Below are 42,906 nucleotides of genomic sequence, written 5' to 3'. Positions count from 1 at the left end.
ACTGCTGCTTATTACTAAGCTGCTGTATTGGTCACTCTTCAAGACTTCTCAAAAATATATTTTTTGTGATATGTCCTGCGAGTGCCCACACAGATTGTCTGATAAATTGTTAAAGAGCAGTTGCAACCTTCGCTGCCGTTGCCGGTCTTCTGCGTTGTTGCGAGGCTGCGTATATTACGCTTTCCTCATTTGGTGTCAAGTATTTATTTTCAGACTTTTCACCTTGTTATCTCAGCGGACTTCGCGTCCTGTGCTGTGACAACGGATGCGCATTATAGGGAGTTTTCATCTGACCGCAAGGGGTAATTTATAAAAATGTGCTAACTGCTGATTAATGCAGCAAATCATCCTGTAATCGTCAGTTTTTTCAGCGATTCGAGTCCAAATTGCTGCAAAACAGGCAGTAATTTCTGTGTCGTTTCATCATCCCGCATGCAATACGCCACGTTTTTTTCAGCGGTTAAGTAATGAGGTTTCTCACTGTTATTGATTAACCACTGCACGCGGCGGGCAATCGCCGCCCCGGAATCCACCAGCCGGGTACCATCCGGTAATGCCGATTTTAATTCTTCGGCAATCAGCGGGAAGTGAGTACATCCCAGAACTACTGTGTCAGGCGGCTCTTTCATATTCCGCCACGGCGCAAGGATAGTTTCCAGGGCACCTGCCGGAATCGCCTCGCCGTACAGCTTGCGTTCCGCGAGTTCAACCAGTTCTGCCGATCCTAATAGTGATACCTGACACTCAGAAGCAAACCGGTCAATCAGTTCCCGGGTGTAAGCCCGTTTTACCGTTGCCCGCGTTGCCAGCAGCCCGACCAGGCCGTTGCGTGTCAGTTTCGCTGCCGGTTTAATCGCCGGAACCACGCCGACCACCGGAATATCAGACATTGCACGCAGTGCGGGCAGCGTAATAGTGCTTGCGGTATTACAGGCAATGACAATCACTGCCAGCGGATGCTGCTGAGCAATCTGACGGACAATCTTCGTCACACGTTCGACAATAAAGGCTTCGGTTTTTTCACCGTAAGGAAACGCCTCATTATCGAATGCATATATATAGTGGAGATCAGGAAGTAATTTTCTTACTTCCTGATAGACAGATAAACCGCCCATGCCGGAGTCAAACAGCAGCACTGTCGGGCGGGTTTTCGGATCAGAAGTTGTAGCTTCCTGTGAGGAAGTATTCGCGGCCAGCGGTTCGATAGCCATACGCAGTCTCGTAGTCTTTATCAAACAGGTTAGCTACTTTACCACGAATTGTCAGATGGTCAGTGATCGGATATGCAGCTGTGATATCAAAAATACTGACTCCGCCGAGTTTTTGCTTATTCGCCGCATCATCATAACGTTTACCGATATACTGATAGGTCAGCCCCATATCAACATCGGCCACCGTCCAGTCCAGCTGATATTTAACCTGCTGCTGTGCACGGCGCGCCAGACGCTTATCAGTCTCTTTGTCTTTTGCATCCAGGTATTGATAAGTCATCTGATGATGGAAAATCCAGGTATCAAATTCCCCTACCCACTCGACACCTTTGATTTTGGCTTTACTGCGGTTGATATAGGTATTCGGTGAACCCATTTCATAGTCAATCAGGTTCTTAATATCATTATGGTAGCCGGTCAGTTGCCAGGAAAGCGGCCCGGTATTTCCTTCCAGCCCTAATTCCCATTGTTCACTCTCTTCCGGTTTTAAATCCTTATTACCAACGATAGTTCCCCAGTCAAATGTCGTATTAGCATATAACTGCCCCAGCGTCGGTGCTTTAAACCCTGTTGCATAAGAACCGATAACCCGGTAACCATCAACAAACTCCCATCCGGCACTGGTTTGCCAGGTGGTATGCCAGTTAAATTCTGAATGATGGTCAGACCGGATGGCGGCCTCAAGAATAACCTTATCTATTTCCTGCTGCCCGGTCAGATATAAACCGGTATCAGAAATAGATTTACTGTCGGCTATCATTGCGGTGCCGGGTTCCATTTCCTGTTTCTGATAATCAATACCGGCATTGATGCTGCCATATCCGACACGGTAATTGTTACCCCACTGTGCAGAATACTGTTTTGAATTGTCCAGGGTTGCGCCATCACCATAGCGACCATAACGGTTATCATAGTTATAGTCTTTAACCCGGCTGTAGCTCATGATCAGCTGAGAAGAATAATCCCCCTGATTAAATGTGAGACCCGCATCATATGTCCGGTTTTCTAACTCACGGCGATCACTTGCCGGATCAGCGGGTAACGACCACATCTCAGATTTAAATCCGAAATATTTACTACGGTTATCATAACCATATGCACGTCCGTACACTGCAAACCGATCATCCAGTTTATGGTGCACATCCAGCCAGTAGGTTTTATTCATAAAGCCATAGTCACGGCCGCTTGGTGTGGCGTAACCGTCATAATCACGGCGGATATCAAATCCTTTAGAATAGGTATACGCCGCTGCGGCTGTCACACGGGTATTTTCACCAATCTGCTGCTGAGTGGTTCCGGTATAATTCTGATAGCCGTGTGAACCAATACCCGCTGTGATATTTGAGCCGATATCATCGCGGATAGTAATTATATTCAGCACACCACCGATGGCATCCGAACCATATACAGCAGAACGTGCACCACGGATATACTCGACCCGCTGTACAAGTGCCACCGGGAACTGATTCAGATCCGGCTGGCCGGAAATACCGGCATTATTCAGACGGATACCATCTATCAATACCAGTAAATGTTTTGCATCTGTCCCGCGAACCGATACTGTACTGTTCTGACCCAGACCGCCGCTCTGTGTCACATCAACCCCCGGTAACCGGCGCAGAATATCGACAACAGAATTCGACTGCCACTTATCTATCTCTTCACGGGTCACAACGGTTACCGGCGCCAAAACGGACGAAACCGGCTGCTGGAATCGGTTAGCAGAAACAATTATCTGATCATCATTAGTATTAGCAGAAGCGTTAAACGATAACGCGGAAAACACGGCCAGTCCGACAGCGGACAGCGCATAAGGCGAGGTCATTTTCATTTTTTCCTGAGCACCCACATATATATAAAGAGGATGCCACCCGTCTGCTTTGTAGCGTCAGCAGGTCGGACGACAAATCTTCGGCAGGTCTTCGGACTCAGGAGGGAACTACGTTATTCCCCGCAACGACTTCCCGTCATTTATAACAGTGTCATCGTGTTGCTTTTACCATTACCGCTGCGCGCCAGTTCCGGAATTTCACCGGATTCCCTTTTCATTCTTATGAAGAAACCGAATTATCATGCTACGATCCGGTTTTAAAACCTGTCCAGAGTAAGATATCTGAATTGTCGGGCGGGACACTTTATTCATAACCACACGAACAATTTTTGTGATCAGCAAAACGGATCGACGCGCCATGCATAACACGTTACCTATTGAAAATTATGAAGAACAACTTGCGGAGAAGGTAAGAAGTCTGCAAACAATGATGCAGCCTTTTCAGGCACCGGATGCTCACGTATTTGCGTCACCAGTTTCACACTACCGGATGCGCGCCGAATTCCGTATCTGGCATGAAGGGGATGACCTCTGGCATATCATGTTTGATCAGCAGACCAAACAGCGTATCCGGATTGATACCTTTCCGGCCGCGAGCCAGCTGATTAATGACATGATGCAGGCCATTTTGCCGTTACTGAAACAGACTCATCTGCTGCGTCATAAACTTTTTCAGATTGATTATCTGTCGACACGCAGCAACAAAATTATTGTCTCCCTGCTCTATCATAAAAAACTCGATGACAGCTGGACAGAAGCCGCCAAATTATTGCGGGCACAACTGCAGTCACAGGGTTTTGATTTACAGCTGATTGGCCGTGCCTCTAAAACAAAAATCATGCTGGATAATGATTATGTTGATGAAGTTTTACCGGTCGCAGGTAAAGAGATGATTTACCGCCAGGTTGAAAACAGCTTCACGCAGCCGAATGCTGCGGTCAATATTCATATGCTGGAGTGGGCACTTGCCGCGACAGAAGGTTCACAGGGCGATTTGCTGGAGCTGTATTGCGGTAACGGTAATTTTTCACTGGCGCTGGCGCGTAATTTCCGCCGCGTGCTGGCAACCGAAATCGCCAAACCGTCAGTGGCTGCCGCGCAATATAATATTGATGCTAACCATATCGATAATGTGCAGATTATCCGTATGTCCGCAGAAGATTTCACACAGGCAATGCAGGGCGCACGTGAATTTAACCGCCTGGCGGGAATTGATCTGTCCTCTTATGAATGCAATACCATTTTTGTCGATCCGCCGCGCAGCGGGCTGGATGCGGAAACCGTCAAACTGGTTCAGGGCTACGAGCGGATTCTCTATATTTCCTGTAATCCGGAAACATTATGTGAAAATCTGGAAACACTGAACCAGACACATGATGTCGTGCGGCTGGCGCTGTTTGATCAGTTTCCGTACACCCCGCACATGGAAAGCGGCGTTTTGTTGATCCGGCGCGGATAAGTTGTTACGTGTTTCCCCGGAAAGTTCTTGATCGTTGATCAGGAACTTTTTTACTTTATGAGTTTATATCAATTATTTCTTTATGATCTCCGGCTGGCGCCCCGGTTTTCTTGATTCATCAGAATGATCCACTGAGCCCGCTGATAAACGGTGAAAAATACATCATAAAGTGACATTTAAATCCTGTAAATATTCATTCAACGAATATTCATTACACTCATAACATTTCAGAGACAAAAAATAACCCTCACGCAATAGATTAACAACCCGCCCAAGGCTATTAAAAAAAACGTTTGCGGTAAATAAATATTTAACAATTTACTGTGAGCTGTTCCTGATATTAATTATTCTTCTGAATTTAAGGTCTTATTTTCATTTTCACTCCTCTATACTCGGCCATAAATAATCCCGTAACTTAACCGAAAGGTATTTTTATGTCTCTGAAGAAAATGACGTTAATTTCAGCCGCCCTGTTATTTGGTAGTTTTCAGGCAAATGCACACAATGTTTGGATTGAACAAACTGACGGCTCTGATTATGTTGTCCGTTTTGGTCATAATCCGACAGAAAAATATCCGGAAAATAAATTAAAACCGGTTCAGGCTGTAATGCATGACGGTAAAGTGGAAACCGTCAGTACCACCTTTAAAGATGGCGAAGCTTACTTTGTCATGCCTGAGAATGCGTCAATTATATTATTAGGTTACGACAACGGTGTCTGGAGTAAATTAAAGAATGGCCGCACCGTTGAGAAAAATAAAATTGAAGTACCGGATGCAGAGTTCAGTAAGAACCCGATTAAATTCAGCAAAAATATCGTTAAGTGGGATGACAATGCCACAAAAGTCTTCAATACCCCGTATGAGCTGGTACCGATGACCAAACCGGTGGCCGGTCAGGAGTTTGAGATCAAAGCCCTGAAAGATGGTCAGCCACTGGAAGGCATGAAAATCGCCAAAAGCGAAGAAGACCCGGGTGTGCTGACCAACAAAGACGGCCTGGCAAAATTCAAAGCTGAAAAAGGTGCCAATAAAGTTTACGCCGAATACAAACTGGATACACCGGATAATAAAGAGTACGGGTTCCAGCAGCTGGAATATGTTTTATCTTTTGACGCTGAGTAATTAAACGTTATGAAATCTGTTTATTTATTTGCCATTTTACTGATTAACGGGGTGCTGTTGGCAACAACAGCACAAGCTCACTCCATGCATGTGGTTGCACAGCTGGAAGGGAATGTGATCAGCGGCCAGTCTTATTATTCTGATATGTCTCCGGCAAAAGATACTTATGTCGGTACGTATCTGAAAGGCCATGAAGATGATGAAATATCCGGTAAGACCGATGAAAAAGGGTATTTTAAAATCGAAGTCCCGGCGACCGGTGATTATATTCTCTATGTTGAGGGTGATGAAGGGCACAAAGTGGAAACGGAAGTTCCGGTTATTTCCGCTGCAGCCAACACCGGCAGCAGTGATTCTTCTTCCGGCTATATTCAGATCCGCCAGGATATTGACCAGCTGAAGAATAAAATCTATCTGCAGAATATTCTCGGTGGTGTGGGCTATATCGTGGGTATTTTCGGTGTGATTGCGTTCTTCCGTGCCCGTGAATTAACAAAGCAGGCTGCTAAAAACGCCGCATAACAGGAGGAAGACCATGCATTTATCTGAAGGCGTATTACATCTTCCTGTTCTGGCCGGTGCCGGTGTGGTGGCTGCGGCCGGGGTTGCCATCGGCATCCGTCAGCTGGATACCTCGCGTCTGTCGCTGGCAGCCCTGTTCGGGGCGGCATTCTTTGTTGCCGGTACCATCCATGTGCCGATCGGGGTCAGCAGTGTGCATCTGATCTTAAACGGACTTGCCGGATTGTTCCTCGGCTGGGCGGTTTTTCCGGCATTCCTGATTGCCCTCGCGCTGCAGGTGCTGTTTTTCTCCTTCGGCGGCTTCGCGGTTCTCGGGGTTAACCTGTGTAATATCTCTATCCCGGCGCTGCTGGTCTATTACCTGTTCCGTAACTCCCTGCGTCCTGGGCTGAGTCAGGGGCGTCTGGTTTATCTCGGGGTAATGGCCGGGGTTATCGGTACGCTGGGTACGGTGTGTCTGACCTCGCTGGCACTGGTGCTCGACAGCGGTAAGTCTTATATCGATCTGGTCTGGCTGCTGTTTATCGGACACCTGCCGATTTTTGTCACCGACTCCCTGATCAGTGTGGGGATCCTGCTGGCGCTGGCCAAAATGCGTCCGGCTTCCCTGATGGTCAATCAGCCCGGACAGCATACCTATGGATAAATGGCTGCCCCCTCACCGGCGCCTGCTTCTTGCTGTTCTCTGGGCTTTTCTGCTCAGCGGTATCCGGCAGACCGACTGGCTTATTGCCGGTCTGTCGGGTGCTTTTCTGCTGTTTGTTGTCTGCCGCCGCCGTCAGTTGGGCCGTTCACTGCTGACGGTGCTGAAACTGAATATTTTTATCCTGTTTGTCTGGCTGACACTGCCGTGGAAAATTGAGAGTCAGGGCATTGTTCAGTCCCCGGCCGGGGTGTTTCTCGCCCTGCAAATCACGCTGAAAATGAATGCGATTCTGCTGTTTGTCTCTGCGATGCTGACAAACATGACAGATATCGACCTCGCGTGTGCGGTGAAACGTTATCCCCTGCCCGATAAACTGATAAAGCTGTTTATTCTGACGATCCGCTATATCGCGATTTTCAGTGAAACCAAACAACAGCTTGAAACGGCCATGAAAGCACGGGGATTCCGCAAAGGGATGAATAAACGGACATTTACCATGTTGTCCCAATTGGTCGCCCTGCTGCTGATCAAAGCCATGCACAAAGCGGAAACCACTGAAATGGCGCTGAAAGCCCGGGGTTTTTACGCGCGTCCGTCTTCTGTTAATATAAAAAGGTCTGTTAATGACGTCCCAAAATCCCCTGATTCAGGTCAGCAATCTGGTTGTCAGCCGCAACAATGCGCCGATAATTCAGGATCTGAGCTTTGAACTGAACGCCGGAGAACGGCTTTTTCTGTGCGGTGATATCGGCAGCGGGAAATCAACACTGCTGCACACACTGTTAGGTTTTATCCCGTTCACCGGGGATATTTCGGTTTTCGGTAAATCCCGTCTTTCCGAAGATGATTTCACAGAGGTGCGCGGCCCGCTGGGATTGCTGTTTCAGCATCCGGATGATCAACTGTTCGGCCCGGGTGTGCTGGATGATGTGATGTTTGGTCCGCTGAATATGGGGATGACACAGGATGCGGCGCGGGAACGCGCTTTACAGTGTCTGGAGATGCTGGATATTGTCCGGCTGAAAGACCGCGCTGTGACTGAGATTTCCGGCGGAGAGAAAAACTTCACCGCACTGGCCGGTGTGCTGGCAATGTCACCGTCTGTTCTGCTGCTCGATGAGCCGACCAACGGCCTCAATGAGAAAAATATTCAGCGTCTGGAAGATATTCTTACACAGCTGGATCTGCCGATGATTGTGGCCTCGCATAATCAGCAGTTTACACAGCGGATGGCGCACCGTGTGATCCCGTTCCCCTGCCACTCCTGAGCCGGATATAAAAAACCCCCGGCAGCAGTTGTCCGGCTGCCGGGGGTCTGTTCAGACGGATCGTAATCAGGCGTCCACAAATACCATTTTAAGAATAAACAGCAGTGATACCACCACCACACACAGGTTCAGCTCACGCCAGCGGCCGGTACCCAGCTTCATTGCGCAGTAAGCGATAAACCCTAATGCAATCCCTTCAGTGATAGAGAAACTGAACGGCATCATCACGGCAGTCACAAACGCCGGAACAGATTCGGTCAGATCATTCCAGTTTACCCGCACCAGGCTGGAGGTCATCAGCACACCGACATAAATCAGTGCTCCGGCAGTGGCATAGGCCGGCACCATTGATGCCAGCGGTGAAATAAAGATAGCCGCGAGGAACAGCAGGCCGACCACGATAGCTGTCAGGCCGGTACGCCCGCCGACAGAAACCCCGGAGGTACTTTCAATAAATGCGGTAACAGAGGATGTCCCCATCGCAGAACCGGCAACGGAGCTGATACTGTCCACATACAGCGCTTTTTTCATGTTCGGGAAACGGCCTTTTTCATCCGCCAGCCCGGCTTTGTCTGTTACGCCGATCAGGGTGCCGGAGGAGTCAAACAGGTTCACCAGCATAAACGAGAAGATAATCCCGGCGAGGGATAAATCCAGTGCGCCCATAATATCGACATGGCCGACAACCGAGGTGATCCCCGGCGGCACATCAAACACGCCCTTGTAGGTCACATCCCCGAGGAAAAGCCCGATGGAGGTTGTCACCACAATCGATACCAGCACTGCAGCGTGGATATTGCGCGCAGCCAGAATAGCGATAATAAAGAAACCCAGTGCACCCAGAACCACACTGTGATCGGTAAACTTACCGATAGTTACCAGAGTATCCGGGTTCGGCACAATAATACCGGCGTTTTTCAGCCCCATCATGGCGATAAACAGCCCGATACCACTGGTGATACCGACCCGCAGACTCAGCGGGATATGAGCAATCAGCCAGTAACGGATGCGCAGTAAGGTCAGGATAAACAGCCCGACTGCGCCCCAGAAAATTGCGCCCATCGCCACTTCCCAGGAGTAGTGCATCGCACCCACCACCACAAAGGCGAAAAAGGCATTCAGCCCCATTGCCGGTGCAACCGCCACCGGCAGGTTAGCAAATAGCCCCATTCCGATACTGCCGATGGCAGCAATCAGACAGGTGGTGACAAACACCGCTTTGATATCCATCCCGGCGAAAGAGAGGATCTGCGGGTTTACAAAGATGATATACACCATGGTGAGGAAGGTGGTCAGCCCGGCAATAATTTCTGTGCGGACAGTGGTACCGTGTTCCTGTAATTTGAACACGCGCTGGAGCAGGCCCTGATGAGAATCAGTGCCGGAAGTCGGAGTAGTCATGAATAAGAAGTCCCGGAAATTTGTTTTTTTCGGCTTATCCTACCGCATCATTTTCAAAAAGAAAACGTTTGCGTTTCATTGCGGGAAAATCCCGGCCATTAACTGTACCGGGATTGTCACTGATCAAACTTATGATGTACAGGCGGCCGGTTTTTCTGACAACTGTACCGGTTTCTCCCTGCCGCGGCCGAACAGACGGGCAAGCCATGACTGACGGGGCTGCCGCTGTAATGAATAACGGCGCATCAGGGCATTCGCACCCAGTTCCAGCCCGGAACACATCACAAAATAGATAAAAGCGACAAACAGGAAAATCTCTGTCGGGTAGACCATACTGCGGTTATTGACCTGAGACGCGAGGAACGACAGTTCCCCCACACCGACGATATAGGCCAGCGAGGTGTCTTTAATCAGCGCAATCCACTGATTAATAAAGGATGGGATCATCATCCGCAGCGCCTGCGGCAACACGATATGCCACAGCACTTCCCACCGGCTGAAGCCGAGAGACATCCCTGCCTGCCACTGCCCTTTGCCGATAGCCAGAATACCGGCCTTCACACCGTGGGCGATATAAGCCGAGGTCACCAGTGCCAGTGCGCAGACGACCGTAGTGATTTCCGGCACATCCACACCAAAGGCAATCGGCAGCAGGAAATAGACCCAAAATATCAGCATAATGATGGGAATAGCGCGGAAAAACCCGAGAAATGCCGCAAACAGGTTTACCCACCAGCCGCGCAGCATCGCCAGCATCACCCCGCCGATAGTTCCGAGTACCACGGAAATGGCTCCGGCAATCAGGCTGATCACCAGCGTCAGCGCCGCACCTTCCAGCGGACCGTCCGGGAAAGTGCCGAACAACAGGTATTCCCAGTTGTCACAAATTACGGAAAAATCCATCTTAATGCCCCTGTGCCAGTGCCCGTTGTGTCCGCCACTGCCCGAAGGCTTCCATTACGGCAATAATGGCGATATAGAGGATTGTCGCGACCCCGAAGGCCTCAAAGGTTTGTAAGGACTGACTTTCCACCTGACGTGATGCATAAGAGAGTTCAGCCACACCGATCGCCATAGTCAGGGACGAGTTTTTCACCACATTCATATACTGCCCGAGCAGCGGCGGCATGGCGATTCTGACCGCCTGCGGCAGCACCACATAACGCATGGACTGCCACGGAGTCAGCCCGAGCGCCAGCGCGGCTGATTTTTGCTGCCGCCCGATCCCGGCAATCCCCGCCCGTAATTCTTCTGCAATGAACGGCGCGGAATAGAGTGTCAGTCCGAACCACCCGGCGATAAATTCAAATGACGGCCATGCGAGTGTCAGCCCGGCCAGTTCAATTTCATGCGGCGTGTTCAGCCAGATTTTCAGCGCCTGCGGCAGAATTTCCCCGGAGGCGAAATACCAGAAAAACAGCTGCACCAGCAGCGGCGTATTACGGAATACACTGGTGTAAGCACTGACTAACCAGCGGAGCGGTGCGAGCTGACTGTCCCGCCCAGCCACCAGCAGAAAACCCAGCAGTGTCGCCGCGAGAATCGTCCAGAATGAGATAAGCAGGGTGATCACAAACCCCTGCCCCAGCCATTCCAGATATTCCGGCGCAAGTAAGTGCGCACTTATAAATTGCTCAAACATCCGCTAATCCCGTCTGTTACCGCACAAATGCAGGAAGCCTCACCGGAGTGAGGCCTGATTCAGAAAACACACTCACGTTACTTCGGCTGATCAGCCAGCGGAGCGAACTTAAATTCACCGCGCGGTTGTTCGGCTTTGGTGCCCGGACCAAACCACTGGTTATAAATCTGCTGTGATTTGCCCTCACTTTCGAGTTTCAGCAGGGTTTTGTTCACCGCTTCCACCAGACGGGTTTCTCCTTTCGGCGCCGCCAGCGCCTGGTATTCACGGGTCAGACTGAACGGAGAGAGTTCAAACTCCGCTTTTACTGACTCCGGCAGGTTACCGAGCAACCCGACCAGTTTGGCATCATCCTGCGTGATAGCATCGACGTTACCATTACGCAGTGCCGCGAAGGCCAGCGGGGTATCATCATAAGAAATCACTTTGGTGCCCGGATATTTCTCGCGCAGCGTCACTTCCTGAACCGTGCCTTTATCCGCACCGATACGCAGTTTTGCCACATCTTCCGGGGTTTTCAGCACGCCTTTGCGGGCAATAAATTTTTGTCCGGTCTGAAAATCAGGAATGGAAAAATCCACCTGTTTCGCACGCTCATCGGTAATGGTGAAGTTCGCCCCGATTAAATCCACTTTACCGGAGATCAGCAGCGGAATGCGGTTTGCCGGGTTGGTCGGACGCAGTTCCAGCTTCACACCGAGGTCATCGGCAACAGCCTGTGCAATATCCACGTCATAACCGGCCAGTTTTTTGGTCTGCGGATCGATAAATCCGAACGGCGGGTTGCTGTCAAAAACCGAAATACGGATCACCCCGGCTTTCTGAATATCATCAAGCTTATCAGCCTGTGCTGTACCACTTACTAATGCTAAACCGGCAAGCAGAGCCGGAACAAATAATGTCGGTTTCATACATACCCCTGGAATCAGTCACGGAAAACGTCAATTTGTGTAAATCACCATCTCACGCTATCAACTCCTGCTTAGTTCCTGAAATACTAAGAAAGAATAATTCCATAACTGATTGTTCTAAGATGAACACAAGGGCAGAGCCGCTCTCCGCAATAACAAGCTATTATCTTTAATTTATCCATTTTTATTAAAAAATTAATTACATTACTTATGATTATTTATTGAAATAAAATCATACGTTATCTTTTCTGCGGAAATATTTCCTGATCATTATAAGAAATGCTAAACGAACCATAAAGACGTTAATTAAAATTAATATCCAAAAGAAATTATTTGTCAGCAACCCGTTAATAAATAATCACATCTCATTATCTGTATATTTATCTTTCCATTATCACCAAAATAAAAAATGAAACCGAACTTATGAAAAAATACAAATCCTGAAAAGGAAAATTTATAAATTTTGACAATAATCACATATCTGTAAAATTAAAAATCAAGCACTGGTAAATATACCTAATGATTCTAGATTTAAAGAGACTGATTCTTATTAGTCTCTTTAAATGAAAATCCGCAAAAATAGCCTCTTATTTTTGTCAGTCTGGTATCTTATTTTTACCGGAGTTAACCATGTTAAAGAAAACGCTTATTACGGCATTAGTTTCTGCCGCCTTTTTTTCAGGCTCAGCGTCCGCGGTCACTGCTGCGGGCGGGATTATAAACATCACAGGTGCTATCAGTGATACCACCTGTACCATTAACGGAGGCAACAGCGCCGACTTCGCCGTATTATTAGATCCTATTACAGTAACGGATGCCGGGGTAACCGCAAATACCGTCATTACCAAAAATCAGAAAGCATTTACCATGACATTCTCTGATTGTGCACCCGCTTCAGTCCCGCCCGGAAGTAACCTGAAAATACATTTCGCGTCCCCTAACAATATATCGTCAACCGGAAACTACCTGATTAACGATACCGTTAATGAAGGGGATCCGTCTGTCGCGAAAAATGTCGGGTTCAGTTTATCGTCAACAACCGCACCGTCAGTGGCACTTTCACTGAATGCGGCGTATGACACCGGAGTGAAGGGAGATAAAACCGCTCCGGCATCGGATCAGGTGACATTAATTGCCAGTTATTACAAAACCAATACCTCTCCTGCAAAAGTCGGGCCTGTACATTCCAACGTGATTTATACAGTCTCTTATTTATAACCATTGTCAGACAGTCAGGCTTGTCAAAAAGCCTGACTGTTTACAGGGGAATATAATGAAACGCCGATTCTTTTTTCTGATGATGCTTATTTTATCCGCTAATGCCACCGCCAATATCGTGATTAACGGGACCCGGCTTATTTATCATGAAGAAAATGACAGTATTACTGTTCAGCTAAATAATAACAGCCAGACATCATCATTAGCCCAGAGCTGGACGGATGACGGTGACATTAATGCCACACCGGAAAACAGCAGTTCCCCGTTTTATGTTTATCCGCCGATTGTCAAAATAGACGGAATGCAGGGACAGCAGCTTAAAATAAAGAAAAATAATGAAAAACTACCGGATGACCGGGAAAGTGTCTTTTATCTCAGTGTGCTGGATATTCCGGCCACGCCCGCCAATGCCAAAGGAAAAAGTGTGTTACAGGTGGCCCTGCGGTCACGGATAAAGCTGTTTTACCGCCCAGCCGGGCTGACGGCAAATCCGGAAACGGTTATTGATAATATTCAGTGGAAGCTCAACGGTGACCATTTATCCGTCACTAATAATTCCCCGTATCATTTTACCATTGCGGCGGTCAATGCTAATGACAGCAGCCACACCTGGCTGGCCGCCTCCGAAATGATTCCGCCATTTTCTGAAAAACAATTGCCACTGAAAAATAAACCCGCAGCCCGTAATGCCTCAGTGACCTATGTGGATGATTACGGTGTGTATAAGTCGAAGAATATTACCTTCTGACGGACGATAATAACGTGAAAACACAACACTGCCTGCCGATTCTGATTATTGCCGGATTATGGAGCTATCCCCGCGAAGGCTTCACGGAAGAGTTCGATACCACCCTGCTGGCCGGTGAATCCGCTAAAGGGGATATTTCACGTTTATATCAGGAAAATACACTGCCGTCCGGCGATCAACTGATGGACGTTTATGTCAATAACACCTGGAAAGGTCAGTTTACCGTTGAAGTAGGGGAGCATAATAATGCCCTGAATTTTCAGCCGGAAGATATTAATAAGCTCGGGCTGAATCTTTCTGATGACGCGAAAACATTATCCGCAGAGAAACAGCCGGTTCCGGCAGATGATCTGACTTCCGGACTGACTTACCACCTGAATAAAAGTACATTACGGTTAGATTTGTCCGTGCCGCAAATCGGGGTAAAGACCGCCGATGCCGGTTATATTGACCCGGAATTATGGGATCACGGGCAGCCCGCCGTTATTCTCGGCTATAACGTTAATTACTATAACGCCAGACAAAAAAAGAATAACAAACAGAGCAATGACAGCTTTTTTGCCACAGTAAACTCCGGGCTGAACCTCGGTGTCTGGCAATTCCGCGATGAATCGGTTTATACCTCTTATTCCGGCGGACACAAAGGCTGGAAAAATAACAGCCGTTACCTTTACCGCCCGATCAGCCGTATTTTATCTGCGCTGACACTGGGGGATTTTTATACGCCACCTTCGCTGTTCGGCAGTTTTAAATTCAGAGGCGCATCACTGGGAACGGATATGAATATGCTGCCGCCGTCCGGCCAGGGATTCGCACCAATCATCCGGGGTGTTGCTCAGACCAACGCCCTCGTCAGTATTTACCAGAACGGCAATCTTATTTTTCAGGAAAACGTACCGCCGGGTGAGTTTATGTTCCGTGATATTCAGCCGACCGGCGGCAGCGGCGATTTCTCTGTCATTATTCAGGAAGCAGACGGACGGAAAGAATCATTTACCGTCCCCTTCTCCGCTGTACCCGATATGCTGAAAGAGGGAATTTATAATTACAGTCTGACCGCCGGTCAGGCCCGGCTGGATAATACACACTACCGCCCGGAGTTTGTGCAGGGGGAATTCCGTTACGGGCTGAATAATACCGTGACACTGTATACCGGCGGGATTACCGGAAAAGATTACCGCTCTCTTTTGGCGGGAAGCGCCTGGAATCTGCCGTTCGGTGCGCTTTCTGTTGATGTGACACAGGCGGATGCGGACTTTAAAACCGGCCGCAAAAGCGGCCAGAGCTACCGTATCGCCTACAGTAAGTTTGTCAGCACCACCTCAACCAACCTGACTCTCGCGACATACCGCTACTCCACCGGGAATTTTTACAGTTTCACCGATGCCATCTATCAGCAGGATAACTACCGGGCGTGGGATGCTTACCGTAATGAGCAGGAAAACCTCACCGATAACACACCGCGTCAGATACCGGATCTGATGACGATGGATGCCATGCGCGGCGCACGCGCTAAAAATACCTTCACCGTGAATTTAAATCAGTATCTGGGCGAGAACCGGGGGGTGATTTATATCTCCGGCACACACCGGGATTACTGGAATTCCGGCGGCAGCAACCGGGAATATCAGCTTGGATATTCAAACAGTTATAACGAGATCAGCTATACCGTGTCTGCATCACGCACCCGCAATTTTGATGATAAAAATGAAACCCGGTTTTACCTGAATGTCAGCGTGCCGATTTCTGTTTTCGGTAAAAGTGCATCACTCAGCAGCGGTATTTACGCCACCGATTCCCGTTATCAGCAGGCGACCGTCAGCCTGAGCGGCACAGCCGGTAAAGATGATTTGGTTAACTACACGCTGACCGGCTCAAACCAGAACGGCGGCAGTAACCTGGCGGGCGCGAACCTTACTTACCGCAATCCGTACAGCACCCTGTCCGGCTCATTCAGTGAGGGGAACGATTACCGTCAGGCGGGCGCCGGGGCAAAAGGAACTATCGTCGCTATCCCGGGCCACATCGCCGTGTCCGGTGACACCGGCAATACCTATACCATTATTGATGCCCCGCAGGCCGGTAACCGGATGGTGAATTCGGATAAAGCATCCCTGACAAACAGTGATGGTGTGGTGCTGATGACACAATCCGTCCCTTACCGCGCCAATTCTTACACCCTGTCAGACACAGAAAAAAGTTCAGGTGCCGAAGTGACCGGCAATATCGGCCAGGTCAGCCCGTATAAAGGCGCGGTCAGTTATATCCGTATGGAAACCGATCCCCGTCAGACCTTCATTCTGCAGGCAGCACGGGAAAACGGCGGCACACTGCCGTTCGGCACAGAAGTGACCGATGAGCAGCATCAGCCGCTGGGGTATGTCGGGCAGTCGGGGCTGCTCTATCTGAAAAGCGGGCAGTTGCCGTCATCGCTGATCATAAAACTGACGGCAGACGGAAAACAGCAGTGTGTTATCCGCAATCCGGTGGTCACCCCGGATAAAAACCACAATATCTGCCGGTAAAAGGAAACAATGATGAAAACATCCGCCGCTGTATTACTTTTATTCCTGACGGTGATAAGCAGCCGGGCGGCTTATGCCACCTGCTCTGCAACATCCACCCAGACAGCACCGGCCGTGATACTGAATCTTTCCGCTGATTTGATCGGCTCCACCACAACCGTATCGAAAGTATCTCAGACCAACTTCAGCGGCCCGTTCACCTGTACTGCCGCGCTGCCCCTTTTCCCGAATACCATCGGAATCGACTCTCCTTTTAATGGCCGGACAGCCACAATCGGATTTAATAACGGCGCACAACTCGTCAATATCACCCTGACGGCTCAGACAACAAAGAGTGTTTCCGGCCTGGCAGCAGGTACTCACAACGGGACAGAACTCAATACCGGTTTCACACTGCGTTTTGATCTCGTCACTACACCAACCGGTAACTACACCAAAGTCCCGGGTGATACAGTGACGATTACACCAGTCATTTTTGCCTCTGATGCCACCACCCTGGGGCTGGTAGGCTGGCTGGCCGCGCTTGTCAGTAAGATTTTACAGTTTTTACTGACACTGCAATGGCCGGCTGATCCGAATGATATGTTTTTGCAGCCGGTGCAGATTACCTATAATCCGCCGGTGACCACCTGCACCTTTACCAATGCCGGGCTGACCGTCAATCTGCCCCTGATGAGCATCAATGCCGTTAAAACCACGGATAAAGCCGGATACACCCCGTTCCGGCTCAATTTTACCTGTGGCGGCCTCCTCCCGGGTAACACCGCGTCCCGGGATATTGCCATGTTCCTGTCGTCGTCCAATTTACAGCCGTCCGATAAAACCGTGCTGACCAATACCGTTTCCGGCGGTGCGGGCGGTGTCGGCTTCAGGGTGGTGAAAGCCAATAACCTCAGCAGCCCGGTGCAGTTTTCTGACAGTGCCAATGCTCAGGGCAGTGCCACCAGCATTTTCACTGCCGCCAAAGGCAGTGCGGTTTCACCGGCTTTCTCTGTCGATCTCGGCGCGTATTACTACCCCTACAGTCCGGGCACAGTGACACAGGGAAAAATGAGCAGTTCCGCGACTCTGGTTTTTTCCTACAACTGAACCGCCGGAGGACACGATGCGGACAGGCATTCTAATCATTCTGCTCCTGTACATGCAGGCGGTATGCGCTGGTGTTGTCATCAATACCACGCGGGTAATTTTTCCGGGCAATCAGGAAAATACAGAGATCCAGCTGACCAACAGCGGGGAAATGCCGTCACTGGTACAAAGCTGGGTGGATGAGGGGGACATCAATTCCTCGCCGGAAACCAGCAGTGCCCCGTTTATGGTGGTACCGCCGGTGACGCGGTTAGCCGGGGGCGGCGGACAGCAGCTGAAAATCCGTGTTCTGAAAAACAATCTCCCCCGCGACCGGGAATCGGTTTTTTATCTCAATGTAGTGGATATCCCGGCGAAGACAGCTACCACCGGTAATACCCTGCAATTTGCCCTGCGGACACGGATAAAGCTGTTTTACCGGCCGGATGGCCTGCCGCAGCTGCCGGATGCGGTCCCGGAACAGATTTCTGCCTCGTTATCAGGAGAAATGCTGATACTGAAAAACCCGGCACCTTACTATTTCACATTATCCGCGCTCGTCTCCGGCGGAGATAATCCGCCGTCACATATCAGCACTGTGATGCTCGCCCCTTATTCAGAGAGCCGGGTGGCATATACAGGGCAATTATCTGCAGGAGAGTCCGTCACGCTGATCAGTATTAATGATAAAGGACGCAATGTGCGGACAGAGAAAAAACTACATTAAAATACATGCCAAATCCGGGAATAAATAAAACTCCCGGATTTGATATAAATGAAAAATAGTTTGATTGCGGGTATAAAGTTGTTAAAGGTTAATTTTGGCTCCTATCATAACCATAGTATTATTATATCCTCTATCTCCCACCTGAACGCCAACATCTCCCCATAAATTCAGATATGAGTTTATCTGTCCCTCAGTACCCAGTTTAATTTCACCAATATTTTTTGCACCTGCCCGGGTGATACGGATATCATCCATTTTCACACTGTAATTACGGGTGTTATGTAACCAGTTCATTTCAACGAATGGTTCAATATTATCGCCTTTATTTATTTCAGTCTTTATATACGTACGTAACCCTAAGCTGGTTTGAATATTACCCTCTCCGTCACTGCTGACATAAGTACCATTTGATTCTCTGTGATTATCCGCTTTCACATTCATCCATGTTAACCGCGCCCGGGGCTGAAAATACCATTCCGAGGTATTATGCCCCTCTGAAAACTTATTTACCGGAAGAACATAACCTGTTTCAAATGAAGTAGTTACACCTTTGGATTTATAAGATTCACTTGCCAGCCCTTGTCCGTGTACATGATTATGGAACCAATTATATTGCAGCCAGACATCAGTATATAAGCCCGATTTATCCTCATTCGCGAACCATGAACCATAAGTACCAATGCTATAACCATTGATATCCCCCTCAGAACTATAACCGGTGAGTGAAGCATGTGTTTTATTGTGATTATGACCGTAACCGGCCATAAGTCCCCAGGATAAGCGATCTGCACCGTCTGTGCTCCATTGCGCGATATCCCCGCCGAGTTGTACGGCATAACTGTTACTTCTGGTTTTCAGCTGATTACCACTGTCACGCCAGCGGTTATGATTTCCGGTATTACGCAGCCACAGACCGATTACTTTCTTTTCACCTGTCAGTGCATCCGTATATTGAGTTTCCCCGGGGTGGTCATGCAGACTAATATCGAACATAGCATTAGCCGCAGCTATATTAGCGATATAACTGCCACTTTCCGGACGGGTAATATGGACCTGTTCAAGATCATCCGGTGTATTCTGTTCACTGGTAAGATACCAGTTTTTAGCATTTTCCTCCTGACCACGAACCAGTGAATAATCATAAGCACCGGCAACAATACGGCCGTCACGGGTAAAAATACCGTCAGACTCCCCGTTTACCGTGATCAGCTCAATACCATTCAGCGTTTTATCACCTTTACCACCGAGATTATTCACGCTGACATAGGTATTACCTGCTGTATTACCATTAACAACAAGTTTATCCGTCAGTGAATTATCATCACCTAATACCGCATTAAAATTGAGATGACCATCAGCACCGGTGTAATTACCATCGACAATTATTGTGGTACCAATAGCAGAACCATCAACTGACAAGAAACCGCTGTTCTTAAAATTACCCATTCTGACAATATGAGAACCGTCACCTTCAGTAATGATAATATTACCGGCTGAATCAATATCGCCCGCTGAAGCTCCGTGCTCCATCAGCATATTACCGCCGGTACCGACCGTCGTTGAATCTGCCGCTGAAGCACCATGATGTAAAATCAGCCACCCTTCATTATTAACTACCGTATTATCCGCCGTTCCTCCGAGAAAGACTTCCAGATACCCACCACCATTAATAACACTATTTACAGATTTCCCGCCATTAGTTATTTGTTGAAGCCCTTGATTATTAATGACAGTATTTGATGCAATACCATTATTTCCGACATACTGGATCCCACCTTCATTAATTACGGTCTTATCCGCATGTGCAAAATAAGCCCCGTGACCTGCACCGGTGACCTTTTGGTATCCGCCATTATTGATAGTGGTATCCACAGCGTCACCGAATACCCGTTGTTCACCGCCATTAATGGTAGTTCCCGTTGCCAGAGAGTTATGTGAAACTGACTGAAGTCCGCCTTCATTAATCAAAGTGTTATCCGCATGTGCAATAGCACCATCACTGCCATATAAATGCTGGGTTCCGCCATTTTCAATAACGGTATCATTAGCCGTACCCGAACTCAGGATATTTTGCTCACCTCCGTCATTAATTTTCGTACCGGTAGCAATACCGTCAGCAAATACATCCTGAACACCGCCATCATTGATAACTGTATTATCCGCATGCGCAAAGCTGTCCTCTGATCCGGTAACAGTCTGATATCCGCCATTATTAATGGTAGTATCTGCAACAGCTTCTCCGGCATTTACATTTTGTGTATCACCATTTTCAAGTACTATATTTGATTCATTTCTGATATGAACAGCAGAGATAGCATTTTCAGACAAAAGGAGGCTGCAAATCAGTAAAGAAATATATTTTATATTCATACTATTTTAACTGAGGTTATAGGTTATATATGGAATTAATGAAAATACACACTATACTTTCATTCAATATTATCTTGTTTTTCTGTCCGGAAAATAGCGCCACCCCGAACATAAATAACAATTAATTATACATGTCCTGATAGAAAATCAGCTTCTTCTATCGTTTCGGTATACTACCCGCACTCCCTCAGCATGATAATGTTTATTTTTTTATTTAATCAGAATTTAATTCTGATAAATTCACAATGCACTGTATTTAATATATAAATTATAAAAAAACACATTATAACTTATCAATAATAGAAAATTTGATATAATTTATTGATATTTAAAGAATTACTAAATAGATATAACTAAATGTGGTAATCAGAATATATGACCCAAAGACAAATGAGCTGAAAAAACAATAATCGCCATTAGCGATCTATCGACTTAAATATATTCACCAAACAAATAAATATAATCTAAAATAATAAACCCCGGAGTTAACTCCGGGGTCAGGCAAAAATAAAACAGAGACGAATCAGGCAGATATTAGTCAGGTCATGCCGGCTTTCCATTGTTACTGCCGCTGCCCGCAGAAACTTCAATCACGTGCTCGCCGAGCAGGATACGTTCCACATCATCCCCTTTCACATGGCGGAAATCCTGTCCCTTCACATAGTAGAAGATAAATTCACAGATATTCTGGCAGCGGTCACCGATACGCTCGATAGAGCGGGCACAGAACAGCGCGGTCAGAACACTCGGGATAGTGCGCGGATCTTCCATCATATAGGTCATTAACTGACGGACAATCCCCTCATATTCCTGGTCTACTTTCTGGTCTTCACGGTAGATACGGATAGCTTCCTGAATATCCATACGCGCAAAGGCATCCAGCACATCATGCAGCATCTGGATAGCATGGCGGCCGAGGGATTCCAGGCTGACCAGCAGCGGCTGATGCTGCTGTGAAAATTTTTCCAGCGCGGTTTTGGCAATTTTATCCGCCACATCCCCGATGCGTTCCAGCTCGGCGATAGTTTTGGAGATCGCCATAATCAGACGCAGGTCGCTCGCGGTCGGCTGGCGTTTGGCAATAATGCGGACACAGGCTTCATCAATCATCACTTCCATGATGTTGACCTGCTTGTCACCGGCGATAACCTCACGCGCCAGGTCTTCGTCCTGGTTATGCATGGCGGTGATCGCTTTGCTGAGCTGCTCTTCCACCAGCCCGCCCATTGTCATCATTTCTGTGCGGATATGCTCTAATTCAGCATTAAACTGCCCGGAAATATGTTTATTGTGATTCAGATTTTCCATGATTGTCTCCGCATCAGCCATAACGACCGGTGATGTAATCTTCAGTTTGTTTCTTACCCGGGGTGGTAAACAGGGTATCAGTATCACTGAATTCAATCAGTTCGCCCAGATACATAAACGCAGTGTGGTCAGAACAGCGCGCCGCCTGCTGCATGTTATGGGTGACAATCACCACGGTGTATTCCGATTTCAGTTCACTGATAAGCTCTTCAATACGCCCGGTGGAGATAGGATCCAGTGCCGAACACGGCTCATCCAGCAGCAGTACCTCAGGACGGATAGCAATTCCGCGGGCAATACACAGACGCTGCTGCTGACCGCCGGAGAGGCTGTAGCCACTCTGATGCAGTTTATCTTTGGTTTCGTTCCACAGAGCTGCTTTGGTCAGCGCCCACTGTACCCGCTCATCCATCTCGGCGCGCGGCAGTTTTTCAAACAAACGGACACCAAAGGCAATATTGTCATAAATAGACATCGGGAACGGCGTCGGCTTCTGGAACACCATGCCGACTTTGGCGCGTAATAACGCGATATCCTGGGTATCGGTCAGAATATTGGTGCCATCCAGCAGGATCTCCCCCTCCGCCCGCTGTTCATTATACAGCGCGTACATTTTATTGAAGGTACGCAGCAGGGTCGATTTCCCGCAACCGGACGGGCCGATAAAGGCCGTGACTTTATTTTTGGCGATATCCAGCGAAATGTTTTTCAGCGCGTGGAACTGGCCGTAATAGAAGTTCAGATCACGAACCTGAATTTTGCTTTCGGTTACGTTTTGAATTTTACTCATGACTCTCTCTCATTCATCCGCAGTCATTTAATCAGTGCTTTTTCTTCGCAAACAGCACACGCGCCACGATATTAATTAACAGCACACACAGTGTGATCAGCAGGACACCCGCCCAGGCCAGACTCTGCCACTCCGCAAACGGACTCATGGCAAACTTGAAGATGGTGACCGGCAGGTTGGCAATCGGCTGCATCAGATCCGTACTCCAGAACTGGTTGGAGAGGGAGGTAAAGAGCAGCGGCGCCGTTTCCCCGGCAATACGGGCAATCGCCAGCAGCACCCCGGTGATAATCCCGGAGACCGAGGCTTTCAGGGTAATCGCTGAAATCATTTTCCATTTTGGTGTGCCGAGGGCATACGCCGCTTCGCGCAGGCTGTCCGGCACCAGACGCAGCATGTTTTCCGTGGTACGGATAACAATCGGGATCTGTAACAGTGCCAGGGCAATCACCCCCGCCCAGCCGGAGAAGTGCTGCATCTGCATCACCACGATGGTGTAAACAAACAGCCCGACCACAATCGACGGTGCGGATAACAAAATGTCATTAATAAAACGGGTAACTTCCGCCAGCCAGGACTTGCGGCCGTATTCCGCCAGATAAATCCCGGCAAGAATACCCAGCGGTGTCCCGATAACAGTCGCCCATAAGATCAGCAGGCCGGAACCGACAATAGCGTTCGCCAGACCCCCGCCTTCGGTATTCGGCGGCGGTGTCATTTCGGTGAACAGCGCCAGCGACATGCCGTCCATCCCTTTGGTGACGGTCGAGAACAGGATCCAGATTAACCAGAACAGCCCGAATGCCATCGTGGACATGGATAAAAACAGAGCAACGCGGTTTTTCTGACGGCGCCAGAACTGGCGTTTCTGCCGTGCGCTGATATCCACTTTCGGTTGTTGAATATTCATTTCAGCCATCTCAGCGTCCCTCTTTCTTATTCAGACGCATCACCATAAATTTGGAGATAGCGAGGACGATAAAGGTGATGACAAACAGAATCAGCCCCAGTTCCATCAGTGCCGCAGTGTGCAGCCCGGATTCTGCTTCCGCGAACTCGTTTGCCAGCGCCGAGGTAATACTGTTGCCCGGCATATACAGCGAGAAGCTGTCCAGCTGATAGGTGTTACCGATGATAAAGGTCACCGCCATGGTCTCCCCCAGGGCACGACCCAGACCCAGCATTACGCCGCCGATCACCCCGTTCTTGGTGTACGGCAGCACAATCCGCCAGATCACCTCCCAGGTGGTACAGCCGATGCCGTAAGCGGATTCTTTCATCATCACCGGCGTCTGCTCAAATACATCACGCATCACCGAGGCAATATACGGAATAATCATGATGGCGAGGATAACGCCCGCCGCCAGGATCCCGATCCCGAAGGCCGGACCGGAGAACAGCTCGCCGACAATCGGGATGCTCGACATCACCTCGCCGACCGGCTGCTGGAAATAGGTGGCAAACAGCGGGGCAAAGACAAACAGTCCCCACATGCCGTAAACGATACTCGGAATAGCGGCTAACAGCTCGATCGCGATACCCAGCGGACGGCGCAGCCAGTTCGGTGCCAGTTCTGTCAGGAACAGTGCAATCCCGAAACTCACCGGGACCGCAATCAGCAGGGCGATAACCGAGGTCACGATGGTGCCGTAAATCGGTACCAGTGCCCCGTACTCTTCCGCCGGCGGGTTCCACTCTTTATTCCATAAGAAACCTAAGCCGAATTTTTCAATGCTCGGCCATGACGCAATAATCAGTGAAATAATAATTCCGCCAAGTAACAATAGCGTAATCAGCGCTGCCAGTTTTACCAGAGCACTGAAAAGTTGGTCGCCGCGTTTGCCTGGTGGTTTCATTGCCGTTTTCAGTTCGGCCATAGTCGCTTCCGTTTTTACACAGATCCCCCCGGTGCGGGGGGATCAATTACTGATAAATCGTTACTTCATCATCTGCCGTATCAGTACAGCGGCTTGCCGCTGCTGTCTTTGACACTGGTTTTCCATGATGCACGGACCTGTTCAATGACTTCTTTCGGCAGTACAGCGTAATCCAGTTTTTCTGCCTGCTCACCGCCATTCTTGTATGCCCAGTCAAAGAATTTCAGTACTTCCTGACCTTTGGCAGCATCTTTCTGATTGGTGTGAACCAGGATGAAGGTGGTGGAAGTAATCGGCCATGCATTCGGACCCGGCTGATTAGTCAGATCCTGAGCGAAGCTTTTTGACCACTCGGCTTTACGTGCTGCGTTACTGAAGCTTTCGCCGGTCGGGGAAACCGCATCACCATCCGCAGAAATCAGCTTGGTGTAAGCCAGTTTATTCTGTTTGGCATAGGCATATTCCACGTAACCGATAGAGCCCGGCAGACGCTGAACGAATGCTGCGATACCGTCGTTACCTTTACCGCCCAGACCAACCGGCCAGTTAACGGTAGAGCCTGCACCGACCTTCTCTTTCCAGTCAGGGCTGACTTTTGACAGGTAGCTGGTGAAGACGAAAGAGGTACCGGAACCATCCGCACGGCGGACAACCGCGATATCCTGATCCGGCAGCTTAACTGACGGGTTCAGTTTGGTGATCGCCGGGTCATTCCATTTTTTGATTTTACCCAGGTAGATATCACCCAGGGTTTTACCATCGAGCACCAGTTCACCGGACTTCAGACCCGGCAGGTTGACGGCCAGCACCACACCGCCGATCACGGTCGGGAACTGGAATAAATTATCTGCGGCCAGTTTATCTTCGGACAGCGGCGCATCTGACGCCCCGAAATCAACGGTATTGGCCACAATCTGCTTCACACCGCCGGAGGAACCAATCCCCTGGTAGTTAACTTTGTTACCGGTTTCTTTCTGGTAAGTATCAGCCCATTGCGCATACACCGGCGCAGGGAATGTTGCACCCGCCCCGGTCAGACTGGTCGCGGCAAATGCAGAAAATGCAGAGAGAGAAAGTGTCGCTGCCATAACAGTGGCTACTGCGGTACGCATCGGTTTCATGATCCCTCCTGACGGGATTTATAGATAATGACGATAAACGTTGTATCTGGTTAATGTCGGAACATGAGGGAAAATAGGACAATCTGGTGACAATAATATGTAGGTTATATGACAGTTTTATGACACTGCAGGTGCGCGGGGACACAAAACCGGAAAAATGACGGGGAAACACAAAAACGAGGCAAGGCTGTAATTTTATGATTTTATTGATATTAAAAGTAAAACCCCTGAGATAATTGCTTACCGCAGGGGTTTATGACAGTCATATGACGATGACATGCTGCTGTCATAATAATTAATCATCTCTGTCATCCGGCAGCGGCAGCATCACGCGGATACGGAATCCGCCGCGCTGACTGCGGCCGACATCAATTTTGCCGTCATGTGCATCCACAATCCGGCGCAGAATTGCCAGCCCCAGCCCGGTACCTTTATTACTGCGCGCTTTTTCACCCTGTACAAACGGCTGGAACAGATCCGGAATATCGGCCTCGTCAATACCGTTGCCGTCATCTTCCACCTGGAACCAGGCGAAATGCTCATCACTGCCGCTGCTGACACGGATCCAGCCGTTGCCGTAGCGGGTGGCATTAACCAGCATATTGCCCAGTGCGCGTTTAATCGCAATCGGGTTACCGGTGAGATAAACCGGCGCCTGAATAACATCATTCTGAAGTGTGACATCCGAGTGGATGTGCGCTTCAATCACCTCATTGAGGACGGATGTCAGTTCCAGATGCATCATCTCCATCTCACGGCCGGTGCGCAGATACGCCATAAACTGCTCAATGATACCATCACACTCTTCAATATCATTGTTGATGGATTCCGCCAGATAATCGTCATCCGGGTTCATCATTTCCGTTGCCAGGCGGATGCGGGTCAGCGGCGTGCGCAGATCATGGCTGACACCGGCCATCAGCACAGTGCGATCCTGCTCCAGCGTTTTGATATCTCTGGACATCTGGTTAAACGAGCGGATAACTGATCGCACTTCTGCCGCCCCGGCTTCCCGTACCGGAACCAGCGGGCCGCCGGTGCCGATCTGCCGGGCTGCGGATTCCAGCTCGGTCAGCGGACGGTTCTGATAGCGGATAAATACCCAGACACCTGCAAAGACAATCAGCAGAAAGGCAAAAATATAACGGAAGACCGGCGAGAACTGATCCTGACCGATTTCGGTCAGCGGCACTCTCACCCAGACATCCGGGGCAATATAGGAGTTCAGCCACAGCACGGGATAATCACGGCTGACTTCCAGCCGGACATCCGCATAACCGTCCAGATAATGGCTCATCTGTTTACTGAGGGATTCAAAATGACGCGCCCAGCGCAGTCCGCCCTCATCGGCTGTCTCTTCGGTAAAAAAGGTAATGCCCAGCTCTTCATAAATTTTCTTACGCAGCGCCGGAGAAACACGTACCGCGGTTCCGTCCTTCAGCACCATCTCTTCGCTCATCAGTGTGCGCACTTCATAGGCCAGCACCCGGTTAAACTGCTGCAGGCTGGGCATCACAATGAAATTCACAACGGCCAGATAACTTGTTGTTATGGTTGCAAACAACAGAAAGATGACCAGAAATAACGAACGCGAAAAGGTGCTCCTCGGCGAGAACCGCAGCCGCTTCATGCCTTGTTGCCGTCCGGAACGAACACGTAACCCAGTCCCCATACGGTCTGGATATAACGCGGATGTGTCGGATCTTCCTCAATCATGCGGCGCAGACGGGAAATCTGCACATCGATTGAACGTTCCATCGCACTGTACTCACGGCCGCGCGCCAGGCTCATCAGCTTATCGCGGGACAGCGGTTCGCGCGGGTGTGACACCAGCACTTTCAGCACGGCGAACTCACCGCTGGTCAGCGGCATGTTTTCATCTTCGTGGAACATCTCACGGGTGCCGAGGTTCAGTTTGAACTTACCGAACTGAATCACCGCATCATCCTGGGATGGTGCACCCGGCAGTTCATTCGCCTGACGGCGCAGCACCGCACGGATACGCGCCAGCAGTTCGCGCGGGTTAAACGGCTTCGGAATATAATCATCCGCACCAATTTCCAGCCCGACGATGCGATCCACTTCTTCCCCTTTCGCCGTCACCATAATGATCGGAATCGGGTTATTCTGGCTTCTCAGACGGCGGCAGATAGACAGCCCGTCTTCGCCCGGTAACATCAGATCCAGGACAATAAGATGGATAGATTCACGCGTCAGCAGGCGATCCATCTGTTCCGCATTCGCGGCGGTACGGACCTGGAAACCCTGCTCACTCAGATAGCGCTCAAGCAGCGCACGCAGACGCATGTCATCATCAACGACAAGGACCTTATAACTTTCCTGCATGTTTGACTCCCGGGTTCATTTTTTCATGCAACTCTTCAGATTAATTGTGCCTATTCAGCAATCGGCTGATAGCGGATAGACAAAATGACATAATTCACTTCACCGTCAGGTGTTATTACCGTTACTTCATCATCCGCCTGTTTTCCGATTAATGCCCGGGCCACAGGGGAATCAACAGAAATCCATTTCTTTGCCGGGGAAAATTCATCGGATCCGACGATGCGAAAAGTCTGAATTTCTTCATCATCATTTTCCAGTTCCACCCACGCCCCGAAAAATACTTTTCCTTCCTGGCGGGGATCCGGCTCGACTATCTTTAAGTTATCCAGACGTTTTGAAAGAAACCGGACGCGTCTGTCTATTTCACGCAGACGTTTCTTTCCGTATATATACTCGGCGTTTTCCGAGCGATCCCCCTGTGCAGCGGCTTCTGACACTGCCTGAGTGACCTGCGGACGTTCTGTTTTCCAGAGATATTTTAACTCCTGATCCAGCGCATCCCATCCTTCACGGGTAATCAGGTTACTTTTTGCCATATGTTACCTAAACAAAAAATAAATTATTTAAATAAATTGTAATACTAAATGCATTTTCTGAAAGATAACAGCTATGCATAATTCATTTATATTACTTTATATCGGCTGGTAATTCCCGTTTTGAACACGTATAACTGTCCCCTGAAATTTTTTTACGTCAATTTATCGCAGCCGGAAAGAATATCATGATGAATGAATCTCTGAGCCAGATTATTGCCGGTGAACTGAATGCGCAAACCCGCCAGGTCACCGCCGCGATTACCCTGCTGGATGAGGGAAATACCGTCCCTTTTATCGCCCGCTACCGGAAAGAAGTCACCGGCGGCCTGGATGATACTCAGCTGCGTCAGCTGGAAACCCGTCTCAGCTACCTGCGCGAACTGAACGACCGCCGCCGGGCCATCCTCAAATCCATTGAGGAACAAGGCAAACTGACCCCTGAACTGGCGGGAGCGATTAACGGCACGCTCAGCAAAACGGAGCTGGAAGACCTCTACCTGCCTTACAAGCCCAAGCGCCGTACACGCGGACAGATTGCGGCGGAAGCCGGTCTGGAGCCGCTGGCAGACACCCTGTGGCAGGATCCGTCACAGGATCCGGAAACCCTCGCCGCCACCTATACTGACAGCGAAAAAGGGGTTGCCGACACCAAAGCCGCCCTCGACGGCGCCCGCTACATCCTGATGGAGCGTTTCGCGGAAGATGCCGGTCTGCTGGGGAAAGTCCGTGATTATCTGTGGCGCAATGCGCATCTGGTTTCCGTTGTGATCAGCGGAAAAGAAGCGGAAGGCGCGAAATTCAGTGATTATTTCGATCACCATGAACCGATTGCCAATGTCCCGTCACACCGCGCCCTGGCGATGTTCCGCGGCCGTAATGAAGGAATTCTGCAACTCTCCCTCAATGCTGACCCGCAGTGTGAGGAGCCGCCGAAAGAGAGCTATTGCGAAGAATTAATCCGCGATTACCTCGGCGTCCGCTTTAACAATGCCCCGGCGGACAGCTGGCGCAAAGCGGTGGTGAGCTGGACATGGCGGGTCAAGGTGCTGCTGCACCTGGAAACCGAGCTGATGGCCGCGCTGCGCGAGAAAGCAGAAGATGAGGCAATTAATGTCTTCGCCCGCAACCTCAGTGATCTGCTGATGGCGGCACCGGCCGGGATGCGTGCCACGATGGGGCTGGATCCGGGTCTGCGTACCGGGGTGAAAGTCGCGGTGGTCGATGCCACCGGTAAAGTGCTGGCCACCGACACCATTTATCCGCACACCGGCCAGACCGCCAAAGCAGCGGCGTCCGTCGCGGCGCTCTGCCTGAAATACCATGTGGAGCTGGTGGCGATCGGTAACGGGACGGCATCCCGTGAAACTGAACGTTTCTTTGCCGATGTGCAGAAGCAGTTCCCGGATATCAAAGCCCAGAAAGTGATTGTCAGCGAAGCCGGCGCCTCCGTTTACTCCGCGTCAGAACTGGCAGCGGCAGAATTTCCGGACCTGGATGTTTCACTGCGCGGTGCTGTTTCTATCGCTCGCCGGTTACAGGATCCGCTGGCCGAACTGGTGAAAATCGACCCGAAATCCATCGGAGTCGGCCAGTATCAGCATGATGTCAGCCAGACGCAGCTTGCCCGTAAACTGGATGCGGTAGTGGAAGACTGCGTAAACGCCGTCGGTGTTGACCTCAATACCGCGTCTGTTGCCCTGCTGACCCGCGTTGCCGGGCTGAGCAAAGTGATCGCACAGAATATTGTTGACTGGCGTGATGAAAACGGCCGTTTTGCGGATCGCAAACAGCTGCTGAAAGTCGCGCGTCTCGGTCCGAAAGCCTTTGAACAGTGTGCCGGGTTCCTGCGTATTGCCGGCGGTAAAAATGCGCTGGATGCCTCCACCGTTCACCCGGAAGCCTATCCGGTGGTGGAAAAAATCCTGCAGGCCACACAGAAAACCCTCAGTGACCTGATGGGTAACAGTGATGTGCTGCGCAACCTGAAAGCACAGGATTTTGTCACTGAACAATTCGGTGTGCCGACCGTTTCCGACATCCTCAAAGAGCTGCAAAAACCCGGCCGTGACCCGCGTCCGGAGTTTAAAACCGCTACCTTTGCCGATGGTATTGAGACCATGAATGATTTACGTCCGGGCATGGTTCTGGAAGGTGCGGTCACCAACGTCACCAATTTCGGTGCTTTTGTCGATATCGGTGTTCATCAGGACGGACTGGTGCATATCTCCTCGCTGGCCAACCGCTATGTGGAAGATCCGCATACCGTGGTCAAAGCCGGGGATATCGTCAGTGTCAAAGTGCTGGATGTGGATATCGCCCGTAAGCGTATCGCGCTGACCATGCGGATGGATGAAGAGCCGGAAACGGCAGCCCGCCGTGGTGGCGGCAGCAGCGATAAACCACGGGCGGAAAAACGCCAGAACAGCCGCCCGGCCCGTAACGGTAATAATGACACCTCTGCCGGTAACAGTGCGATGGGTGATGCCCTCGCCGCGGCATTCGGTAAGCGTAAGTAATTCCCCCTGTTATCATGTACGCGGCAGCTCCGGCTGCCCGTACATTCCTCTCCTGTTAGTCGCGTATTGCGTTAACCAGTCGTAAAAATTGTTATTAACGTAAATCAATACGTGAAATATCTGCTCTCAATTGTTTTATACACCGGATATCTTGATGTACATCAAACTTTGCTGGTTAATTTTCGGGCTAAATAGGTAAAATATTGTTGGTTATGATTTGCATTTACAGTATCAATTAAATTTGTAAGGGATATTTTTCTGCCAAACTGTTCATGCGATAATCATTTGCAATATCATTCCTGTTTGCATGGTTAACCGGAGCCTTTATGACACTTCAGCCACAACACAGTTATAAAATTCTGGGCTTTTCCGGGCAAATCAGCCCGGCATACCGTCAGAAATTATTGTCTCTGGGCATGCTGCCCGGCTCTGTTTTCCGGGTGATCCGCAGCGCTCCGCTGGGCGATCCGATCCAAATCGAAACCCGGCACGTCAACCTGATGCTCAGAAAAAAAGACCTGGCGCTGCTGATGCTTGATGACGTGCAGGCGTAATCCGCCTCACATCCCGCGCTGACTCACTCTTTTCCCTCTGCCGCCGGCAGAGGGGTTTGTATTTATTGATTGGCATACGACACTATGAAAGCACTCACCCTGGGACTCATCGGTAATCCCAATTCAGGGAAGACCACGCTGTTTAACCAGTTAACCGGATCCAAACAACGCGTCGGCAACTGGGCCGGTGTGACCGTGGAACGGAAAATCGGTTACTTCACCACGCCGGAACACAAAATTGAGCTGGTGGATTTACCCGGCACCTATTCACTGACCACCATCTCTGAACAGACATCCTTAGACGAACAGATTGCCTGCCACTTTATCCTCAGCGGTGAAGCGGACATGCTGATTAACGTCGTCGACGCATCCAATCTCGAGCGTAACCTGTATCTGACGCTGCAGCTGCTGGAACTGGGTGTTCCCTGCATTATTGCCCTCAATATGCTGGATATCGCCGATAAAGCGAATATCAATATTGATGTTAAAGCACTGTCAGAGCGCCTCGGCTGCCCGGTGATCCCGCTGGTTTCCACCCGCGCGTCCGGTATCTGTGAGCTGAAAGCCGCGATCGACAAACACACAATGACACCGCATGAAGTACTGGTGAACTATCCGGCGGCTCTGCTCGACAGTATGAACACTCTCGCACAGTCGATTCCTGCGGAAGAGTTCAGCGCCACACAGCGCCGCTGGCTGGCACTGCAAAGCCTGGAAGGGGATATCTACAGCCAGGCACGCGCCGGTTTTACCCCGGAGCATGTGCAGTCTGTCCGTGACGCGATGCAGGCACAGCAGCAGGAAGAGCCGGAACTGGTGATTGCGGATGCCCGTTATCAGACCATCGCGGATATCTGCGAAACAACCATTGATAACAGCCATTCCGAGCCGAATAAACTGACCGCCGCGATGGACAGAATTGTCCTCAACCGCTGGCTGGGTGTACCGGTATTCCTGTTTGTGATGTACCTGATGTTCGTGCTCGCCATCAATATCGGCGGGGCATTGCAGCCGCTGTTTGAAGGCGGTTCGGAAGCTATTTTCATTAACGGGACACAATGGCTGGGGATGACCCTCGGCTTCCCGGACTGGCTGACCATATTCCTCGCCCAGGGGGTCGGCGGCGGTATCAACACCGTGCTGCCGCTGGTGCCGCAGATCGGGATGATGTATCTGTTCCTCTCTTTCCTGGAAGACTCCGGTTATATGGCCCGTGCCGCGTTCGTGATGGACAGACTGATGCAGGCGCTCGGACTGCCGGGTAAATCCTTCGTGCCGCTGATTGTCGGTTTCGGCTGTAACGTACCGTCCATTATGGGTGCCAGAACCCTGGATGCCCCGCGTGAACGTCTTATCACCGTCCTGATGGCACCGTTTATGTCCTGCGGCGCGCGCCTGGCTATCTTCGCAGTTTTCGCTGCTGCCTTCTTCGGCAAAAACGGCGCGAGCATCGTGTTCTCCCTGTATATCCTCGGGATTGTGGTGGCTATCCTCACCGGTCTGCTGCTCAAACACACCATTATGCGCGGCGAAGCATCACCGTTTGTGATGGAACTGCCGGTGTATCACGTACCGCACATGAAAACCCTGTTTATGCAGACCTGGCAGCGCCTGAAAGGCTTTGTGGTGCGTGCGGGTAAAGTGATTATTGTCGCCAGTATGGTGATCGGTGCACTGAACAGCTTCAGTTTCTCCGGTAAACCGGCGGACAGCATTAATGATTCTGCACTGGCCTCAGTCAGTAAAGTGGTCACTCCGCTGCTCAGCCCGATTGGTGTCACCAATGATAACTGGCAGGCGACTGTCGGCCTGATCACCGGTGCGATGGCGAAAGAAGTGGTGGTCGGGACACTGAATACCCTCTACACCGCTGAAAGTATCACCAACGAACCGTTTGATCCGGAATCCTTTGATTTATGGGGAGAACTGGGTGATGCGGTAAATGAAACCCTGGATTCCTTGGCGGAAACCTTCACGTTCGCGGCATTATCCAACCCGATTGAAGCCAGCAAAGGCGACGGCGAGATGGACGGCGGTACCATGGGCACGATGGCCGCGAAATTCGGCTCTGATGTTGCTGCTTACAGCTATCTGATCTTTGTGCTGCTGTATGTACCGTGTGTCTCCGTGATGGGGGCTATCGCCCGTGAAACCAGCCGCGGCTGGATGACCTTCTCCATCCTGTGGGGTCTGAACGTGGCTTACTCACTGGCCGCCCTGTTCTACCAGGCCGCCACATTCAGTGCCCATCCGGGCAGCAGTTCAGTGATTATCGCTGTAGTGGTGATTTTCAACCTGATCCTGTTTGCACTGCTGCGCCGCACACGCAGCCGGGTGAATCTCAGCTTCCGCCGTGATGCACACAGCCGCTGTGGCGGCTGCTCCGGCAACGAGTGTCACTGATAAAAGGACACGGACATGATCAGCCTGATCGCAGTACGTGACGCCATTGCACTGAACGGCCGGGCAGATGCCCGGCTGCTCAGCCACCAGTTGAATGCCCCGGAAGCCCTGGTCCGGGCCATCATGGAAAAACTGGCTGCCATGGGAAAAATTGAAGCGGTGGATGTCAGCAGCTGCCTGAGCAGCAGTTGCAAACAGTGCCCCGAAAGTCAGGGCTGTGACACAAAGGTGTATCAGATTCATTCATAACGATTATTTTTGACGATAATTCTGCTCCGCGTTATAGTGCAAAAAACAATCAGGCCGCCAAAGGAAGACACCGAATGAATCAGACAGCCAATACAACACCGGGAGTCGCCGTTAAAACATCAGGCTCTTCTGAGGGCAAAGTCTTCAGCGCCGCATCACTTAAAGCACGCCTGGCACAGCGTAAAGCTGAAGGCCGCAGCTGAATCCTTCATCTGAATCAGAATTCGGCAAAAGCCGGTTAGTTATTAAACTGACCGGCTTTTTTCTGATTACCGGCCTGCAAACCCCGTCAGTACCTCACAAAACTCATCCGGATGTGAAATAAACGGTGCATGGGCGCTGTTGCGCATAACAACAGACGGTGAGGACGGCAGTTGCTCATCCAGCAGTGACGCGACTTTACGCGGCACCAGGCCGTCGAGATAACCGTAGATCCGCAGGAACGGCATTGTCAGAGACGGCAGTCCGCTGCGCAGATCGGCGGTTCTCAGAATCTCCAGCCCGGCATTCAGTACCGCCACATCCGGCATCGGCTGTTCCAGCACCACTGATTTCAGTATGCGGGCATCCTGGCGCGCACTTGCGGTTCCCAGTGTCTGCAGTGCCAGAAAACGCTCGACAGTGCGCTGAAAATCCGTCGCCAGCTGATGCTGAAAGCCGCTCAGTACCGTCGGTTTAATCCCCGGCCACCCTTCCTCTTCCTGTGCACCAAAACAGGGTGAAGAACAGATTGTCACCAGATGACTCACCGCCTGCGGGTAACGCAGTGCAATATCCGCAGCCACCAGCCCGCCCAGTGACCAGCCCGCCAGCACCGCATTTTCCGGCATCTGCGCGAAAACGGTATCCGACATCTCCGTCAGTGACATCTCTCCGAATTCCTGACTACGCCCGTAACCCGGTAAGTCAACCTTATGAATACGGAAATGCGGTGCGAGCCGCAATTCAATGCTGTTCCATACTTCGCTGTTCAGTCCCCAGCCGTGTAACAGCACAAGATCGCGCGAACCCTGTCCGCTCTGCTGCCAAAAAAGCGTTGCCATCGTTATTGTTTCCTTATTTATCCGGAGGGAAGACGGATGGTTATTATTGAGAATTACTGCCTGCTGTGCAATCAGCCGCTGGCAATTGCCGCACACGGTATCTGCGGATTCTGCGAGCGGGGGCTGCCGGATATGCCGCCGGTCTGCCGGCGCTGCGGCCTGCCGCTGGTGACACCGGAGCCGGAATGCGGCCGCTGTCTGCAATCCCCGCCGCCGTGGCAGAGCCTGCTGGCCGTGACCGGCTATCAGCCGCCGCTGGCGGCCCTGGTTCACCGCCTCAAATACAGCGGACAGACCCACATTGCCCGTGCACTGGCACGGCTGCTGCTGCGCCGGGTGCTGGCGGATTACCGCGCGGGAGAGTGTCCGAAGCCGGATCTGCTGCTCAGCGTCCCGCTTTACCGTTACCGGCAATGGCGGCGCGGGTTTAATCAGAGTGATCTTATCATCCGCCCGCTGGCAAAATGGCTGCGCTGCCCTTATGACAGTTCCGGCCTTATCCGCACCCGTGCTACACTGAGCCAGCGGATGCTGTCCCGCACGCAGCGCCTGACAAACCTGTCCTCTGCATTTGCCGTCACCCGTGATGTCCGCGGACTGCATATTGCGCTGACCGATGATGTCATCACAACAGGGGCGACTATGACAGCGCTGTCTGAATTGCTCATTCGTGCGGGTGCGGCGGCAGTCCGGGTGTGGTGCCTTTGCCGCACCTTGTAGTGAACCCGCAAATGGGCGTATTATAACCAACCGGAACAGTCAACTATTTTTGGGCAATGTTATGATTACTATTACTGACGCTGCGCAGGCACATTTTTCCAAACTGCTTGCCAACCAGGAACCCGGCACACAAATCCGTGTTTTTGTTATTAACCCGGGCACTCCCAATGCGGAATGCGGAGTCTCTTATTGTCCGCCTGATGCTGTGGAAGCGACCGATACCGCGCTGCCGTTTGAGCAGCTGACCGCTTATGTTGATGAACTGAGCGCGCCGTTCCTTGACGAAGCCGTGATCGACTTCGTGACCGATCAGCTCGGCTCTCAGCTCACCTTAAAAGCCCCGAACGCCAAAATGCGTAAAGTGGCGGATGATGCCCCGCTGATCGAGCGTGTCGAGTATGTTCTGCAATCTCAGATCAACCCGCAGCTGGCCGGGCACGGCGGCCGTGTTTCCCTGATGGAAATCACGGACGAAGGCTATGCCATCCTCCAGTTCGGCGGCGGCTGTAACGGCTGCTCCATGGTGGATGTCACCCTGAAAGAAGGGATCGAAAAAGAGTTACTGAATATGTTTGCCGGTGAACTGAAAGGCGTTAAAGACCTGACTGAACATCAGCGCGGCGAACACTCTTATTACTGACAGCGCTGTCTGCTGACAGTGCTGTACCGGCCGGATATCGCACGGCCGTGATAATACACTGCCCGGTTATCCGCCGGGCAGGTTTCCGGCGGTGCTCTGTCACCGCTGATATTCACCTGCATACGAAAAATCATTATGGAACAAATCCGCTTAATCACACCGGATACGGCGTATGAACTCTGGCAGCAGAACGGGGCTGTCCTGGTTGATATCCGTGATCCGCAAAGCTTCCGGGCCGGTCACACTGACGGCGCATTTCACCTGACAAACGACACCGTGAATACCTTCATGGATCAGACAGATTATGATCAGCCGGTTATGGTCATGTGTTACCATGGGCACAGCAGTCAGGGCGCGGCCCAGTATCTGCTTAATGTCGGCTATGAAACGGTATACAGCATCAACGGCGGCTTTGAGGCCTGGCTGCGCAATTACCCGGACACAGTCAGGTCACTTGCTTAACAACGGACAGCTATATGGTTTATCTGATCACCATCGCCAACCCGCGGATTGCCCAGTCATTTATTGATTATATGGCCGCGCGGGATATTGAGCTCACTATGCGTGCCACCCGCGAAGGGCGCGGTGCGGAATTGTGGCTCGACGACGAAAGCAAGCTGGCACAGACACAGGCTGAGCTGGAAACCTTTATGCGTGATCCGATGAACAAACGCTATCTCGCCGCCAGCTGGGAATCCGGTGAAACCGATTCCCCGTTCCGCTATCCGGCCTCTCATGCCTTCAGTAACCTGGTGACCCCGGCCGGACCGCTGACCATCACCATCACCGTACTGTGCGCACTGGTTTTTCTGTGGATGCAGATAAGCGGTACTGACGCAGTGATGGACTATCTGGCCTGGCCGCAGCCTGACCAGCAGGGTGAACTGTGGCGGTGGGTAAGCCCGGTGTTCCTGCATTTCGGCCTGACCCATATTCTGATGAACCTGGCGCTGTGGTGGTATCTCGGCGGTCAGGTGGAAAAACAGCTCGGCAGCGGACGGCTGCTGGTGATCACCCTGATTTCTGCTCTGGTCAGTTGCTGGTCGCAATCCTTTTTCAGCGGCTCATCCTTCGGCGGCCTGTCCGGCGTGGTTTTCGCGCTGATCGCTTATGTCTGGTACACCGGCGCGCGCAATCCGTCCGCCGGTATTTATCTGCCCGCCGCCATGATGGTATTTTCGGTATTATGGCTGGTTATCGGTTACTTTGATTTATTTGGTACAATGCCGATTGCAAACATGGCCCATGCATCCGGTCTCGCGACCGGCCTGCTGATGGCGGTATGGGATAACCGCCGCCGGACGGCCTGAATAATAATGAAAATATGACATCACCGCCGCATATCACGGCACAGACCTGAATATGCGCGGTACTGACCTGACCGGGGGATTTTGTGAAACAAACACAGCGTCATGATGCTATCGTTGAGTTAGTCAGTAAACAGGGCTATGTCAGCACAGAAGAGCTGGTCGAGCACTTTAAGGTCAGTCCGCAGACCATCCGCCGTGACCTCAATGAACTGGCGGAGCAGAATAAAATCCACCGTCACCACGGCGGGGCGGCACAGCCGTCCAGTTCGGTGAATGCCGCCTATCATGAGCGTAAAAGCATGTGGTCGGATGAAAAACGCCGGATTGCCCGCCGTGTCGCGGCGCTGATCCCGGACGGTGCCACACTGTTTATCGATATCGGCACCACACCGGAAGCGGTCGCGCATGAACTGCTGGAACATAAGAATCTGCGCATCGTCACCAATAACCTCAATGTCGCCACCCTGCTGATGGCAAAAGATGATTTCCGGCTGATCCTGGCCGGTGGTGAAGTCCGTTCCCGTGACGGCGGCATTGTCGGTGAGGCCACGCTCGATTTTATCTCTCAGTTCCGTCTGGATTTCGGGATTCTCGGGATCAGCGGTATTGATACTGACGGCTCCCTGCTGGAATTTGATTATCACGAAGTCCGCACCAAACGGGCAATTATTGAAAACTCCCGCTGTGTGATGCTCGTGACCGATCACTCCAAATTCGGCCGCAACGCCATGGTCAACCTCGGTAATATGGGGCTGATTGATTGCCTGTTTACCGACAAACGCCCGCCGGAAAGCATTATCAAAATCCTGGACGAACAACAGGTGCAGCTCGAAGTCTGCTGATTATCTCTGCCCGTGCCACCGCCCGGTGGCGCGGCTTTCCCCTCTTTTCCCTCTGCCGTAATTCATCACTCTTTATATGGATATGATAACAAATTGTTATCCGTGTCACGGAGAACGTTTTTTTATGTCCGGAATGTTGGAATATCGTTCACATTGCACTATTATGAGCGATAACGAACATTAAAGAACAAATGTGGTCATGCGGGAGTGAGGATGGAAACGAAAGATTTGATCGTTATCGGGGGCGGAATCAACGGTGCAGGTATTGCCGCTGATGCAGCCGGACGCGGGCTGTCTGTGCTGATGCTGGAAGCACGGGATCTCGCCTGTGCCACCTCATCGGCCAGCTCAAAACTGATCCACGGCGGATTGCGCTATCTCGAACATTATGAGTTTCGTTTGGTGAGCGAAGCACTGGCTGAACGCGAAGTATTATTAAAAATGGCGCCGCATATCGCCTTCCCGATGCGTTTCCGTCTGCCGCATCAGCCGCACCTGCGCCCGGCGTGGATGATCCGCGCGGGGCTGTTTCTGTATGACCATCTAGGTAAACGCACCACACTGCCGGGCAGCCGCGGCCTGACTTTCAGCACTGCCTCCCCGCTGAAAGCAGAGTTTAAAAAAGGCTTTGAATATTCCGACTGCTGGGTGGACGATGCCCGCCTGGTGGTGCTGAATGCACAGGAAGTCGTACGTCAGGGCGGCGAAGTCCGCACACGGACAAAAGTCACCCGCGCATGGCGCGAAAACGGTTTATGGCAGGTGGAAGCGGAAAATGCCCTGACCGGCGAAACCCTGCGCTGGCAGGCAAAAGGGCTGGTCAACGCCGCCGGACCGTGGGTAAAAACCTTCTTTGATGACGGATTACAGCTCAAATCCCCTTATGGTATCCGTCTTATCAAAGGCAGCCATATTGTGGTACCGCGCGCTCACGACGAGCCGCAGGCCTATATCCTGCAAAATGAAGATCACCGCATTGTGTTTGTTATCCCGTGGATGGATGAATTTTCGATTATCGGCACGACCGATGTGGAATATCACGGCGATCCGGCAGACGTTAAAATCGATGATAACGAAATTAATTATCTGCTGGATGTGTATAACGACCACTTCCGTAAAACCCTGACCCGCGACGATATCCGCTGGACATACTCCGGCGTGCGTCCGCTGTGTGATGATGAATCGGACTCGCCGCAGGCGATCACCCGCGATTACACGCTTGATTTGCATGATGACAACGGACAGGCGCCGCTGTTATCAGTCTTCGGCGGCAAACTCACCACTTACCGCAAGCTGGGTGAACACGCGCTGGATAAACTGGCGGCCTACTATCCGCACGCCGGGAAAGCATGGACAAAACAGGCGGTACTGACCGGTGGTGAACTGAACGGCCGGAGCCGTGACGGCTATGCCCGTGTGCTGACAGAACGCTGGTCATGGCTGCCGAACGGACTGACACTGCGCCTGGCCCGCACCTACGGCAGTCAGACAGAAAAAATTATCGGAGATGCGCAATCCCTCAGCGACCTCGGGCAGTTATTCGGCCATAACCTGTATGAAGCCGAGCTGCGCTATCTGGTACAGCACGAGTGGGTGATCACCGCAGAAGATGCGCTCTGGCGCAGAACCAAACTGGGAATGTGGCTCACACAGGAAGAACAACTGCAGGTGGAGCAGTGGCTCCGCCGGGAAGAGCAATAACGGAAACGAAACAGACCGGCTCACAAAGCCGGTCTGTTTTTTTATCGCATCAGCGCCGGGATTCCAGCGCCATCCGGACAGCCAGCCCGGCCAGTACAGTCCCCATCAGCCAGCGCTGCACCACTTGCCAGAACGGGCGCCCCGTCATAAAGACAGCCACCGAACCCGCCATCAGAATAATCAGTCCGTTAACTGTCAGACTGATCATAATTTGTATTGTTCCGAGCGCCAGAGACTGCACCAGCACACTGCCATGCCCCGGCACAATAAACTGCGGCAGCAGCGATAAATACATCACCGCCACTTTCGGGTTCGCCAGGCTGGTCAGAAACCCCATGGTGAACAGTTTTTTCGGCTTATCTTCCGGTAAATCCCGCACCGAAAATGCAGAGCGTCCGCCCGGTCTGACCGACTGCCACGCCAGCCAGAGCAAATATAATGCTCCCGCGATACGCAGAGCGTCATAGGCGTAAGGAACAGCAAAAAAGAGTGCTGTGATACCAAATGCCGCACTGAGCATATAAAAAATAAATGCCAGGCCGACACCGGCAAGAGAAATATATCCGGCCCGCCTTCCCTGACAGAGGGAACGGGAGATCAGATAAATCATATTAGGGCCGGGCGTTAATACCATTCCCAGTGCAACCAGAGCAAATCCGAGCAATGACGTCAAATCAGGCATAATGCACTCCATGACAGATAATGCATAACAGATTATAAGATAATATATTGTTTTTACAGGATATATAACCAGCCGGAACAGATGATCATTGATTATAGCCGGAACAAAAAAAAAGCAGCAACGATATAATTCAGTATGTATTAATAACGTGGGTTACTGCACAAAATCGCAGGCACAAAAAAAGCGCCTTCATTTCAGCGCTTTTTCCGGGACCGTCTGTTCTCAGTGAACCTGTGACGGGCTGAGCAGCTGATAAATGGTATCCGGGGTATATTTCTCACCGGAAAAATAGATATTCCAGTCAGTCAGCATCTCTGTATTCAGAGGATACACACCGCCCTCTTCCATCTCTTCAACATAAAACGGCTGGTTGATCAGTTTGCCGGTAAACACGTCATTATCCAGTGTTTCCGGGATAAACCACATGTGCTCCAGGTCATCCTCATCCCCGTACGGAATGCCGCATTTGACCATAAACACCCACGGATGCTCATCCTCTTCATCACGGGCTTTTTTACCGAATAATCCGCCGAGCAGACCTTTTTTCGTTTTGACCACCGGCTGCCCGTATTCCGCAAACATCTGGGCAAAATAGTGCCAGCGCAGGCGGGCTTTTACCGCCATTTCATAGGTTTCACTGTTCGGGCGGTAAAACATAATGGCGGCATCGTCGTCGAAACCACGGAAAAATGTCTGTAACACCGGCGAACTCTCGTTTACACGGAACAGCATACAGGACGGATGGTCATGCTGATCGTCGCGATCTCCGCGATCGCCGAGAAATTCATTTTCCGGCATATTATCGTGAGAGTAATCGATCTCTTCGAGAGGTTTCAGCTGGTCGATCGGGGTATTTTTGTTGATCTGGCGGATCCCTTCCTGATACGGCAGCGCCACAATATATTCCAGCTGTTTTTCCGTCTGGCCGCACAGCATTGGCTCATTAAACAGCACTTTACCTTCATTAAGACTCTGCCCGATAAAACTGCGCAGCAGATCAGGAATGCCGTAGTACGCATTAATGGTATGCGGCAGCAGCAGTTCCACTTCCGGGATCCCGCAGCGCAGCAGGCCGTGTGTGTGGAACCAGTACATGGTCGGCGGGGAATTTTCCGTGTCATAGATTGCATGAATGGTATACAGAGATTCAATGTTCAGCTGCACGTCGTTTTCCAGCTGAAAATTGAGCCACTCACGGGTAAAACCGCGCCCGGCTGCCGAGATATCGATACCCAGTAATAAATCCGGCACCAGAATCTGTACCATCTTCAGCTGATACCGGTAACTTCGCAGCACGTCATTCTGTAAAAGGCATTCAACATAAATGTCCTGCTCAGTCTGGTTGACTTCGGCCAGCAGTCCGGCTGACAGCGGATCGGTTGAATAGTAAGGATTGATTTCCAGTTCCGGAGCCCGCGGTGCCAGTGACACCAGAAACAGCAGTTCTTCATCACCGTAATGACAGGTGTAATAAAAGCTGTTCTCATCATGTTCCGCGTATTCAATATCACCCTGTGTGAAAAAGGTTTGTGATGCCAGACGCTCTTCTAACTCTGCCAGGTTGAGCCGCGAGGGAGAGAATGCCACTACCTCCGAC

The 42,906-nt window shown here is 50.8% G+C and carries 41 protein-coding genes and 1 riboswitch (1 of these 42 cut by a window edge); of the genes, 22 read left to right on the top strand and 19 right to left on the bottom strand.

The features are described from left to right. Positions 1–344 precede the first annotated feature (344 nt). Positions 345–1,211: a glutamate racemase gene (murI, locus tag ACSBQN_RS16955; protein ID WP_024474751.1), complete on the bottom strand. Its 867-nt coding sequence runs from the start codon at positions 1,209–1,211 to the stop codon at positions 345–347. Further along, a complete protein-coding gene (gene btuB, locus ACSBQN_RS16950; protein WP_024474750.1) occupies positions 1,156–3,042 on the bottom strand; it encodes a TonB-dependent vitamin B12 receptor BtuB in 1,887 nt (628 codons plus the stop codon). Before btuB ends, murI begins: the two co-directional genes overlap by 56 nt. 65 nt (positions 3,043–3,107) lie before the next feature. Continuing rightward, positions 3,108–3,293, bottom strand: a riboswitch (cobalamin riboswitch). Positions 3,294–3,400: 107 nt separating this feature from the next. Between btuB and trmA the strand changes: the two genes are divergently transcribed. The 6 genes from trmA to ACSBQN_RS16920 all read left to right on the top strand — a co-directional run bounded on the left by trmA (position 3,401) and on the right by ACSBQN_RS16920 (position 8,061). Beyond that, positions 3,401–4,501, top strand: coding sequence for a tRNA (uridine(54)-C5)-methyltransferase TrmA (gene trmA, locus ACSBQN_RS16945; RefSeq protein WP_024474749.1), 1,101 nt, complete (start codon positions 3,401–3,403; stop codon positions 4,499–4,501). 434 nt (positions 4,502–4,935) lie between these two features. Beyond that, positions 4,936–5,625, top strand: a complete 690-nt coding sequence (locus ACSBQN_RS16940) for a DUF4198 domain-containing protein (RefSeq protein ID WP_024474748.1) — start codon at positions 4,936–4,938, stop codon at positions 5,623–5,625. Positions 5,626–5,634: 9 nt separating this feature from the next. Further along, positions 5,635–6,147: a hypothetical protein gene (locus ACSBQN_RS16935; protein ID WP_004237995.1), complete on the top strand. Its 513-nt coding sequence runs from the start codon at positions 5,635–5,637 to the stop codon at positions 6,145–6,147. A gap of 13 nt (positions 6,148–6,160) precedes the next feature. Next, entirely contained in the window at positions 6,161–6,793 is a 633-nt protein-coding gene (gene cbiM, locus ACSBQN_RS16930; protein ID WP_004237994.1) for a cobalt transporter CbiM, read from the top strand. After that, entirely contained in the window at positions 6,786–7,502 is a 717-nt protein-coding gene (locus ACSBQN_RS16925; protein ID WP_024474747.1) for an energy-coupling factor transporter transmembrane component T family protein, read from the top strand. The genes cbiM and ACSBQN_RS16925 overlap by 8 nt, the downstream gene beginning before the upstream one ends. Beyond that, positions 7,417–8,061: an energy-coupling factor ABC transporter ATP-binding protein gene (locus ACSBQN_RS16920; RefSeq protein WP_152697019.1), complete on the top strand. Its 645-nt coding sequence runs from the start codon at positions 7,417–7,419 to the stop codon at positions 8,059–8,061. The genes ACSBQN_RS16925 and ACSBQN_RS16920 overlap by 86 nt, the downstream gene beginning before the upstream one ends. Before the next feature lie 66 nt (positions 8,062–8,127). Here ACSBQN_RS16920 and ACSBQN_RS16915 read toward each other — a convergent pair whose 3' ends face one another. The 4 genes from ACSBQN_RS16915 to ACSBQN_RS16900 all read right to left on the bottom strand — a co-directional run bounded on the left by ACSBQN_RS16915 (position 8,128) and on the right by ACSBQN_RS16900 (position 12,015). Then, positions 8,128–9,462: an NCS2 family permease gene (locus tag ACSBQN_RS16915; protein ID WP_004904701.1), complete on the bottom strand. Its 1,335-nt coding sequence runs from the start codon at positions 9,460–9,462 to the stop codon at positions 8,128–8,130. A gap of 129 nt (positions 9,463–9,591) precedes the next feature. Beyond that, positions 9,592–10,365, bottom strand: a complete 774-nt coding sequence (locus tag ACSBQN_RS16910) for an amino acid ABC transporter permease (RefSeq protein WP_024474745.1) — start codon at positions 10,363–10,365, stop codon at positions 9,592–9,594. A gap of 1 nt (position 10,366) precedes the next feature. Beyond that, the gene (locus ACSBQN_RS16905; RefSeq protein ID WP_024474744.1) at positions 10,367–11,104 is read right to left on the bottom strand and encodes an amino acid ABC transporter permease; all 738 of its coding nucleotides are present in this window, start codon (positions 11,102–11,104) and stop codon (positions 10,367–10,369) included. Positions 11,105–11,181: 77 nt separating this feature from the next. Next, on the bottom strand, positions 11,182–12,015 hold the full coding sequence (locus tag ACSBQN_RS16900; RefSeq protein ID WP_024474743.1) for an ABC transporter substrate-binding protein: 834 nt from the start codon (positions 12,013–12,015) through the stop codon (positions 11,182–11,184). 630 nt (positions 12,016–12,645) lie between these two features. Here ACSBQN_RS16900 and ACSBQN_RS16895 point away from each other — a divergent pair. From ACSBQN_RS16895 to ACSBQN_RS16875, 5 genes are read left to right on the top strand one after another with little or no spacing between them, the layout of a single operon-like run. Beyond that, positions 12,646–13,233: a fimbrial protein gene (locus ACSBQN_RS16895; protein WP_004237987.1), complete on the top strand. Its 588-nt coding sequence runs from the start codon at positions 12,646–12,648 to the stop codon at positions 13,231–13,233. Between the two features lie 55 nt (positions 13,234–13,288). Then, a complete protein-coding gene (locus ACSBQN_RS16890; RefSeq protein WP_024474742.1) occupies positions 13,289–13,981 on the top strand; it encodes a fimbrial biogenesis chaperone in 693 nt (230 codons plus the stop codon). Positions 13,982–13,995: 14 nt separating this feature from the next. Beyond that, positions 13,996–16,506 (top strand): fimbria/pilus outer membrane usher protein, encoded by a 2,511-nt coding sequence (locus ACSBQN_RS16885; RefSeq protein WP_354633086.1) that lies wholly within the window; start codon positions 13,996–13,998, stop codon positions 16,504–16,506. 9 nt (positions 16,507–16,515) lie between these two features. Further along, positions 16,516–17,595: a fimbrial protein gene (locus ACSBQN_RS16880; RefSeq protein WP_024474741.1), complete on the top strand. Its 1,080-nt coding sequence runs from the start codon at positions 16,516–16,518 to the stop codon at positions 17,593–17,595. Positions 17,596–17,611: 16 nt separating this feature from the next. Beyond that, the gene (locus ACSBQN_RS16875) at positions 17,612–18,301 is read left to right on the top strand and encodes a fimbrial biogenesis chaperone (RefSeq protein WP_024474740.1); all 690 of its coding nucleotides are present in this window, start codon (positions 17,612–17,614) and stop codon (positions 18,299–18,301) included. Between the two features lie 81 nt (positions 18,302–18,382). On the opposite strand, the gene ACSBQN_RS16870 is transcribed toward ACSBQN_RS16875, so the two are convergent. The 9 genes from ACSBQN_RS16870 to greB all read right to left on the bottom strand — a co-directional run bounded on the left by ACSBQN_RS16870 (position 18,383) and on the right by greB (position 28,649). Then, positions 18,383–20,671, bottom strand: a complete 2,289-nt coding sequence (locus ACSBQN_RS16870) for an autotransporter outer membrane beta-barrel domain-containing protein (RefSeq protein ID WP_024474739.1) — start codon at positions 20,669–20,671, stop codon at positions 18,383–18,385. Between the two features lie 543 nt (positions 20,672–21,214). Next, positions 21,215–21,979: a phosphate signaling complex protein PhoU gene (gene phoU / locus ACSBQN_RS16865; RefSeq protein WP_024474738.1), complete on the bottom strand. Its 765-nt coding sequence runs from the start codon at positions 21,977–21,979 to the stop codon at positions 21,215–21,217. A 13-nt stretch (positions 21,980–21,992) separates the two neighbouring features. Beyond that, positions 21,993–22,769 carry a phosphate ABC transporter ATP-binding protein PstB gene (gene pstB, locus ACSBQN_RS16860; RefSeq protein ID WP_004237979.1) on the bottom strand — a complete coding sequence of 259 codons (777 nt, stop codon included), beginning with the start codon at positions 22,767–22,769 and terminating at the stop codon, positions 21,993–21,995. Positions 22,770–22,800: 31 nt separating this feature from the next. Continuing rightward, the gene (gene pstA / locus ACSBQN_RS16855) at positions 22,801–23,688 is read right to left on the bottom strand and encodes a phosphate ABC transporter permease PstA (RefSeq protein ID WP_004237977.1); all 888 of its coding nucleotides are present in this window, start codon (positions 23,686–23,688) and stop codon (positions 22,801–22,803) included. Position 23,689: 1 nt separating this feature from the next. Further along, positions 23,690–24,646 (bottom strand): phosphate ABC transporter permease PstC, encoded by a 957-nt coding sequence (pstC, locus tag ACSBQN_RS16850; protein WP_004237976.1) that lies wholly within the window; start codon positions 24,644–24,646, stop codon positions 23,690–23,692. An 80-nt stretch (positions 24,647–24,726) separates the two neighbouring features. After that, positions 24,727–25,767 carry a phosphate ABC transporter substrate-binding protein PstS gene (pstS, locus tag ACSBQN_RS16845; RefSeq protein ID WP_024474737.1) on the bottom strand — a complete coding sequence of 347 codons (1,041 nt, stop codon included), beginning with the start codon at positions 25,765–25,767 and terminating at the stop codon, positions 24,727–24,729. A gap of 295 nt (positions 25,768–26,062) precedes the next feature. Continuing rightward, positions 26,063–27,397, bottom strand: a complete 1,335-nt coding sequence (gene envZ / locus ACSBQN_RS16840; RefSeq protein ID WP_024474736.1) for a two-component system sensor histidine kinase EnvZ — start codon at positions 27,395–27,397, stop codon at positions 26,063–26,065. After that, positions 27,394–28,113 (bottom strand): osmolarity response regulator transcription factor OmpR, encoded by a 720-nt coding sequence (gene ompR, locus ACSBQN_RS16835; RefSeq protein ID WP_004237971.1) that lies wholly within the window; start codon positions 28,111–28,113, stop codon positions 27,394–27,396. Before ompR ends, envZ begins: the two co-directional genes overlap by 4 nt. 50 nt (positions 28,114–28,163) lie before the next feature. Further along, complete coding sequence (gene greB, locus ACSBQN_RS16830) at positions 28,164–28,649, bottom strand: transcription elongation factor GreB (RefSeq protein ID WP_024474735.1); 486 nt, start codon at positions 28,647–28,649, stop codon at positions 28,164–28,166. A gap of 185 nt (positions 28,650–28,834) precedes the next feature. On the opposite strand from greB, the gene ACSBQN_RS16825 reads away from it, so the two are divergent. The 5 genes from ACSBQN_RS16825 (at position 28,835) to ACSBQN_RS16805 (ending at position 34,574) form a co-directional block, all read left to right on the top strand. Continuing rightward, a complete protein-coding gene (locus tag ACSBQN_RS16825; RefSeq protein ID WP_201893669.1) occupies positions 28,835–31,165 on the top strand; it encodes a Tex family protein in 2,331 nt (776 codons plus the stop codon). A 326-nt stretch (positions 31,166–31,491) separates the two neighbouring features. Beyond that, positions 31,492–31,719: a ferrous iron transporter A gene (gene feoA / locus ACSBQN_RS16820; RefSeq protein ID WP_004237966.1), complete on the top strand. Its 228-nt coding sequence runs from the start codon at positions 31,492–31,494 to the stop codon at positions 31,717–31,719. A gap of 84 nt (positions 31,720–31,803) precedes the next feature. Next, positions 31,804–34,122 (top strand): Fe(2+) transporter permease subunit FeoB, encoded by a 2,319-nt coding sequence (gene feoB / locus ACSBQN_RS16815; protein ID WP_024474733.1) that lies wholly within the window; start codon positions 31,804–31,806, stop codon positions 34,120–34,122. 15 nt (positions 34,123–34,137) lie between these two features. Continuing rightward, positions 34,138–34,371 carry a FeoC-like transcriptional regulator gene (locus ACSBQN_RS16810; protein WP_024474732.1) on the top strand — a complete coding sequence of 78 codons (234 nt, stop codon included), beginning with the start codon at positions 34,138–34,140 and terminating at the stop codon, positions 34,369–34,371. A 74-nt stretch (positions 34,372–34,445) separates the two neighbouring features. Next, the gene (locus ACSBQN_RS16805; RefSeq protein WP_262875648.1) at positions 34,446–34,574 is read left to right on the top strand and encodes a hypothetical protein; all 129 of its coding nucleotides are present in this window, start codon (positions 34,446–34,448) and stop codon (positions 34,572–34,574) included. 66 nt (positions 34,575–34,640) lie between these two features. Here ACSBQN_RS16805 and bioH read toward each other — a convergent pair whose 3' ends face one another. Then, positions 34,641–35,414 carry a pimeloyl-ACP methyl ester esterase BioH gene (bioH, locus tag ACSBQN_RS16800; protein ID WP_024474731.1) on the bottom strand — a complete coding sequence of 258 codons (774 nt, stop codon included), beginning with the start codon at positions 35,412–35,414 and terminating at the stop codon, positions 34,641–34,643. Between the two features lie 36 nt (positions 35,415–35,450). Between bioH and ACSBQN_RS16795 the strand changes: the two genes are divergently transcribed. Then, the gene (locus ACSBQN_RS16795; RefSeq protein WP_024474730.1) at positions 35,451–36,134 is read left to right on the top strand and encodes a double zinc ribbon domain-containing protein; all 684 of its coding nucleotides are present in this window, start codon (positions 35,451–35,453) and stop codon (positions 36,132–36,134) included. Between the two features lie 61 nt (positions 36,135–36,195). Beyond that, complete coding sequence (gene nfuA / locus ACSBQN_RS16790; protein ID WP_004237958.1) at positions 36,196–36,774, top strand: Fe-S biogenesis protein NfuA; 579 nt, start codon at positions 36,196–36,198, stop codon at positions 36,772–36,774. Here the strand turns inward: nfuA and ACSBQN_RS16785 are convergent. After that, positions 36,768–36,908, bottom strand: coding sequence for a hypothetical protein (locus ACSBQN_RS16785; protein WP_158001781.1), 141 nt, complete (start codon positions 36,906–36,908; stop codon positions 36,768–36,770). The two genes, nfuA and ACSBQN_RS16785, sit on opposite strands and share 7 nt — an antisense overlap. Position 36,909: 1 nt before the next feature. Here ACSBQN_RS16785 and glpE point away from each other — a divergent pair, with 1 nt between their 5' ends. The 4 genes from glpE (at position 36,910) to glpD (ending at position 40,627) form a co-directional block, all read left to right on the top strand. Then, a complete protein-coding gene (gene glpE, locus ACSBQN_RS16780; RefSeq protein ID WP_024474729.1) occupies positions 36,910–37,236 on the top strand; it encodes a thiosulfate sulfurtransferase GlpE in 327 nt (108 codons plus the stop codon). Positions 37,237–37,250: 14 nt separating this feature from the next. After that, entirely contained in the window at positions 37,251–38,084 is an 834-nt protein-coding gene (gene glpG, locus ACSBQN_RS16775; RefSeq protein ID WP_024474728.1) for a rhomboid family intramembrane serine protease GlpG, read from the top strand. Between the two features lie 83 nt (positions 38,085–38,167). Beyond that, complete coding sequence (locus ACSBQN_RS16770; protein ID WP_004904672.1) at positions 38,168–38,926, top strand: DeoR/GlpR family transcriptional regulator; 759 nt, start codon at positions 38,168–38,170, stop codon at positions 38,924–38,926. 213 nt (positions 38,927–39,139) lie between these two features. Next, positions 39,140–40,627, top strand: a complete 1,488-nt coding sequence (glpD, locus tag ACSBQN_RS16765; protein ID WP_024474727.1) for a glycerol-3-phosphate dehydrogenase — start codon at positions 39,140–39,142, stop codon at positions 40,625–40,627. A gap of 49 nt (positions 40,628–40,676) precedes the next feature. Here the strand turns inward: glpD and ACSBQN_RS16760 are convergent, their stop codons facing one another. Then, positions 40,677–41,309: a LysE family translocator gene (locus ACSBQN_RS16760; RefSeq protein ID WP_024474726.1), complete on the bottom strand. Its 633-nt coding sequence runs from the start codon at positions 41,307–41,309 to the stop codon at positions 40,677–40,679. Between the two features lie 222 nt (positions 41,310–41,531). Further along, a protein-coding gene (locus ACSBQN_RS16755) for a DUF4026 domain-containing protein (RefSeq protein WP_354633083.1) crosses the window boundary here: on the bottom strand, positions 41,532–42,906 show its 3' portion. The gene runs 56 nt beyond the window's last position; the window shows 1,375 of its 1,431 coding nt (coding positions 57–1,431); its start codon lies off the right edge, out of view; it ends in the stop codon at positions 41,532–41,534.

Origin of the sequence: Morganella sp. B601 (assembly GCF_051172335.1) — a bacterium.
In the GTDB taxonomy this organism is placed as follows: domain Bacteria; phylum Pseudomonadota; class Gammaproteobacteria; order Enterobacterales; family Enterobacteriaceae; genus Morganella; species Morganella morganii.
The sequence above is the reverse complement of the archived record's forward strand: the minus strand, read 5'-3'. Positions and strand labels throughout refer to the sequence as shown.

Bases quoted from the DNA above. Each gene is read 5' to 3' on its own strand.
- pstB (WP_004237979.1), bottom strand. From the start codon at position 22,769: ATGAGTAAAATTCAAAACGTAACCGAAAGCAAAATTCAGGTTCGTGAT.
- ACSBQN_RS16760 (WP_024474726.1), bottom strand. From the start codon at position 41,309: ATGCCTGATTTGACGTCATTGCTCGGATTTGCTCTGGTTGCACTGGGA.
- ACSBQN_RS16910 (WP_024474745.1), bottom strand. From the start codon at position 10,365: ATGGATTTTTCCGTAATTTGTGACAACTGGGAATACCTGTTGTTCGGC.
- ACSBQN_RS16935 (WP_004237995.1), top strand. From the start codon at position 5,635: ATGAAATCTGTTTATTTATTTGCCATTTTACTGATTAACGGGGTGCTG.
- cbiM (WP_004237994.1), top strand. From the start codon at position 6,161: ATGCATTTATCTGAAGGCGTATTACATCTTCCTGTTCTGGCCGGTGCC.
- ACSBQN_RS16880 (WP_024474741.1), top strand. From the start codon at position 16,516: ATGATGAAAACATCCGCCGCTGTATTACTTTTATTCCTGACGGTGATA.
- ACSBQN_RS16905 (WP_024474744.1), bottom strand. From the start codon at position 11,104: ATGTTTGAGCAATTTATAAGTGCGCACTTACTTGCGCCGGAATATCTG.
- ACSBQN_RS16925 (WP_024474747.1), top strand. From the start codon at position 6,786: ATGGATAAATGGCTGCCCCCTCACCGGCGCCTGCTTCTTGCTGTTCTC.
- greB (WP_024474735.1), bottom strand. From the start codon at position 28,649: ATGGCAAAAAGTAACCTGATTACCCGTGAAGGATGGGATGCGCTGGAT.
- pstC (WP_004237976.1), bottom strand. From the start codon at position 24,646: ATGGCCGAACTGAAAACGGCAATGAAACCACCAGGCAAACGCGGCGAC.
- ACSBQN_RS16825 (WP_201893669.1), top strand. From the start codon at position 28,835: ATGATGAATGAATCTCTGAGCCAGATTATTGCCGGTGAACTGAATGCG.
- glpG (WP_024474728.1), top strand. From the start codon at position 37,251: ATGGTTTATCTGATCACCATCGCCAACCCGCGGATTGCCCAGTCATTT.
- trmA (WP_024474749.1), top strand. From the start codon at position 3,401: ATGCATAACACGTTACCTATTGAAAATTATGAAGAACAACTTGCGGAG.
- ACSBQN_RS16875 (WP_024474740.1), top strand. From the start codon at position 17,612: ATGCGGACAGGCATTCTAATCATTCTGCTCCTGTACATGCAGGCGGTA.
- ACSBQN_RS16795 (WP_024474730.1), top strand. From the start codon at position 35,451: ATGGTTATTATTGAGAATTACTGCCTGCTGTGCAATCAGCCGCTGGCA.
- ACSBQN_RS16805 (WP_262875648.1), top strand. From the start codon at position 34,446: ATGAATCAGACAGCCAATACAACACCGGGAGTCGCCGTTAAAACATCA.
- feoA (WP_004237966.1), top strand. From the start codon at position 31,492: ATGACACTTCAGCCACAACACAGTTATAAAATTCTGGGCTTTTCCGGG.
- envZ (WP_024474736.1), bottom strand. From the start codon at position 27,397: ATGAAGCGGCTGCGGTTCTCGCCGAGGAGCACCTTTTCGCGTTCGTTA.
- ACSBQN_RS16900 (WP_024474743.1), bottom strand. From the start codon at position 12,015: ATGAAACCGACATTATTTGTTCCGGCTCTGCTTGCCGGTTTAGCATTA.
- ACSBQN_RS16895 (WP_004237987.1), top strand. From the start codon at position 12,646: ATGTTAAAGAAAACGCTTATTACGGCATTAGTTTCTGCCGCCTTTTTT.
- glpD (WP_024474727.1), top strand. From the start codon at position 39,140: ATGGAAACGAAAGATTTGATCGTTATCGGGGGCGGAATCAACGGTGCA.
- nfuA (WP_004237958.1), top strand. From the start codon at position 36,196: ATGATTACTATTACTGACGCTGCGCAGGCACATTTTTCCAAACTGCTT.
- ompR (WP_004237971.1), bottom strand. From the start codon at position 28,113: ATGCAGGAAAGTTATAAGGTCCTTGTCGTTGATGATGACATGCGTCTG.
- feoB (WP_024474733.1), top strand. From the start codon at position 31,804: ATGAAAGCACTCACCCTGGGACTCATCGGTAATCCCAATTCAGGGAAG.
- ACSBQN_RS16785 (WP_158001781.1), bottom strand. From the start codon at position 36,908: ATGATTTTTCGTATGCAGGTGAATATCAGCGGTGACAGAGCACCGCCG.
- ACSBQN_RS16810 (WP_024474732.1), top strand. From the start codon at position 34,138: ATGATCAGCCTGATCGCAGTACGTGACGCCATTGCACTGAACGGCCGG.
- ACSBQN_RS16940 (WP_024474748.1), top strand. From the start codon at position 4,936: ATGTCTCTGAAGAAAATGACGTTAATTTCAGCCGCCCTGTTATTTGGT.
- bioH (WP_024474731.1), bottom strand. From the start codon at position 35,414: ATGGCAACGCTTTTTTGGCAGCAGAGCGGACAGGGTTCGCGCGATCTT.
- phoU (WP_024474738.1), bottom strand. From the start codon at position 21,979: ATGGAAAATCTGAATCACAATAAACATATTTCCGGGCAGTTTAATGCT.
- pstS (WP_024474737.1), bottom strand. From the start codon at position 25,767: ATGAAACCGATGCGTACCGCAGTAGCCACTGTTATGGCAGCGACACTT.
- glpE (WP_024474729.1), top strand. From the start codon at position 36,910: ATGGAACAAATCCGCTTAATCACACCGGATACGGCGTATGAACTCTGG.
- ACSBQN_RS16920 (WP_152697019.1), top strand. From the start codon at position 7,417: ATGACGTCCCAAAATCCCCTGATTCAGGTCAGCAATCTGGTTGTCAGC.
- murI (WP_024474751.1), bottom strand. From the start codon at position 1,211: ATGGCTATCGAACCGCTGGCCGCGAATACTTCCTCACAGGAAGCTACA.
- pstA (WP_004237977.1), bottom strand. From the start codon at position 23,688: ATGGCTGAAATGAATATTCAACAACCGAAAGTGGATATCAGCGCACGG.
- ACSBQN_RS16890 (WP_024474742.1), top strand. From the start codon at position 13,289: ATGAAACGCCGATTCTTTTTTCTGATGATGCTTATTTTATCCGCTAAT.
- ACSBQN_RS16870 (WP_024474739.1), bottom strand. From the start codon at position 20,671: ATGAATATAAAATATATTTCTTTACTGATTTGCAGCCTCCTTTTGTCT.
- ACSBQN_RS16915 (WP_004904701.1), bottom strand. From the start codon at position 9,462: ATGACTACTCCGACTTCCGGCACTGATTCTCATCAGGGCCTGCTCCAG.
- btuB (WP_024474750.1), bottom strand. From the start codon at position 3,042: ATGAAAATGACCTCGCCTTATGCGCTGTCCGCTGTCGGACTGGCCGTG.